A 57,102-nucleotide genomic window follows, 5' to 3' on the forward strand; every position below is an offset into this window, starting at 1 on the left:
TGAGAAAGTTGTGTCTGGAACTGGGGAAACCCTACCTCGCACGGCAACGCCGTAAAGAGCGACCCTATAAGCCCGAAAGGTGAAGTGGCGAGCTGCGAGAAGGGTGGCGGAGGGGGTTGTAGTACCCGTGAAGCAAGGACAACACAACCTTGTGGAGGAAAGAGCCCCTGCTTTGTTCACGTACTGGAGGAGGTAAGAGTCAGTGAATGCCCAAAAGGCTAACTACGCCAAAGTAAAAGCTCAACAACTCCAAAACGTACTATATCTAGCGGCCAAGGAAAATCCGAGGCGGCGATTTCATGCGCTGTACGACAAGGTACACCGCGGCGACATTCTTTGGGAAGCATGGAAACGGGTCAAGGCGAAGGGCGGAAGCGGTGGAGTAGATGGCATAACCATCGACCACATCGTCAAAGAGTTCGGGGAAGAGCGATTTGTCGATGAAATCCAAGGTAAGCTGAGGAACGGAAAATACCATCCACAGCCTGCAAGACGGAAAGAGATACCCAAACCGGACGGCAAGATGCGCCCGCTTGGTATCCCTGTCATCCGAGATAGGGTCGTTCAAATGGCGACCAAGATGGTTATAGAACCGATCTTCGAAGCGGATTTCAAGGATTGCTCCTACGGATTCCGGCCCAAGCGAAGCCAGCATGATGCAATCCGGCATATCCGCCGAGCAGTAAAGAAAGGCGTATACTGGGTCGTCGACATCGATATCACCGGATATTTTGACAATATCCCGCACGAGAAACTGATGCGACTGGTGGAACAGAGAATTAGTGATCGACGAGTGTTACAACTCATCCGCAAGTGGCTCAAGGCAGGATTCGTGAAAGATGATCAGTTTCATGAAACCGACCTCGGGAGCCCGCAAGGCGGAGTCATAAGTCCGCTCTTGGCAAATATCTACTTGAACTATCTGGATACCATCTGGGAGAAGAAGTTTGCGGAAGCAGGAACACTGGTGCGTTATGCCGATGATCTGGTCATCCTGTGCAAAACCAAAGAACAAGCTCTGAGGGCGATTGATGTCCTCAAAGCGGTATTTGGAAAGCTGGAACTTGAAATGAACAAGACGAAGTCCAAACTTGTTAACCTCTGGGGAGACAAAGAAGGCTTCGACTTTCTGGGGATGCATCACCGGAAAATACCGAGGATGATGAAAAGGAACAAGGAAGTTCATGTTCTTCGCAGTTACCCGTCAAGAAGGCGATGAAGAACATGAAGCAAAAGGTAAAGGAAGCAACAGAACCGCGCAATCGTCTATTCTGGACGATGAACCGGATGGTAGATGAACTCAACCCGAAGATACAGGGATGGAGGAACTACTATGGTATAGACTCCTTTGCTGACCAGTACCTGAACAAAATCGATTGGTACATCCGTAAGCGTCTCACCCTGTTCTGGAACAAGAAACGTAGCCGTCGTAACAAACACAGCAATTCCCGGCAAGCAGCCATTGCTGCACAACTTGCGGGATTAAAGAAACTCGCCAGCTAAGGGAAGTACCGTAATGCCGGAGGAAGAAGAGCATCGGAAAGCCGTATGAGGGAAAACCTCACGTACGGTTTGATGAAGGGGGAACTGAAAAAGTAAAGAAGAGGGTTTTCGCCCTCCAATGAAATTTCAGTTCTCTACTCTACAATGCAATGTGGTCGACTTACCCCTTGCCTTCCTTAGAGGAGAAGTCCTGTGCGGTTGGGAGAACGATCAAAAGCGCGCTGAAAGACGCATCCAGATGTCAGAACAGCAACAGCAGAGACCGTATAACGGAACTCGGATCGAAGAGGATTCTAGCTCTTTTCCCATCGCTTCTGGTTCGGAGCTTGACAGCAGCGGGATGACGCCTATATGATTATATCGTAATAATTACGATTAACGGAGGATATGAATTTCTATGGCAGATCAGACAATAACGCCGGGTACAAATCCGGACGGACAAATTCCCGTAACGGTATTGAGCGGCTTCCTCGGCGCCGGGAAGACGACCGTATTGAATCATGTGCTGAACAACCGCCAGGGGCTCAAGGTGGCGGTGATTGTCAACGATATGAGCGAGATTAATATTGACGCCGATCTGGTGAAAGCGGGCTCGAACCTGTCGCGGACCGAAGAGAAGCTGGTGGAGATGTCGAACGGATGCATTTGCTGCACGCTGCGCGAAGATCTGCTGCGGGAGGTCGAGCGGCTGGCGAAGGAAGGCCGGTATGATTATATTTTGATCGAGTCGACAGGAATCTCCGAGCCCTTGCCCGTTGCGCAGACGCTGACGTATGCGGATGAAGCGCTGGGCATTGATCTTCCTTCGCTCGTCCGGCTGGATTGCTTGGTCACGGTTGTCGACGCGAGCCGGTTCTGGCATGACTTCGCGTCAGGGGAATCGCTGCTCGATCGGAAGCAGCAGGCGGGGGAGGAGGACAACCGCAGCGTTGTCGATCTCCTTATCGATCAGATAGAATGCAGCAACGTGCTGCTGTTGAACAAGTGCGACTCGGTGGCGGAAGAGGAACTGAAGAAGCTCGAAGGCGTGCTGCGGGAGCTGCAGCCGGAGGCGCGCATCATTCGCACCGTGAACGGCCAAGTGGATCCGAAGCAGATTCTGAACACGGGTTTGTTCGACTTCGAGAGCGCCAGCCATACCGCTGCCTGGATCGCGGAGCGGGAACTCGAAGCTCATACTCCGGAGACCGAGGAGTACGGCATCACCTCTTTCGTATACCGGCGTCAGCAACCGTTCCATCCGGAAAGGCTGTACCGGTTCATGAATGACTGGCCGGACGAGATTATACGGGCCAAAGGCATGCTCTGGCTCGCTCCGGCATCGGATATCGCCGTTAGCCTGAGCCAGGCCGGACATTCCATCCAGATCGGACCGGCCGGCTATTGGCTCGCTGCCGCGACGCCGGAAGAGAGGGAGATGATTCTGGAAGAGGAGCCGGATATGCGCCAGCGCTGGCATGCGCAATGGGGAGATCGGGGGAACGAGCTGGTGCTGATCGGCATTGCTCCGGATCGCTCCCGGATTGAGCGCGGGCTGGATGAATGTCTGCTGACCGCAGCCGAGATGGATCAGGATTGGTCGGCGCTCGACAATCCTCTGGCCTGGGTTACCGCCGGGCTGGACGCGTAAAGCGGGCGCTGGCCTTCCGCAGCCGATCTCATGTGGCCCCGCTCCGCCGCAGCTTTTTGCAATCCGCTGGCGGAATTGATGTACACCGAGAACGATTGTCCCATGCCATACCTGTCTCTCTTACGTATTATGGTAGCGAGAGAAAGCGAGGTGTTGGGACATGAAAGCCGTTGTGACGGGCGGGGCGGGATTTATCGGCTCTCATTTGGCCGAGGCGCTGCTTGATCAGGGAGCCGACGTTCATGTTATTGACAATCTGTCTTCCGGCCGCGAGCGGCGCGTTCCCCGGGACGCCGAACTGCACGTCGCCGATATCCGCAGCAAGAACTGCGACGAGATTATCCGGGGCATCCGGCCGGATATGCTATTTCATCTGGCGGGGCAGGTCGACGTGGCCCGCTCTGTTCACAATCCAGGCTATGATGCCAGCATCAATATCGGAGGTACGGTGCGGCTGTTAAGTGTCTGCCGTGAGAGCGGGATACGCAAATTCGTATTTGCTTCGACCGCCGCCGTATACGGTGATATGCGGGAGGGGCGTGCGACGGAGCAATCTCCGATCCGTCCCGTGTCGTATTACGGGCTGTCCAAATGGGCCGCGGAAAGCTATATCCGCCTATTTCACCTGCTCTACGGCATTCCTTATACGATTCTTCGCTACAGCAATGTATTCGGGCCGAGACAGGTTGTCGGCAGCGAGGGCGGCGTTATCGCCGCCTTTATTCGCCAATTGGACGAGGATGGGCGTATCCGCGTTCATGGAGACGGAGAGCAGGCGCGCGATTTCATTCATGTTCATGATGTGGTGCAGGCCAATCTGGCCGCTGCCCGCTTGGGCGAGAAGGAGACGATTCATGTAAGCACGGGCGTATCGGTCACCTTGAACCGATTGATCGGGCTGCTTCAAAAGATTCACGGAAGTGACTTCGAGATTGAGTATGGCCCGGCGCGGGAAGGCGACATCAAGCATAGTTGTCTGGATAACCGGCTAGCATGGGAGCGGCTGCAGTGGCGGCCGAGCCGGAGTCTGGCCGAAGGCGTGCTGGAAATGTACCGCGATTACGCGGCGAGGAAGATGGACGCCTGACCCGTTCCCGGTACACGCTTCAAAAACAGGGTACCTGTACCTCTCAACAGATGCCGTTCCGTCATAGTATAAATGGACAATACACCAAAGGGATGGAGAACGATGAAGATCCTGATCGCCAGCTATTGGGGGATTCCGAGCGCAGGCGGAATAACTGCCTATGTGGAACAGTTGAAGAGAGGATTGGAGCGCCAAGGCCATCAAGCCGATGTTCTGTGCCCAACCCCGAACGAGAACGGATACGGCATTTATCCCCGCAACCGGGTAGTGGAAAAAGAGAAGCTTCTCCCTTTTATCGCCGCGCAGTCCAACCCATACTTCGATCATCATCTGCCCGGATTGGATCCGTGGATACGGCAATGTGAAGTGGAGCGGTACGGGTTTGAACTGGCTGCCCTGCACCTGGATATAAGCGAGTACGACATCATTCATGCTCAGGATATCGTAACCGCCTATGCTCTCTCGCGCATCAAGCCGCGGGGAATGCCACTTGTATCGACACTTCACGGCTGCCTCGCCCTCGAGTGGTTCCGCAATTTGAAGGTGATGGGGCTGGATGCGCCCGAGCGCCGCCCTGCGCTGCGGGCTTACTCGGCCCTGAGGGAACGGCTGGGCGCATCCTGCTCGCGATTGACGATCATGCCTACCCGCTGGCTGCAGGATCTGATGATCCGGGAGTTCGGGGTACATCCGGACCGGCTGATCGTCTCTCCAAGCGGAATGGACGTCGAAGCCTTCATCCGCGAGATGGAAACGCCTACCGACTGGGCTCCGCCTCAAGGGAAGAAGGTGATCATTTGTCCGGCGAGGTTCAATGCCGTCAAGGGACATGTCTTTTTGCTGCAAGCTCTGCATTCGCTGAAGGCGATTCGCCAGGATTGGGTCTGCTGGCTGGCGGGAGACGGAGAGGCCGAAACGGAGCTGCGGGACATGACGGCGTCGCTGGGCCTGGCGGAGCATGTTTTCTTCCTCGGCAGGCGCCAGGATGTTGCCGCCCTGATAAGGCAGGCGGATCTGTTCGTCCTTCCCAGCATTCAGGATAATCAACCCTTCGCGGTCATGGAGGCGCAGGTGGCCGGCAAGCTGGTCATCGTATCGAATGCGGGCGGAATTCCGGAGATGGTCGAGCATGGCGTAACCGGCCTCGTCTCCGAAGCGGGACGCAGCGAACAGCTTCTGCATCATCTGCAATTGGGACTCGAGAATGAGTCCTTCCGGCTGCAAGTGGGCGCGCAGGCTCAGGCTTGGGGACGGTCGCATTGGTCGCTCGAGGCGATGACCGGACGGGTCCTCGATATCTATTACAGCGCTGCCGGAATGGAAGAAGAGGTCCGGCCTCTCCGATAATACGCTGAGATTGATGGATGGAGGTGCCGCTTATGGCGAAGCTGACAAGTACTATCGGCCGGAAGATCGCGGGGGGCGTCCGTCGGAGGAAGGCGGCAGGGAAGAACAGAATGGCGATGCGGGCTGGGGCCAGGCGGAGGCTGCGCCGCCAGTACCGGCGCACGCCAGGCAAGCGCGGCTGGCGGCTGGCCTTCGGGAAGCGGCTGCAGCGACGAACGCGCCCGCTGCTGCAGCCATCGCGCAGCGGGCCGTTCGGGAAGGATTCCCCGCTCCGAGAGGAAGACTTGACGCCGCCGCTGCCTCCACCGGAGGAAGAAACGCCATCGCCGCCGCCGGCTCCCGACATGGCCCATGCCGCCCCTGCAGCGGCTGGAAGTCCGCATCCGACCCCGCCAGAACCTGTCCAGGCTACCGCGCCGCAATCGGCGGATGACTCGTTGTGGCGCCAGCTCCTGAGCAGGGTGCCGGCGAGCTACTCGCTGCCCGACGGGGTCGTCGTAGAAGCGCTGCAGCATGCATTGGGCCGCTGAATGGGCCCGGCAGGGAAGTCTGGCCAAGGTTGTGGCGCCGCGTCCAGCTCCGTTATAATGTTACGTAGCCGCATATGAATTGAACAGGAGCTGAACTGTGTTGACACATACCGTCGGATTTATTTATGCGCATCCGGACGACGAGACGTTCGGGTGCGCTTGCTTGATCCGCTCTCTGGCGGATCAGGGCGTCTCCGCCGCTCTGCTGACGGCCACGAGCGGAGAGGCGGGAAAGACCGGCCGTCTTGGCCCGATGAGCCGGGAAGAACTGGCAGCGCGGCGGGAGCGGGAGCTGGCTGCTGCCGGCGCGATTATGGGCTTGGCGGACATTGAGCTGCTGCGCTATCCGGACGGACAATTGTCCTCCGTCCCGCGCAGCGAGGTAGTGGCGAAGATTGCTGCGTTCCTCAACCGGCACCGCATTGAGGTCGTGGTCACCTTTCCCGAGGACGGAATCAGCGGGCATCCGGATCATATCGCTATCCATCATGCCGTCAACGAGGCGGTATGGAGCGGAAGCTGCCCGCATGTGCAGAAGCTGTACTATAATATGCCGCTGACAGTTCCCGAAGCGGAGGCGGATTCGGTGATCAGGCTGGAGGTCGCGCCATATTGGGAGATGAAGGCGGCAGCGCTGCGCGCCCATGAATCCCAAATCTTGTCCATTGAACGCGTATTCGGCGACCTGCAGACCGTGCCGGCCGATGAACGGATGCGCGAGGAAGCGTTCGCGCTCGTATGGAAGCGGGGTGTGCATCGCCCGGCCATTCGGGAGCATTCGGTGCTGGATGACTTACATAAAGATAGCTAGCTCTATTCGACGAACCGCGACATTGCACACTCCTTGGATTTTGCCGGGGGTGTCTTTCTTTTTTTCAGCGGAACGCTCAAATTGTGTCCGTTTTGTGATACCATCGTATTCAGGATAGAGTGGATATTCTATTTTATGGCAAAAAGGAGAGTTGATCGCATGCAAGCAAGACCGAAGCGTTCCGAAGTGCCGATCGAGGCGACCTGGAATTTAAGCGACCTGTATCCAAGTCAGGAAGCCTGGAAGGAAGAATTGAAGCAGATTCAGAAGGATGTGGCCGAGGTCGCCCGGTATAAAGGCAAGCTGGGCGATAGCGCATCTGTGCTGCTCGCCTGTCTTGAGGCGCGGGACGCACTGATTGTACGGATGTCGCGGGCCAATACATATGCGCATTTGCAGCAGGCCGGGGACGGCACGGATCCGGTCAACCAGGCGAACTCCAGCATCGCGGGCGATATGCTCTCACAAGTCAATTCCCAGCTATCCTTTATTTCATCGGATATTTTAGCGCTGCCGGAGGGCACGGTGGAGCGGTTCCTGGAGGAAGAGCCGAAGCTGGGCATCTACCGCAAAGGGCTGACCGATCTGCTCGAGACGAAGCCGCATCGCCTGTCCGCGGAGACGGAAGCCGCTTTCGCGTCGCTGGGCGAGCTGTTCGGCGCCCCGTACCGCATCTATCTGCGCAGCAAGCTGTCCGACATGTCATTCGCTGACGTGGAAGCAGGGGACGGAACGAAGTGGCCGGTCTCGTTCGCCCTGTACGAAGGCAAATATGAAATGTCTCCCGACCATACGCTGCGCCGCGCCGCGTACGCGTCCTTCTCGGATACGCTCAAGGCGTACCAGCATACGTTCGCGCAGACGTACGCGACGGAAGTGAAGAAGCAGGTCGTCCTGTCCCGCCTCCGCAAATATAACTCCGTAACGGAGATGCTGCTTCAGCCGCAGCAAGTGACGCTCGAGATGTACCATAATATTTTGGATATTATCCAGGAGCAATTGGCGCCCCACATGCGCCGCTACGCCAAGCTGAAGCAGCGCGAGCTCGGGCTCGACAAGATGATGTTCTGCGATCTGAAGGCGCCGCTCGATCCGGAATACAATCCGCATATCTCGATCGAAGAGGCAGGGAAGCTGATAGCCGAATCGCTGGTGGTGCTCGGCCCGGAATACTGCCAGATTATCAGGGATGCGCTGAACAATCGCTGGATTGATTACGCCGACAATGTTGGCAAATCGACCGGCGCGTTCTGTTCGTCGCCGTACGGAGCGCATCCGTACATTCTCATTTCCTGGGCGGACAATATGCGCGGGGCGTTCACGCTGGCGCATGAGCTGGGCCATGCCGGCCATTTCGCGCTAGCCGGCCGCTATCAGCCGTATGCAACCTACCGTCCGGCGATGTACTTCATCGAAGCGCCGTCGACGATGAACGAGATGCTCCTGGCCCAGCACATTATGAAGCAATCATCCGACAACCGGATGAAGAGATGGGTCATTCAGCAACTGCTCAGCACGTATTACCATAACTTTGTCACGCATCTGCTCGAAGGCGAGATGCAGCGCCGCGTATATGATCTCGCTTCCGCCAACGAGCCGCTTACCGCGAAGACGCTGTCCGAGCAAAAAGGCGCCGTCCTCGCCAAGTTCTGGGGCGACGCCGTCGAGTTGGATGAGGGCGCGCATCTGACGTGGATGCGCCAACCGCATTACTACATGGGCCTGTATCCATACACGTATTCCGCAGGCTTGACGGTGTCCACAGCCGCCGCGCGGATGATTCAGGAGGAAGGCCAGCCGGCCGTCGATCGCTGGCTCCAGGCGCTCAAGGCAGGCGGCACGTTGAAGCCGCTCGACCTGATCAAGATTACCGGCGTCGATATGTCCGGCCCGCACGCGATCGAGGAAGCCGTCGTTTATATCGGCTCGCTCGTCGATGAGCTGGAGAGGCTGTCTTAATCGAATCAGAGATGAACAGATGCGATGTCTCCCGGCAAGCGGGGGGCATCGCTGCTTATTGACCGGGATATACAGTTAGCGCCGGTTCATGATGCGTCATCGGCGCCGTAGCTTGCATCCTTGCATCATGGGCAGAACTTGCTTCCCGCTATTGATTTGCCGCGGGGGATAAGTGTACATTAGAACAATGGACAAGTATCAGGATGTGACAAGGAGGAAGACAACATGGCAGAACGTATGCTTGTTTTTGTCGGATCCTATGCAGACGGCTCCGGCAGCGGGGTCTATGCGTTCGAGTTCGACGAACAGAATGAATCGCTGACATTGACGGATGAAGTATCCGGCCTTCGCAATCCAACCTTCGTGAATCTGGACGCGGAAGGCCGCCGGTTATATTCGATCGCGGAAGGAACGAACCGGGACGGAGGCAAGACAGGGGAAGCGGCCGCTTTTGCCATCGATCCGGCGGCAGGCAAGCTGGAACTGTTGAACCGCTCCTTCACGGTCGATGCGCCGACCTGTCATATTCAGCGCGATTCCGGCAGCAGCCATATCGTAGTGGCAAGCTATCATGGCGGACGGATCGCGCTGGTTGCGCTGACGGCCGACGGCCGCATCGGCGAACAGCTGGACGTTCAGCAGCATGAAGGACACGGGCCGAATGCCGAGCGGCAGGAGAAGCCGCATCCGCATTCCGTCTTTTTCAGCCCGGACGAGCGTTATCTGTTCGTGCCGGACTTGGGCATCGATCGGGTTCGGGCCTACACGCTCGACAAGGAGCGCGGGAAGCTGCAGTTCCATGGCGAGACAGCCGCCCACCCGGGAGCGGGTCCGCGCCATATGACGTTCCACCCGAACGGGAAGCTCGCTTTTGTAATCAATGAGCTGGACTCTTCGATCACGTCTTATCATTATGATGCGGAGCAAGGGGCGCTGCAGCCGATTGCGACGGTGCCGACCCTTCCTTCCGGCTTCACCGGGGAAAATACATGCGCGGAGATTGCGGTCTCGGAAGACGGAGCCTATCTGTACGGCTCGAACCGCGGTCACGACAGCATCGCCGTCTATGCGATCGACGCGGCGGCCGGCATCTTGACGCTGGTGGAGCATGTCCCTGTGGAAGGGAAGCATCCGCGCCATTTCGCGCTTACGCCGGGCGGACGTTATCTTATCGCGGCGAACCGGGATACGAACAATCTCGTTCTGTTCCGCGTGGACAAGGCGACCGGCAAGCTGACATTTACCGGGAAGACCGTTGAGGTCTCGAAGCCGGTCTGCGTCAAGCCGGCCTATTTCACGGTATAACCGGATAATAACACACGATACAGAACCCCCGCCGGAATGATTTCCAGTGGGGGTTCTTTCGCATGCTTATTTACTTTCCGGTTCCTTGATCGTCTCCGGCTCCTTATACTCAACGCCGAACGTATCTACCGTGATTTTTTTGATCTTTTGCTCCTCCACCGGACGGTCATTCGCATCCCGGTTCGCGTTGGCAATCTCATGCACCGTCTCGATTCCGGAAGTCACTTTGCCGAATGCGGCATATTCTCCGTCCAGATGGGGCGCATCCGCATCCATAATGAAGAATTGAGAGCCCGCCGAATCGGGATCCATGGAACGGGCCATCGAGATAACCCCTTCCGTATGCTTCAGATCGTTGGTTACGCCGTTCGAAGAAAATTCGCCCTTGATGCTATAACCCGGGCCGCCTATTCCGGTTCCTTCCGGATCGCCGCCCTGGATCATGAAGCCGGGAATGACCCGATGGAAAATGAGTCCGTCATAAAAGCCTTTGTTGACTAACGAGATGAAGTTGTTGACGGTGTTCGGAGCGGTGTCCGGATACAATTCCACTTCAATCTTCTTGCCGCTCTCCATCTCAATCGTGACCAGCGGATGCTTGGCGTTGTCCGCGCCGCTCGCGTTGCCGGCTTGGCTGCCGCAGCCCGCGACGACCAACATGGCAGCCATGAGCAGGGCCACGAGGGTCAAGCCTGTACGCTGTCTGTTACTTCGTCTCATGCATTCATTCCTCCTACCTCTTGCTATGAAAATATCTCATACGTTTACAGTATGCCATCGAATGGGGGCAAGAGCAAACAGCCGGTCCGTCAGCCAGTGCCGTTCAGAGCGATAACGTTATTTCGCTACCCTGATTCTCGTTGCCAAAGCGGCTCCCGAACAGATCGACCCCGCTCGAATGACTGGCATCTTCTTGGGTTAGTTCAAGATGCGTACGGTCTTGCTGCGTTGGCGGGCAGGCTAGCAGGCGCTAGGCAGGGTGGTCCAGGCAGCGGAGTAAAGAATTATTGCGTAAAACGGCGTAAACGGGATATCACCCAGGATGAAATGAGAAGGATTGTCGTGGATGCGCGGTTATGTCGAGAACAGAGAGGTGGTTTTACATCCCTTTTGTCCATTCTCCCCGTGGCTCAGCCAGCGCCCTGACGGAAAGAGAGAACTCGGGGGGACAGAACGCCTATCGCTTAACGCGGAGTTAAGGGAATAACGAGCAAAAGGCCCGTCCCGGCTCATATGAGCTGATGCGAAGGGATAGTGAACGAAAGGCCTGCCCCCGGCTCATATGAGCTGAAGCAATGGTATAGTGGGCAAAAAGCAGGGGGAGCCCCAGGTCGGGGCGGAACGGCATGTTCCGGCCCCGGGCCGAGCCTTAGTCTATTTCGGCGACAGCGTCGTCTCCGCAGTTGGAACATCCGTCTGCCTGGGCTCGTCGTAATGAAGGAATATCCAGACGCCTGCAATAAGCAGGACGCAGGCGGATGCCTGCAGCGCCGTCATCTTCTCGCCGAGCAGTATCCAGGCCAGCAGGCTGGCTCCGACCGGTTCGCCCAGCACGCTCATGGAGATGGAGGTGGCGTTGACATATTTCAGCAGCCAGTTGAAGAGCATATGACCAAGCACCGTCGGAACGAGCGCCATCAGCAGGAACAAGAGCCACTCGCATGCAGGATAGCCGCTCATTGAATAGCCGGCTCCCAGGTTATAGAGGGCAAGAACGGCTCCGGCGGCGAAAAAGACGGTAAAGTTATATACATAGGATGAGATGCGTTGGCGCAAATCTTGGCCGAGCAGCATATGTACAACGACAGCAACGGTTCCGAACACGGACAGGAGATCGCCGTACAGCGCTTGTCCGGATAAGCGGAGATCGCCCCAGCCGATCAGCATGATGCCGAAGATGGCGATGACGATGCCGGCCAAGGCCGCCGGCGTCGTTCGCTGCTTGAACAGCCAGAATGAATCGAGCATGACAAGAATAGGCTCTAAGGACAGGATCATTGTCGAGCTGGCGACGGTCGTATGGCGAAGCGATTCCATCCAGAGCAGGAAGTGGATGTCCAGGAACAGCCCGGACATCCCCATGCGCAGCCAGTCCTTGCCGCGAACGGCGCGCCATTCCGCTCGATAGGCGAACGCCCAGGGCAGCAGCATGAGATTCGTGAGCAGCAGCCGGTACATGGCAATAATCGAAGCGGGCGCTTCCGACCATTTTACGAAAATGGCGGAAAAGGAGATCGCGATGATTCCAATAATGAGAAGCAAATAAAGATGGGATGATTTTTGGGCAGACATCGGTTGATGCACCTCGTAGGTTATTTATCTTGGTGGTCACGATCAGCTAGTATAGCGCATTTGGAAGGAACAATAAAGAGGGGGGACGGAAGGAGCTTCGAGTTGGGCGTTTTTGCTGTAAGAATGGAGAAACGGCAGTGAATGATGATAATGGAGGTGAGTCCGATGGATGTTCGGGTGGAACGGGACACATTCGGCGAATTGCAGGTTCCTGCGGATAAACGGTGGGGGGCTCAGACTCAGCGAAGCCTGGAGAACTTCAAAATCGGCACGGAGAAGATGCCGCGCGAGGTCATTTACGCGCTCGCCTTGATTAAGCAGTGTGCCGCCCGCGTCAATGGCGAGCTCGGACACCTTGAGAAGGAGAAGGGCGACGCGATTGTGGCGGCGGCGCAGGAACTGCTGGACGGCAAGTATGATGATCATTTTCCGCTGGTGGTCTGGCAGACGGGGAGCGGCACTCAGACGAATATGAACGTCAATGAAGTGATTGCTCACCGGGCCAATGAGCTGCTGGCCGAGCAAGGGAGCGGCATGCGCGTGCATCCGAATGATGATGTCAACCGGTCGCAGAGCTCGAATGACACGTTCCCGACGGCGATGCATATCGCCGCCTTCATCGCGGTGGAGGATCAAGTGCTGCCCGCGCTGCATCGGCTGAAGAGCACGCTGTTGAATCAATCGAAGCAGTTCCGCGATGTGATTAAGATTGGGCGGACGCATTTGCAGGACGCCACGCCGCTAACGCTGGGACAGGAGATCAGCGGATGGCACCGGATGCTGGAGAAGTGCGAGGAGTACATAATCGAGAGCTCCGGCGCCCTGTTGGAGCTGGCGATTGGCGGAACCGCGGTCGGCACCGGGCTGAACGCGCATCCGAAGTTCGGACAGCTGATGGCCAGGGAGCTGAGCAAGGCGACCGCGCGCGAGTTCGTCACGGCCCGGAACAAGTTCCAGTCGCTGACCAGCCATAACGAGATCGTTCATCTCCACGGCGCCTTGAAGGCGTTGGCGGCCGATCTGATGAAGATTGCCAACGATGTGCGCTGGCTGGCGAGCGGTCCGCGGTGCGGAATAGGGGAGATTCTCATTCCGGCGAATGAACCGGGGAGCTCGATTATGCCCGGCAAGGTGAATCCGACCCAAGCTGAGGCGCTTACGATGGTCGTCTGTCAGGTGATGGGCAACGATGCCACGATCGGCATGGCGGCCAGCCAGGGCAATTTTGAGCTGAATGTATACAAACCGGTGATCATCTACAACTTTCTGCAATCAGCGAAGCTTCTGGGGGATGCGATGCAATCGTTCCATGATCGCTGCGTCGCCGGCATTGAACCGAATCGCAAGGTGATCCGCCGCAATCTGGAGCAGTCGCTAATGCTGGTGACCGCGCTTAACCCGCATATCGGCTATGAGAAGGCGGCCGAGATCGCGAAGCTTGCGCATCAGGAGGGGCTGACGCTGAAGGAAGCGGCTCTTCGCACCGGCCTGCTTACGGAGGAGCAGTTCGATGATTTCGTGAAGCCGCAATCGATGGTCTGATGATGACAGGGAGGGAACTGCCTGATTGTTCCGGCCAGGGGAAAAAGAACATTCAGGCGGTTCTTTTCATAACATTTTGGACATTCATTGGCCTTTCGTCTGTGGTATGATGTTATCGATAAACGAACGCATCTGGAAGGAATGAGAGAAATGGCAGCTCATAACTACATATTGGCCGGCTACGCGGTCGATGGCGTCCTGCCGGAGATTACCCCGGGGGATGCAGCAAGATTGACGCATTTGAATGTGGCGTTCGGCCATGTGAAGGAAGACCGCATTACCGTGGCGCATTTGCAAAATCTGGGCTCGATCGCTCAATTGAAGGAATATAACCCGGAGCTCCAAGTGATTCTGTCGGTCGGCGGTTGGAGTGCCGGCGGGTTCTCCGAGGCAGCGTCCACTGCGGAAGGACGCCGCAAGTTCACGGAGTCTGCGGTGGAGATTTTGCGCAATCATCCGTTCGACGGGATCGATCTCGACTGGGAGTATCCATGCTATTCGGTAGCGGGAATCCAATCCAGTCCGGCGGACAAGCAGAATTTCACGCTGCTGCTCTAGGAGATGAGGGAAGCCATCGACCGCCAAGGGCAAGCCGACGGCCGCCGCTATCTGCTGACGATTGCCGCGGGGGCAGACCAGTATTACATTGACGGGACGGAAATGGATAAGGTGCAGGCCTGCCTCGATTTCATTCAGCTCATGACCTATGATATGCGCGGCGGATTCCAGACTCTGACCGGGCACCACACCAATCTGTATGCGTCGACGGGAGATCTGTTCCGCATCAGCGTGGACGCATCGGTCCGCCTCTTCACGAACGCGGGCGTGCCGCGCGAGAAAATCGTCATTGGCGCCGCCTTCTATTCGAGAATGTGGAAGGACGTTCCGGCGGTCAATAACGGCTATCTGCAAATGACCCCGGGATCCGGCGGCTACGGACCGGATTACTCCCGTCTCGCGGAAGAATACATCAACCGCAACGGCTTCACCCGCTACTGGGATGACGAAGCGAAGGCGCCTTACCTGTTCGACGGCAGCACCTTCATTACGTACGATGACGAGGAATCGCTGGCGTGCAAGTGCGGCTATATTCAAGAGCAGAAGCTGAGAGGCATCATGTTCTGGGAGTATAGCTGTGACAAGAGCGGCACGCTGCTGAGCGCGATGTACAACGGATTCAAGGCCTAATCGGAGCAATCGGGGCTCCGGATCGGGCAATTCCGTTCCGGTGCATGCCGAGGACAAACGAGAAGCTAGAGATGCAGCGGCGAATCAATTAGGTTCGCTGCTGTTTTTTGTTTGCATGCTAAAGGGAGGGCAGCCGCGAAGAAAAGAGCCTGGGCGGCATCAGTCGTGAGAGGAAAGGAACATTTTGTCACTATAAGTTCAAATATCGTTCACCTTCCGTTCATAATACAGCCATATTCGTGATCTAAATTATAGCTATACTGGTTGATAAGGGAGAGAAATGATGAAGCATGACAGCAAATGGTTCATCCGCATCGCTGCTATCGCTCGCTTATTGGCGCCTTGCCCGGCCTGTCCTGGCGGGAGCAAAGCTGATGCGACGGTCCCGACTCATGCGCACTTTCGAAGCCGTCGGGTGGCTGACGTGATTCGTCTGCGGCCTTTTCTACTACATATTCTAGATCGCATCAACATGAAAAAAGACGGACGCTGCGATGCTGATGTTTATTGTTTCCGCTTCCATTTAGCTGTTCGTTTTTTTCTCTTTCTTGCCATTGTCCTGTTCGACAAGCGGCTGTTCGCCAAGAGTGACCGCTCTTGGACGGTAGAAACGAGTCAATTGGATAAGGAGGTCTTTGTGGTGAACAAGAAATTTGCTCTCGCGGCAGTGACAACGCTGTTGGCTGTCTCGTTGGCTGCCTGCGGCGGCGGGAACAAGGATGCGGGTGCATCCGACAATGATGGAGCGGCTCCGGCAACTTCTTCCGGCGATGTGCAGGCGGTGACGCTGAAAGCCAAAAACTTCGAGTTCGATCAGACCGAGATTCGGGTGAAGAAGGGGCAGACGGTTAAGCTTACCTTCGAGAACGAACAAGGCATTCATGGCGTGGAGATCCCGGATCTGAATGTGAAGCTCGATCAGCCGGGCACGACTGAATTCGTGGCTGACAAGGAAGGAACATACGAGTTCAAATACTCGATTATGTGCGGATCCGGTCATAACGACATGGTCGGCAAAATTATCGTCGAGTAATCGGAACCGGGATGAAGGGTTCAACGCAACGCATGGCCTGTCTGCGGAGAGGCTGTGCGTTTCTTTGTTGGATGCCGCTGTCATCGCCCAAGGAGTGAATATGTTGTCTCGGAAAAAAGGCTGGATTGCCGTCATTGCGGCCGCGATCATGATTGGGGCGATGTTCGTCGTTCCGGTGACGCTGCATCCCCCGGATTCGACCCGAATCGTCCTGGATCATACCTATCAGACATATATTGCGCCTCCGTGCTACGACCGGGCGGAGGTCACCAATAATTTGGCGGAAGGCGCTCTCAAGCATCTGAAGGACTACTCGTCCTATGTGCCTGAGTCGGCGTGCACCCGCGATTCGCTGGCGCCGCGGGAGGTTACGGCCAGCGTATGGTTGAGCCAGATGCTGGGTATCGGCAAGGGGCCGTGGGATTGGTAGGCCAACATATGCGGGGAAGCATCCGCAAGAGAACAAAGCAGCTCCTGTGAGCTGCTTTGTTCGATCGACGGCTCCTGCCGCTGATGGGCCCGTGGTGCGGGAGTGCTTCGCCGTTTCCATCTGTGGCCGCCCGCCGTATGACGCGCAGGAAGCTAGTCGATCTTGGCGCCATGGGAACGGGCGAAGGCGACGGCTTGTCCGCTATCGAGACGCACGCCCTGAATATCGAGTCCTTTCCAATGAATGCCCTCCAGATTGGCTCCGCGCAGATCGGCGCCCTTCCAGGAGACCTTCGTCAACATCGCATGCGTCAGATCGGCATCCCGCAAATCCGCCTTATCCAGCCGGGATTCCGACAAGTCGGCCTCGATCAGCCGCACGCCGCGCAGCTTCTGCTTGCTTAGATTGGCATGCCGCATATGGGTGTATGACCAATCGCCTCCTAATATCGTTATTCCGTCCCAGTTCGCGTTGGCGAAATCGGTGCCGACCATCTTGCATTCCTCGAACTTGGAGGCGAACAGATTGACGCCCACGAAGCGGCAGTTGGTGAACGCGCTGCGCGTATGGATGGAACCGTTCAGAATGGCGCCTGTAAAATCGCAATCGATGAACTGGCAGCCCGTAGTCCATGCTTCCTCCATGCCGGTGCTGCGGAAGCGGCAGTTGGTGAAGACGCAGTTCCGCAGCTCGCCGTCCCGCAGATCGGCATGGCTGAAATCAACGCCTTCATAGTGCTGGTCAACATATTGATACATCGCAATGAAGCCTCCAATGACTGCTTGCCCGAAGCGAAATATTTTCCCCTGGGCAGTTCGCTGCTTATCTGAATATCTCTCATCGTATCAAGCTTGCCGCTGCCGGGCAATGCTCGTTCCGTCTTTTCCGAGTAAAATATTCGTGGTGGAGGCTCGGTGGCTTCCCTTATCATTGGCGTGATTACAAGCGAAGCTTGAACGACTTGCTCCAGAGCGGGTACAGCCATTTGACGCCGCGCGGCGTGAGCGTATCCGCAATGAGATGGGACATATACCCGGCCGTGGCGACAGCAGCGATTCCGTCCAGCTGCAGCTCATGCTCCAGTCCCAATCCTATGTACCCCCAAGCACAGGCGGCCCATACGGTATGCGTCAGCCCCCGGTGCCGGAGCCAGGGAGCGATCGCGGTGAACAGCCCGAGTCCGATGAGCCAATACCGGTCCGATGTCCAGCCGGAATAAATAAGTGCGCAGCCTACCAAGCTGACCAGGCCATTGCGAATGGCCCCTTCCTTGGCGATAAAGCCGGTAAGCAGAAGAACGACGGAGATGACGGTCCATTCCCGGTGCTCGATTCCATACACGGCATACAGCATCAGGACGGCCGAGACAAGGAGCCCTCCGGTCCATACAAGCAGCTCATGAAGCAGCTTCGACAGCTTGCCCAGCTTGCTGCTAATCAGCGAGGGGCCGTCCAGATCCGCGCTCAAGGCGGAGAAGGCCGAGACCGCGACATACAGGGCGGCATGCTTCCAGCTGAAGGGATAATAAATTGCCGCAGCCATGCCGATTGCGGTTCCGATAGCAAGATGTGTTGAGCCTTTCATGATAACCTCCTCTGATCCCCTTGCAAACATATGTTTGCGTACCCCTGATTATACTTGCTTTCATTCCTTGGGGCAACCAACAGGGGACCTAATTGTTGCTTCAGGACAAGGTATAAAAGGCGGGGAGGGTTTGCACATTATGAAAAGGCTGGAAACTTGGATTGGAGGGTCAACATGAGAGCGGTTACGTATCAAGGTCCGAAAAAGGTCGAAGTGAAGCAGGTGGAAGACCCGCGCATCGAGAAGCCGGACGATATCGTGATTCGCATTACTTCGACGGCGATTTGCGGGTCCGATCTGCATTTGTACCAAGGCAATTTTCCGCTGCCTGACGGATATATTATCGGTCATGAGCCGATGGGGATCGTGGAGGAAGCAGGCCCGGAGGTAACGAAGGTGAAGAAAGGAGATCGCGTGGTCATTCCGTTCACCGTCGCATGCGGCCAATGCGCTTATTGCAAGGATGGGTTGGAGAGCCAATGCGACCGGTCGAATCCTCATTATGATTCAGGAGGCTATTTGGGTTATAGCGAGAAGTTCGGCAATTATCCGGGGGGGCAAGCGGAGCTGCTGCGGGTGCCGTTCGGCAACTTCATGCCGCTTGTGATCCCGGAGTCCTGCGAGCTGGAGGATGATTCGCTGCTCTTCCTCTCGGATGTGCTGCCTACGGCATATTGGAGCGTGGAGAACGCCGGCGTCAAGGCGGGTGATACGGTCATCGTGCTTGGATGCGGTCCGGTCGGCCTGATGGCGCAGCGCTTCGCCTGGATGAAGGGGGCGAAGCGGGTCATCGCGGTCGACTATCTTCCTTACCGGATGCAGCACGCGGAACGCATCAACAAGGTGGAGGTATTCGACTTCACCGCTCATGACGATATGGGCGAGCATCTGAAGGAAATCACCTCCGGCGGGGCCGATGTCGTCATCGATTGCGTCGGCATGGATGGCAAAAAATCGGCCCTGGAGTTCATTGAGCAGAAGCTCAAGCTGCAGGGCGGCACGCTCGGTCCGATTCAGATCGCGACCAAAGCGGTGCGCAAATGCGGCACGGTTCAGATTACCGGCGTCTACGGAAGCACGTACAATATGTTCCCGCTGGGCGCATTCTTCGCCCGCAATATCACGTTGAAGATGGGGCAGGCGCCGGTCGTGCATTTCATGCCGGAGCTGTACCGCAAAATCGTGAATCGGGAGTTCGATCCGCGCGAGATCATTACCCATAAGCTGCCGCTGGCGGAAGCCGAGCGCGGGTATCAGTTGTTCAATGATCACGAGGACAATTGCATCAAGGTCGTCTTGAAGCCATAGCCGATCCCGCGTCGGAACCAGACAGGGCATGGATCGAAGCAGCGCCGCTTCGGCCATGCCCTGCCGCCGTTGCAGGAACCCGTGTTCTCCATCCGCCCCTCCAGTTGAAAAGGAAGCCGCGCCCAATTAAACTAAAGAGATTGGCATTCCGGTAAGTTTATTTGGGGGAGGCCGGAGTTCTTTTGTTGCATCTGGAAGGAATTGAGAAAGCTTATTATCGCATGCCGGTCGTGAACGGGGCTGCCTTCACCGTGCATGCCCGGGAGGCCGTCGCCTTGATTGGGGCGAACGGATCCGGCAAGAGCACGCTGCTTCGCATCGCCGCAGGGCTGCTGATGCCAACGGCCGGAGAGGTGAAGATTATACTGGACGAGCCGCTGCCCGGTCTGGACGCCGATTCGCAGCGCGATCTGGCCGGCTGGCTGCAGGGATGGAGAAGGCAAGGGATGGCCCTGCTGTTCACCTGCCATGAACCGCTGCTGCTGGAAACGGTCGCCGATCGCATCCTGCTCCTGCAGCAGGGACGGATCGCCCGCGATCTCGGCGTGGAGGAGTGGCTGAGCCGCGGATGCGGATCGACTTCACGCTTCCGGACGGAGCGGAAGACGCGTTGGCGGCCTTGGACCGCCTCGGAACCGTGCAGGAGCATGGCGGCGCGCTCCGCATCCATGTCCCGCGCGAGGAGAGCGATGCGGCGCTGCGCGAAATTCTCGCTTCCCGCGGCTCGATCGCCTCGGTAATATCCTGAGATACCGACCGGGATCTGCTGGCCGAAGCGATGAAGGGAAGCCGGGAAGGGGGCGATCCGAGATGAGGGCGCTCATCGGCTTTTTGCTGCGCAATTATACGCGGTCGCACCGTTATTTTCCGCCCTTCGCCGCCTGTCTGTTCGCCGTGATGATGATTTATTCGGTGAAGCCGAACCCGGTGATGGAGACGTACGGGAACACCGGAATTTTCATATATGTAATTGCCGCTTGGGTAGCTTATCAGTTATTCGTGGGAGAGAACCAGGTTCAGGAGCAGCTTTCGATCTTGCATCTGGGAAGCTTTGTCCGGTATCAATGGGGCAAAATCATCGCCTGCCTGCTGATGATGACAGGACTCAGCCTGTTCACCGTTCTGTATCCGATTGTGCTCGACAAGTTCAATGAACCGGTCGGACTGCCGCGGTTCTTGGCGAGACGCTGATATTGTTCCATTCCGCGTGCGGATCCTCGATATGAAGGATGAGCGCCTCGTCCGCGTCCTGCCACTGGAACGGATAGCGGGCAAGGAACGCCTCGGCGTCCACGATGCGCCCCATCACAAGCGGCGTCGCATCTCTCGTAATGCGCGGGTTGCGCAGGGCGAAATTCAACGGCTCGTCCGGAGCGGCCCACAGATCCACCTGCTCCACCATCGAATCATGCTGGCAGATGAAGTTCCACAGCCCGATGCGGGCTTGCCGTTCAGCGGAACGAATTCCTTCACCTTTATGCGCGATTCCTTCACTTCATCCAGCATATAGCCTTGCGGCTTCTTCCCTTCGTCATAATAGACGGCGGCGAACATATTCCCGTACACGGCCTGGAGCCACCGGTCGGCGGTCCGCTTCAGCATGCCCGCATGCCGCCGGGCAAATTGATCGTACACCTGCTCCAGCTCGGCGGAATGGTTCGCTTTCGTGTAGCGGCGGATGATGCCGTTGGGCGCGGGCTGCAGCGGAACGAGATCGGATTTGGCATAGGCGCTGCGGCAGTAATCGGTGATCAGTCCCCAGCCATATTTGCGGTAAAAGGACACGGAGAACGGATGCAGCATTGACACCGTCTGCCCATCCTCCTTCATGACGGCAAGCAGATGAGTCAGCATGGAAGGAATGCAAGCGCGAAGCAAGCGTGTTCGGCATTCTTCTTGCACGGCAAAAAAAGGAGCCTCTCCGAAACGGTTCGGGGGAGGCTCCACTGTTCATCTTGTTGGAATCAGGCTTGCTTCGACATCGAGTACGGAAGCGCCGCCTCCTCGTAGTTGTCTTCGCCAGGCGCATCGGTCATGTCGAAGGAGAGCGTGCCGCCGGCCTTGACCTGGTCGTGCGTCACATACAGCTTCTCGACCGCAGCCCCGTTCAGCCGGACGCTGGCCACGTATTTGTTCGCGTCCGAGTTGTTCCCGGCCTCGATGACGAGCCGCGTGCCGTCTTCGAGATGAACGGTCATCCGCGGGAACAGCGGCGTGCCGAGCACATATTCCGGCACCCCCGGGCTGAGCGGATAGAAGCCCATCGCGCCGAAGACATACCAGCCGGACAAGCTGCCGTTGTCCTCGTCGCCGGGAAGTCCGTCCGGGCGGGCGCTGAACAGCTCATCCATCGTCTTGCGCACCCAATGCTGCGTCAAGGACGGATAGCCGAGCGCGGCATAGATGTACGGGAAGTGGAAGCTAGGCTGATTGCTGATGGCGAACTGGCCGAAATCGATCGCCGCCATCTCCGACATCTCGTGAATCTCGAAGCCATAGGAGCCGACCTTGAACTCCGGCTTGGCCGCGAACAGCGCATCGAGCTGGCGCTTGCACGCTTCACGTCCGCCCATCAGATCGGCCAGACCGCGCAGATCGTGCTGGACGGCCCAACTGTTCTGGTAAGCGCCGCCCTCGGTATACGGTCCGCCCCACATGGTCGGATCGAACGGCTCCAGCCAACTGCCGTCCTGAAGCTTGCCGCGCATGAAGCCGACGGACGGATCGAACAGGTGCGCATAGTTCTTCGCGCGCTCCATGAGCTGCGCGTATTCCTCTTCGCGGCCAAGATGCTTCGCGATCTGGGCGATGCAGAAGTCGCCGTAGACGTAATCGAGCGTATTGCACACGCTCTCGTGCGTATGGATGTCGGCAGGCATATAGTTGTATTTCAAATATTCGCCCATGCCTTTGCGTCCGTAGCGGTTGTCGCTCGACACGGTCATCGCATGCTTCAGCAAGCCCTCGAACGCGGTCTCGACGTCGAAGCCGGTATTGCCCTTGACGACGGCATCGGCGAAGGAGACGTCGATGAGCGTGCCCGGCATCATGCTCCGCTCGCCGGGAGAAGCCCACTTCGGCATCCAGCCGGCTTCCTTGTAGGCATTGACCCAGCCCTGCATCATCTCGTTCACGAACGAAGGATAGAGCAGGTTGTAGAGCGGGAACGAGGTGCGGTACGTATCCCAGAAGCCGATGTCCGCGTAAAGCGGCCCTTCTTCGATCTTGCCGTTATACGGGCTGTAATGAATCTGCTTCCCCTTCACGTCATATTCATGGATCGCGTGCGGATACAAGCTGGTCCGGTACAGGCAGGTATAGAACGTATCGAGGCGTTCCGCGTCTTCGCTCTCGACTTCAATGACGCGAAGCTGCTTCTCCCATGTCTCGGTCGCCAGGCTTCTGACCTCGTCGAAGGAGCGGCTGCCGATCTCCCGCTCCAGGTTGATCCGCGCCTGTTCCTCGCTAATGAACGAGGTGCTGACGCGGACATGAACGGTTCCGTGCTCGGGAACGCCGAGTCCGACATACGCGCCGATGCGCTCGCCCGCCGCGGACAGGCTGCCGATCGGCTTGTATTCCTGATCCGACAAGCCGCTGGCATCGGCCAGGACCGGACAATCGAACGTCATGACGAAGTGCATGCGGTAGTTGTCCGGCGTGCCGCCGGCCTTGGCCGTCGTATAGCCGCTCAGCGTTCGCTTCTCCGGATCGATCTTCATCGACGCTTCGCCAGGGAACGTCGACAGGATGAAGCGCGCGCCGTCCCGGCGGTCGAACGTCAGGCGGATGCTGGCGCAGCGCGCGGTCGGGGCCAGTTCCATGGTCGTCTCGTAGCGGAGCAGGCGAACCTTGAAGTAGTCCGGCTTCACGACCATGTCCTGGCGGCGGAACGAGGAAGAGCGCTCCGGCGCCCATACTTTGAGCGGACCGGTCTGCGGCATCATTGTCATATGGCCGTAGTCGCCGATCCAAGGGCTTGGCTGGTGAGTAAGCCGGATCCCTTCCAGCCGGTTATGATGCGGGCTGAAGTACCAGCCGCCTGCGGCTTCATTGGTTTGCGGGCTCCAGGCGTTCATGCCCCAGGGCATCGAGACGAGCGGCAGCGTATTTCCGTTCGAATAAGGGTAGACCGAGTCCGTCCCTTGCAGCGGATGGACATGCTTGAGTAAGCTCATGTATGTTCGCTCCTTCGGAATGAATGTTATATTGAATATGGCTATCATAATTATTGTAGAGCGAAATGTTATAAATCACCTATCAATTTTTTATAACATCTCTCATTTTTAATGATAAAATGGGCGTAATGAGATCTTCGCAAACATTCGGGTGAAAAGAGGGATCGGGATGTTCCCGGATAATCTGCATGGCGACGAGGAGATTCATGGCGAATTTCCGTTCACGTTGAAGATACATCGGCTGAAGGGCACCGTGCCGGCCCATGTCCATCATTTTATTGAGTATACGTATGCCATCCGGGGGAGAGGAACGGAACGGATCAATGGCGTCGAGAAGGAGCTGGCTCCCGGGACCTTCACTTTACTGTTTCCCCATCAGGTGCATGAAATAGACATTCCGCCCGGGGAAGAGCTCGTTCTCTATGTCGGCGCGATCGGGCTGAAGGCGTTTTTCGGGGCGGGGGATTCATTCCTGACCTTGCACCGCCTGTTGAAGGATGCGGAGAACGATGACAATTCGACCTACAAGCTGGACGACTACACCGCAGGCGAGATGCTGCCGCTGCTGCATCAGATGTATGACGAGATCCGGGAGGAGAAGCCGTGGAGCCGCACCATGTTCCTGGCGAAGCTGACCCAGCTCTTCGTCCTGTTCGAGCGCTACCGCCTGGAGCGGTTGGAGCGCTGTCAGGAGGGCCATTCGGGCATGCAGCGCCGGGGAATGTGGGAAGTGATTCATTATGTATATCAAAATTTCAAGGAAGACATCACCTTGGAAATGCTGGCCGAGCGCTTCAGCTACAGCGTGCCGTATATTAGCGCAGCCTTCAAGCAGGCTGTCGGCGAAAATTATTATTCCTTTCTGGAGCGGAACCGGACCGCCCATGCCTGCAATCTGCTGATCGGCACTGACATGAAGATTACCGATGTCGCGTATGAGGCCGGCTTCAAATCATATCCGACCTTCGTGCGCGTCTTCCAGGCCCGGATGGGCATGTCACCGACCGCCTACCGCAAGCGCGAATATATCGCGCTGACATGACGGGACGCCGGATAAGACGGAATCTGGACCGCTCGAATGTAGGAGGATGCGGCATTTTATCGGCTTGCCTGCCATATCTCCGGCCATGAGAGTCACACCGCAAATCAATGCCTGCATCGCTGGCATCAAACCAGGCGTTGCAGGCTTTGCTGTCGGCAGGGTTAAGAAGCTTGACTGGCGCGGTTTTGGATTACCCTTTTGATCGCGTCAATGACCAATTCCAGCTCGTCATGCATGACCATATGGCCGCTTCTCTCCGCCACAATCAGTTCGCTATCGCTTGAGAGCTGCAGCATGTCCCGCTGCTGCGCTTGCCAAATGTCTTCCAGCTGCCTGATCGCTTCGGCCGACATCCCGAATGCGCCGACATCGACAAGCTTTCCGGGCGGGGCATAATTTTTTTGGGCTTGTTGGGCGGCTGCATATTCATATACAAATTCGCCAGCGATCAGAAGTACCGCGCAAGACATAAAAGCGAGCAGTATCTTCGCCCATGTTCTCTTTTTTTTATTGCTGACTCGTATAATGGGTTGATTCATGTCGCGACAATTCCTCCAATAATTGTTCCAATATTAACCAATGGACTAATGGCTTGTATGTCACTGGACTTAAGTCCAGTGAGCAAGGAGAGGCATGTCTGTACGGAAAAGAGTTTGTCATACTAAGCGTTAAGTCGCGATCCGCGATCATTGAGGTGATCAAATTGGATATCAAGCAAGACCCGCTCCATGAATTTCTTGCTGCCGTCATCAGCGGCAATGAGGAACAGGCCCGGGCGATCCTGGCGGCCCATCAAGAGCTTCCCAAATCAAGCCCCCATTATAATGAAAGATTCGCGCAGTCTGCCAAGCTGCTGCTTGATTTCGGCGCCAATGCCGACGCGTTCATCGCGGCGAAGGATGATCCCTGCGACGCAAGCTGAGCGCCTTGTGCGGCGCGGCGGGAGCAGCCGGGAATGCGGCGGTGGCGCAAGTGCTGCTCGAAGCCGGGGCTGACCCGAATGACGGCGAGTCGCTGTATCATGCGGCTGAATCGCCCGAATTTGAATGTCTGGATTTGCTATATCGGTATGGAGCGGACGTGAACGCGACGCCTGCCTTGTTCCGGAAGCTCGACGGTACGCCGCTTCATTGGGCTGTCGTGCGGGGGCGGTCGCCTTTCATTGTCGAGCTGCTGCTGAAGCATGGGGCACCGGTCAATGCGAGAAGGGGCGATGGGAAAACGGCATATATGCTGGCCGTTCGTTACGGGCAGCGGGAGCTTACAGACACGCTGGAGCGGCATGGGGCCTGATCATACCGACTGTCTTTTTGGACGGTACGCCGCCGCCGACAAGCAAGCCGTGCTGGAGATGCTCAACCATGAACCGTCTCTGCTTACGTCTCTGTCCGATGATGACAGGCGAATGCTCCTGGAATTTGCCGAGTTCGATAAGGCCGAAGCGGTGAAGCTGATGCTGGAGACCGGCTTCGATAGCTCGATACAGAGAGAAGAGGGAACGGCGCTGCATATCGCCGGGATGGCATGGACATATCGACAAATCTCCAAGCGTTCCAGACTGTCGACAAAGTCCTGTCGATAGTCTTTTTTCTTAGGAAGGGCGGGGGTTAGGGCAAATTGGTCCGCGCATGAAAATGCTGCACAGGCGCAGCATTTTTAACCTCAACCGGCTAAATTCAGAGAAAATCCTGCAAAATTACATTATTTCACCATTTTGAATGCTATTTATCCCTTGCCGTAGGGTAATTGCTGTATTTTTGCAGCAATCCTATTTTCGCATCCTCGTCTCACTGAAATTGCTGCATTCTTGCAGTATTGGCGGAGCAGGTGACTGGAGTGGCGGGAGTTACTGCAGCTTTAGTGGAATGGATAACCGGAGTTGTTCTTCTTAAGATAGCGCTTATGCAATGCCTTTTCGGGATTCGCTCCATGCGCCAGACCATGAAGGAAATTGAAACCAATGCCGCGTACCGTTGGTTTATTGGATATGACTTCAGTTAACCCATCTCTCATTTCTCCACGCTGGGTAAGAATAATGTGCGCCGTTTTCGGGAAACGGGAGTATTTGAAGCTATCTTTGATCGCATCTTCGAAGAAGCTGCTCGCCATGGTTTCCTTGAACCTGACGTACTGCTCTTTATTGACGCGATACATGTGAAAGCCAGCGCCAACAAAAACAAATATGTAAAAGAAATCGTTCACGAGCAAAGCCGAAAGTACCAGGAGCAGTTGGATAAAGAGATCAATAAAGATCGAATTGCGCACGGAAAGAAACCCTTCGAAAAAAAAGTCCGCAGCGACGCAGTCGACATGTTTGGGCTGAATATGTTGAAGAGGCGAACCACCTTCGCCATACGGAAGAAAATAAACGGATTTATGCGCAGAGGAGAGAAACAATACGAGTTTTTACTGATTTATAGGAGAAGCATGGGATGCGGTGGACACCTTACGAGGGTTAATATAGTTCCTTATAGTCATGCCATTGGTCTTCATATCTCCAGATTTATTATAATATGAAACTAAGTTCGGGAGTAATACCATCGAGTGAATTCTTGTATCCTTCAGCCCCGCTATTCAAAGGAAGCGATGATATCACGATATATTGGTAGGACGAACCGGTTGAAGCAGGTGCTGCATTGCACGCTCGCGCCTGTCGAAGAGCAATATATTCAATGCGCCGGCTCGGCATCGGCATTGACCGTGGAATACCGCATTCCCGATGAAGCGGGATTTCGGCATTTTGCGGCGGGAATGAAGGCGGAAAACTTGCTAAGACCCGATGCAGAGATTACATATAGCGGCGGCACCATTTATGTGAAAGACAATGAAGTTCTGAATGCCGGGCAAGCGAGCGAACTATTTCAATACTTTATTCAAAATAAGCAAATTCCGCTGCAATATACCGCACGGGAAATAACCAATATGTTCTGGAGTCAACCCTATGATGAGGCATATATAAATCTATAAGTGAGGAAGCGATGGAGAAGCATGTATGAGTTGATGGACGGCGACCGTTGGCTCGAAATGGACGATGAAGAACGGGCGTACGCGGAGGAAAAACGGCGTTGGCAAGAGCTTGCCCTGCGGTTGAAGGAAAGGCTGCGGGAATCGGGTGAAGGGGAGAGGCGTGCATGACCATCGCTTCCTAACGCAGGTGCGGAAGAGCTGGTTTCCTGGTCGGCCTCTGTCTAGCCCATCGATGGAATCAAGACGAGGCGGACGGATCGCCTCCCGGCGAAGTATGGAGCTCCTGGCTTCCATTGCTTCATTAATTCGGGGCGCGCTGACGGTTTCCAGCACACGGAGGAGCGGATGCCGATTGGATGGTATCCGGCTCTCCCGCTTGAACCTCGCCGGATCGTGTTACATAAACTTATATTTCCGCATCCATTGATCCAGAAGTTTGATGAACTCCGGTTCGATCGGATCGGCGATCGATTTTTTATACTCTTTTACCAACCCTAGCATCGTATGGGCCTTATCATACTTGCGCAATACATGATTCATCTGCGGCACGATATGCCATTCCGCCTCCCCCTTGACGGCTTCCGCCAACATTTTTGCGTGCTCCGGCGGAGCTTGAATGTCGTTCGAGCCCGTGATGGCCAAGAGGGGGCAGGACACTTCCTTCATATACTCCGCAAGGTTTAGAGCGGCATGTTCTTGAAACCATTTGGCGCTTAACTTTATACCTTTAAATTTGATTGTTGGCGTCGCGGAGGAAATCACCTTTTCCATAAAAGCGGCACTTTGCTTTCTGGTTTTCCCCGGCACATTAAACAGACGGAACCGCAAGCCCTTGATCCCTTTTGCGGTCTCCATTTCTTGCAGCGCCTGCGCCGACTGACGCGGCATGATGTCATGCACCAAATTTTCCAAGGCCCCGGCGATCAGGATCAGCCCCTGCACAGGTTGGCTCGCGTGTGTGACGGGAGCGATGAACGCTCCTTCGCTATGTCCCAGCAGGACGATTCGGTTCGGATCGACCTCCGGCCGGGACTGCAGGAAGCGAACGCAAGCTGTGCTGTCCTCCACCAGATCCCAGAACCCGGTTTCATAAAAATCGCCCCCGCTCGCATGGGTGCCGCGCTTATCGTAGCGCAGCGTTACCAGCCCCATTTTTCCCAATTCGTCCGCCAAGTCTTTATAAATATTCATGTCGAGGCCGCCGCCGTTGCCGTTTCGATCGCTTTCTCCCGTCCCGGAAATCAGTAAAGTCGCGGGGGCAGGTTGAACCGTGCCGCGCGGCACCGACAACGTTCCTGCCAAAGGATAAGCGCTGTCAATCGTTACTTCGATTTCATTACAATTTGCGTTCATGCGGTCTATTCTCCCTCACTTTTAGTTTCCGCTTCCGGAATGATGACGAACGAAATCGTTCGGCGCCGTCTCCCCGGCGCGGGGCCGTGCCGCATTGCTTTTTGCAATGCTTCCTGAAAAGGGGCCATCACTTCTTCGAATTCATCGTCATTCAAATAAAGGGAGCATTGGCGGTAACCGGCCCCGTCTTGGGCCATATTGCTATCAGGCTGTTCTATATATTTCGAAAAATCATGAATCAGACTGGATACGAACGTAGTGAAATACCGCAAATGGTCATCTTTTGTTACATTTTCAAGGTCGGCTTCTGTTATATTCACTCCTTCCTGGGACAAGGCGTATACTTTTTCCGTTACGCCGCGAACTTGGTATTGCTCGACGACAATCAGCACCTCTGCTTCGGCTAATTTATGGAGATGACGATAGAGCGTAGCCTGTGGAACTTCGGGCAGCAGCTCGTGCAATTGCGAGGCGGTGGCCCGTTGTTGACGCATGACATTCAGAATGAGCTTCATTCTTACCGGATGCAGGATCAAATCCGCTTTATTCTTTTTCATATGGATTACCGCCTATTATCAATTGTTATCATTATTGATTATATTCTCAATTATGATAATATAGTTCGTCTTTATGGATGTCAAGGTTCTAGTATCCTTGGGTTGATAAAGGAGGAGGCAAGCAATGGCGGCAGCTATTGATGAGATGAGCGGCATGCCGAACAGAGACTGGAAAAACAGTTGCAACTCCATTATGATCGAACGGTAAGCGAGTTCGGAGCCGTTACAAATGAGCAATTAGGACGAAAATGTAAGAAACAGGAGGGGCATATGCTTGGGCTTTGAGCTGGACAATCAGATGATTCGATTGCTGTGCGGCCGGTTCTCTTATGAGGACGGAGAAGTCTTGTTCCAATCGCACAAAGTGAGGCTAGCAAGGGAGCAAGAATCGGGTACGCCGCGTTACGAAGCATCGGTCGAAGAGGACGATCGCATCCTTCAGGTTTCCGTTGAGTTCCCGCATGATGAGGAGATGAAGGCCGTATGCACTTGTCCGGTCTTTCATCCCGAGGACCAATACTGCAAACATATTGCCGCGGCACTTATGGCTATTCTCCATGGCCCGCTTATGGACGAAGGGCCGGAGCAGGGACAGGACGGCAGGCAGGAAGGAGCGGAGGATGCGGGAGAGCGGATTTTGAAGCTGTTCGGGGAGAAGCCGCGCCGCCCCAGCGAAGCCCGCCCTCTCTTCGATGCCAGAGAGGCGCTTGATGTTGAATTTGGCTGCAAGCCCGTGCCTTGCAGGGATGAGAAGTACCGGTTCGGGCTAGAACTGAGAATCGGCCCGCAACGGTTGTACAAGGTCCAGCATGTGGAGGAATTGCTCCGGCGAATCGAGCACCGCCAAGCGTGCAAGGTGTCCCGATATTTTACGTACGACCCGGAGCTTCACAGCTTCCGTCAAGAAAATAACGCGATCCTCCAGCTTCTGATCCAGATGCTTGACAGTGACATGAGGTATACGGAGCCGGCGCATGCTTCCGAACGGCTGCTGCTGATTCATTCCTCCGTGTGGGAAGAGCTTCTCCCCCTGCTGGCCGCGGCTCCGGCGGTGAAGATGATCCAGGGCGGCAGCAGCTTCGACGGGATCGTGGTCGCGGACGGTCCGCTCCCGCTCGTTTTCGGGTTCGATCAGTCGCCGACGAAGGAGGAAGGGTATCAACTGGATATAGCAGGTCTGGAACGGGTAATTCCGATGACGGCATATGGGTGCGCGCTGTCCGAAGGGAAGCTGTGGAAGCTTCCGCAGGAGCAGCTCAAGCGTCTCGCCGATCTGCAGCGGATCGTCGAAGCAACCCGCAGCAGCCGGATTTCGATCAAGCCGGAGCAAGCGGAGCCATTTATGGAGAAGGCCGTCCCGGGCCTGATGAAGCTGGGCCAAGTCCGCATCAGCCAGTCCGTCTCCGAGCGGATGGTGCGGACGCCGCTTGTCGCCAAGCTGTACCTCGATCGGGTCAAGGATCGGCTCCTTGCCGGATTGGAGTTCCATTACGGCACGATCGTCATCAATCCGCTGGAGGGCAGAGATCAGACGGGCGGCGAGGGCCGGATTCTGCTCCGGGACGGAGAGAAGGAGCGGCGAATTCTGGAGCTGCTAGAGCGCAATTCCTTCGCGAAGACGGAGGGAGGTTTGTTTCTGGCCGATGAAGAGCAGGAGTTCGATTTCCTCCATCATGTGCTGCCTGAACTGGAGAAGCTTGTCCACGTATTCGCGACCACGGCGGTAAAGCTGAGGCTGCATCCCGGTCCTGTTCGCCCGGCCGTAAAGGTAGAGGTCGACGAGCGCACTGATTGGCTGGAGTTCAAATTCGAGATGGACGGGATTCCGGAATCGGAGATCCGCCGCATTATCCAGTCTCTCGAAGAAAAACGAAAATACCACCGGCTTCCCAACGGCGCGCTGCTGCCGCTCGATCGCGCCGAGCTCCAGGAAATCATCGCCTTCTTCAATGACATAGGGATACGGCAGGAGCATATCCAAGGGACAAGGCTCCGGCTGCCGGTTGCACGGGGGCTTCAATGGGTCGATACGGTGCACGCCGGAAAGGCGGTCCGTCTCGGCAAAGGGTTCCGCAAGCTGTTGGAGCATATGCGGAATCCCGACCATCTCGAATTCCCCATACCCGCTTCGCTCGCACCGATTTTGCGCGAATACCAGCAGTATGGGTTTCAATGGATGAAGACACTGGCCCATTATCGCTTCGGCGGCATATTGGCGGATGAGATGGGCTTGGGCAAGACGATCCAGAGCATTGCCTTCGTGCTCTCCGTGCTGCCGGAAATCCGGGAAGCCGGCATGCCGGCGCTGATCGTGTCTCCGGCTTCCCTCATGTACAACTGGCGCAATGAGATGAACCGATTCGCGCCCGAGCTTCGCGTCGCCATGGCGGACGGAAGCAAGGAGGAGAGAAGCCGGATTGTCCGCGATGCGTCCCGCACCGATGTCATCATCACCTCGTACCCGCTGTTGCGCCAGGATATCGGGCAGATGGCGGGAACGAGGTTCCATACGCTCATATTGGACGAGGCTCAGGCGTTCAAGAACTATGCCACCCTTACGGCCCAAGCCGTCAAGGCGATTCAGGCCCGGCATCGCTTCGCGCTGACGGGAACTCCTGTAGAGAACCGGTTGGAGGAGCTGTGGTCGATCTGCGACGTTATTTTTCCCGGCCTGTTCCCGGGGAGGCGCGAATTCAACGAACTGCCGCGGGAGACCGTGGCGCGGCGGGTGCGGCCCTTCCTGCTGCGCCGCATGAAGTCGGATGTGCTGAAGGAACTGCCGGAGAAGATCGAATCGCTGCAAGCGTCGCAGCTCCTGCCGGAGCAGAAGAAGCTCTATGTGGCTTATCTCGCCGAGCTGCGGCAGGAGACGGTGAAGCATCTGCGCACAGGCGGCTTCCGGAAGAACCGGATTAAAATATTGGCGGGCTTGACCCGGCTGCGCCAGATCTGCTGCCATCCCGCCTTGTTCGTCGAAGGCTATGCCGGCAGCTCGGCGAAGTTCGAACAATTGCTGGACATGATCGCGGAGTGCCGGAGCACGGGCAGGCGCATGCTCGTCTTTTCCCAATTCACGGAGATGCTCGGCCTGATCGCGCGCGAACTGGGCAAGCAAGGCGTACCGTACTTCTACCTGGACGGCCAGACGCCTGCCCGCGAACGAGTAGAGCTATGCGGCCGGTTCAATCGGGGGGAGCGGGACCTGTTCCTTCTCTCGCTGAAGGCGGGAGGAACGGGATTGAACTTGACCGGAGCGGACACGATTATTCTGTACGATCTGTGGTGGAATCCGGCGGTGGAGCAGCAAGCGGCCGATCGGGCCCACCGGATAGGGCAGAAGAACGTCGTTCAAGTCATCCGTCTCGTGACGCAAGGCACGATTGAAGAGAAGATGCATGAGCTCCAGCAGAAAAAAATGAACTTGATTCAAGAAGTGCTTGAACCGGCTCAGGAAGGATTATCCGCCATCACGGAAGAGGAAATCCGGGAGCTGCTGATGATCTAATGGAGCGATCGGACCAGAAAGGAGGCTGCGGTCCATGAGCCCCGGGAACCGCATCCAAAACCATTCTCCGCCATCGCGGATACACCCGCTCTATCCAGCGATGTGATCGGCTGGACGGCAATCAAGCTGTCGAAGCGGGAGGCGATCTCCCCGATAATCGCGTACGGCGCGTCGTTGTTTCGAACCATCTCATTGCGATCCATTATGCGACGGGGAACGTGAAGCTGCCGCGTTATCCGGGCCGCAGAGGGACGGCGAATTCACCCGTATAGAATAAATCGGCTATTGAATTCCAGATGAATCCTGCGATACAATAGAGGCAATATAATGAGAGGGTGAGCAGAAGCCAATGATCTACTAATCCTATCCGCCGCAGAAGGAAGAATGCGAAGTGCTATGGATAGGATCGGTCTGGGCTTTTGCCTCCATACGGGACGAGAACGGCTCTGCTTAGGAAGCGGAGCTTTGTCTTGGCGCATGCATGCCAGCCTCCTATCCTTGATTGGATAAGGAGGTTTTTTCATGCGGACCTCCTCATTCCGGCGCATGATCAAGTCGAATCGCTGAAAGGATGATATGAATATGACAGGACCGAATCCGCAAGCCAAGTATCCGATCCCCGGAAATAACAACGTGCAGTTCATCCGCAACGTCATCACGATGCCCAACATCGAGGCAGGGGAGTATTCATACTATGATGCCATGAACGGAGAATCGTTCGAGGAGCAAGTGCTGTATCATTATGAAGCGATCGGGACCAAGCTGATCATCGGAAAATTTTGCTCTCGAAGCGGCAGGCGCAGCGGGATATCGAGTATCTGGAAGTCTCGCCCCGCGCTCCGCTGCTGTATGTGGCCAAGCACCGGGGCTATATCTATGAGGATAAGGCGTATATGCTGCCGCTGCTGTACATCACGGAAGAAGAACAGGACGTGTTGAGATTCCTCGCTCATCGGTACCGTCAATATAACTATGAGAACGCGGCTGTCGTGCAGCGGATTGCCCATGTGCTGGAGCGGTTCGCCGGGCCGCCGGAGGAGGCGGGGGAGCATCGTCTGCCGATCTTCGCCGCTCACCCTCTGCGGATGCAGCATTGGCAGCTGCTGTCCCATGCGATTCGGGAGCGCCGCATTGTTCAGATCCGTTACCGTGAAGGCGGCCAAGAAGCGGAGCTGCCGATTCGGCCGCTTCATTTTACTGCATATTACATTTCGGAACTATATTACGGCTTATTGTGAACGGTCATGCAGAAAGCGCGCCTTCCGGCAGGACGGCATTCTCCATGTGCAGATAACGGGAGAGACATTCGATCTGGACGAGATAGACCGCACGGATTGGGATGACGCGCCGATTCCGCAGAGAAAGCCCTATTTGGCCCGAATGGAGATGAGACATCCGCTTCATGGGGAGTCGTGGCACCGGTTACCCGTTTCGCTCCATTCATGATCTGATTTACGATGTCGAGTTCTATGCTCCCGCTTTCTTCATGCAGCATCTGCTCATTGCGGAGTGGGAGCGGCTGCTGTCCCCGAACTGGCTGCAGGCGAAGCTGCGGGACCGATGCATGCGCATCGCCGCCCGGTTGGAGAAGCGACGATGGAGAAGGCACTGGAGGCGAAGATGCCTAGCCGGGCCGCGGCCAGGCCGGATCGGGCTTCCGCCGCAGCCTGCATCCGCGGGCTTCGATTCGGAGGCGCCGAGCTTCGTCAGTTGGCCCGGCGTGATTCATTATTTGCCGCGGGACGACGCCTTCGCGACGCTGCGCATGCTTGCCGATATCTGTCCCGCCGGAAGCGAGATCGTCTTCGACTATTGGGACACGGAGGCGTTCCATCCGGATCGGGCCGCCTTTCGGGTCAAATGGATGCAGGAGATGCTCCGTTATGCCGGGGAGCCGATGCTGACCGGGCTGGCTCCGTCTGCCATCGCCGGGCAACTGCGTGAATCCGGCTTGCACTTGCGGGAGCAGCTGTCTCCGGAGGCGATACAGGAGCGGTTTTTCATGAACCGGTCGGACGGCTATATGCATACGAACACGCTTATTTCGTCCGTGCTTCGGTCTTATAGTTCTACAATGGAAAGCCCCCATTTTTTCTCCGTTCCAGGGGAATAGATGGGGGCTGATTTGCGTACTATTTTCGGACAGGGATCAAAAAAACTTCCCGCCCGCGACGAGAAGCTGCAGTTGCAATTAGCACAAGACAGAAAATAGAGAATGCCAGAAATTGAAAAGCATTCACTTCTTCAATTATGTATTGAAACTGTCACGAAAGTATGATAAACTATCCGTTGCCAATTGTTTATGTGCACATTTATTTTTGATCTTAGCACATTCGGCATATTGTGTCAAGAATAATATAGACATTCCAGCTAGCGGGTTACAGGGGGGATTGGATGCTTACGAACGATCAACAGGAATACGACCTGATGCTGCCACCCGGGATCAAACTCGATGACCCTGTGCGCATGTACTTAAAAGAGATAGGGCGCGTACCGCTGCTGACCGCAGAGGAAGAGATCGAATTGGCCAAGCGGGTCGTCCAGGGAGATACCGAGGCGAAGCAGAGACTCGCGGAGGCGAATCTCCGTCTAGTCGTCAGTATTGCAAGACGGTATATCGGGCGCGGCATGATGCTGCTCGATCTGATTCAAGAGGGCAATATGGGCTTGATGCGGGCCGTAGACAAGTTCGACTACACGAAGGGCTACAAGTTCAGCACCTATGCGACATGGTGGATTCGGCAGGCGATAACGCGATCGATTGCGGATCAGGCGCGGACGATTCGGGTTCCGGTTCATATGGTAGAGACGATCAACAAGCTCAACCGGATCTCGAAGGAACTGCTGCAGGAGTTCGGGCGGGAGCCGACGCCGGAAGAGATCGCGGTTAAGATGGAGATTACGCCGGAAAAAGTGCGGGAGATTATGAAGATCGGCCAGGAGCCGGTCTCGATAGAAACTCCTGTCGGCGACGAGAACGACTCCAGCCTGGGAGATTTCATCGAGGATCAGGAGGCGCTGGCGCCTGCGGATGCCGCGGCTTACGAGCTGTTGAAGGTCCAACTGGAGGATGTGCTCGACACGCTGACCGAGCGGGAGCAGAACGTGCTGCGTCTCCGCTTCGGCCTGGATGACGGCCGCACCCGGACGCTTGAAGAGGTAGGCCACGAATTCGGGGTGACCCGCGAGCGAATCCGGCAGATCGAGGCAAAGGCGCTGCGCAAATTAAGACATCCGAGCCGCAGCAAGCGGTTGAAGGATTTTCTCGAATAAGCGGGCCGCATTGCCGCCATCATGCACTTATAAGATATGATATGATATGCTGCCGAGGGGCACGCGTTCGCTGCGCGTGCCCCTTTTGCGTCGGTGGAGCGGCACGAAATTTTCAGTTGAAGTGCGGCTAATTCAAGTTATAATGAAGAACGGGGCATGACTCCCGCAAGGGGACATGCCTACGATTGATTTGAATGAGGATCTTCAGGGCCAGGTGCAATTCCTGACCGGCGGTAAGGCGCTGTTGACCAGCCCGAGCCCGCGACTCGCCGCTGTCCGCAGCGGCGACTGATTTGGTGCAAAGCCAAAGCCGACGGTATAGTCCGGATGGAAGAAGATCGCTTATCCCGATTTACGTGGTGTACGTTGCATGTCATCTTAACCACATATGATCATTGGCGAAGTAAGTCTTCTTAGGCCTAGATCCTGTTCAACGACCGTGGAGGTTATTGAATATGGACGAAGCATTGGAGCCGGGACATGGTGTGGCCCGCGCATCGAAAGGGATCTGGTACGTCGTGCTGGGTGCCGCTCTGTGGGGGATCGGACCGCTCTTCCGCACTTTTGTGCTGGATTATCTGACATCCACACAGATCGTTTTAATTGAACATCTTATTCTGCTGCTGTTCGCGGCGCCGGTATTGTGGGTGAACCGCCATGAGCTGAAGAGCATCACCTGGCGGCATCTTGTGGCGCTGCTCTTCCTCTCCTGGGGCGGATCCGTCATCGCGACCATTATGTTCACGGACGCATTCGTGCTCGGCAATCCGAACGCGGTGCTTCTGCTGCAGAAGCTGCAGCCGCTGTTCGCCATCCTGTTGGCGCGCATTCTCCTGCGGGAGAGCCTGCCGCGCGGCTTCGGGCTGCTGCTGATGTTGGCCGTAGCCGGCACCTATCTGCTCACCTTCGGCTGGACCTTGCCGATCGGGCATGTGCGCGAGGTCATCGGCGCAAGCAGCCTGCTGGCGCTCGGCGCCGCCTTCCTGTGGGGCGGATCGACCGTCATGGGCCGATTGCTCCTCAACCAGATGAAGTATGAGACCGTTACGGCGCTCCGCTTCGCGCTTGGCCTGCCGTTATTGTTCGTCATCACCTGGAACGAGCAGCCGAGCTGGGATATCCCCTCGGGCGAGTGGGGGGTGCTGACCTTCTATATTTTGCTGCAAGCGCTGCTGCCGGGGCTGCTGAGCCTGCTGCTGTATTACCGCGGCCTGGCCGTCACGAAGGCTTCATATGCGACGCTCGCGGAGCTGTCCTTCCCGTTGGTCGGAATGCTGATGAACTGGCTGGTCTTCCAGGAGATTGTGACCGTGGCGCAGGTGGCCGGATTCGTGTTGATCTGGATTGCGCTGTTCTGCGTATCCCGCCAGCAGCAATAATATCATCATATACTGCATCGAATAGGGGCTGTCTCATTATGTAGTTTTTAGTGCAGTGAGACAGTCCCGCCCTGCTTCAGACAGCTCGCCTTCCCGAAAATGCTGCGAAATTAAGTTTTCCCTGGCGACGTTGATTCCTTTACCAAAATTGCTGCAAAATGACATGAATTTAAGCCATTCCCATGGATGGAAAGCAAAACTCGGCTCAAATGATGCGTTTTTGCAGGAATGGCATCCGATAGCGGCTGAAATAGCGTAAATTCCTGCACAATTCAGGCTGTTGGAAAACCCCTGTTTTTTACGAAGTAATATCAATGTAATATCATTTTGCTGGGAAAAAGTGGTGTTTGGTGAGAGAGAATGGAGGGGGGATGGGGTCTTTGCTTTACCCCACCCTTCTGGCGAGATGTGTGGCTATCTTTTTTATGTTCTGTGCAGTGGCTGTCATCAGCACTTGCTCCTGCACCTTGTCTCTTCCCCGAAACCGGCAATAGCGAAGTCCATGGAGCACTTTGGCATCCGCGAAACTTCGCTCAATGGTTTGGGCGCGTAGGGCATAAACGGCTTTTCCGCTCTCACTCTGGAAGTTTTGAACTACTTTCTCTTTGTGTTCTTCCCAGATATGCCGTTGTATGGTGCGTTGTTTATTTTTGTTCTCGTTACACTTGCTCAATAATGGACAGGCAGCGCATTGTTTGGGATCGGATTTATAATCTCTGAATCCTTTTCGTGTTGTGGTGCGGTACGTGAGTTCTTGCTGGTTTGGACAGATAAAAACATTCTTTTCTGCATCATAATGAAATTTCTCTTTGGGAAATACACCGTGTTCACGGGTCGAACGCTCTGGAATAACTGCCGTGATGTTTAATTTGTTCGTACGGTAACAAACATAGGCCGTCATGTAACCAGAGTCGAGTGCAACGGCCTCCAGCGACTTTTCCCAGCCAAACTTCTCTATTTGATGTAGTAGACGATCCACATAAACAACCGAATCATTCACATTTCCAGGCGTAACGTAGCAGTCCGTAATCACGTTGTATTTATGATCTACGGTGCGGTGATCTAAATAATGAAACCCTTCCGGTTTTCCATCCCGATTCAGGTTTCCGCTATCCGGATCTGTTAAGCTAACTTTTTGTTCCTTGGTTTCGGCCTCCTCTTTGGGAGGCAGTGGCTTTTTTCCAAAAGCGACCCGATCCTCATTCACGGCTTGCTCCAGCTCTTGGAGATATTCATAAGGCGTACAAGTGACTTCTCGTTTCTCGTACCGTCCGTTATTGGCATTTGCCTTGATATGCGTGGAGTCGGTAAAGAGCAGCCGCCCTCCCACCATGTTGTGCTGAATCGCCTGCTGAACGATATTATCGAAGATATCTTGGAAGACGGTAGTATCCTTAAACCGATTTTTCCGGTTCCAGCTAAAGATCGAATGGTCAGGCGCTTTGCCGGAAAGCCCGAGCCGTAAGAACCACCGAAAAGCCAGGGAATCGTTGACGACTCGCTCCAGTTCTCGCTCTGAGCGAATGTTATACAAGTAGCCGATCAGCAGCATTTTAAAGAACACAATGGGATCCACAGATGGTCGGCCGTTCGACTCGCTGTAGTAAGGACGCACAAGGTCCAAAATAAAGGTAAAATCAATATGTTTATCGATATGACGAAGCAAGTGATCAGGGGCAACCATATGCTCAAGACAAACCAGTTCATAGTCCAGTTGTGGGTTGGGATCATTCGTGTAAAGCATACAAACACCGCGCTTTCCATGGATTATGATAAGAACATTATACCAAATTAACGCGGTGAATGGGTAATTAACATAGACTTTCTCAACACTCTGACAATTGCAGGATTCGCCGCTTCAACCCTCTTCCGCCGCTCGTCCCGCCGCCGTCACTCCCGCCGCTAGCTTCTCTTTTGCTTAAAAAAATGCAATTTCGGTCGCATGCATCAAGCGGTTGTTCTTCCGGGCGGTTGCCCGTGGGCAGCCGCTTTTTTGCGTTTGACCGCATGCCGGCAATTGTCAGCATTTGTCGGTTGTCCAACATGCGAAATCCATTTAATATCAGTACAGGATAGCCGCTTGTTGGCATAATCTGCTGAATTATCTCGTTGTAAGGAGCAATGGGCATCATGTCTTTTTGTGCAAAAACATCCATGAGACAGCTAAGGCAAGAGAGAAGACGAAAGGGACTATGCGCACAGTGCGGAAATGCATCTTCCCAATACTTGTGTCAGCGCTGCAAAGCGATGCGCCGCAAGCCCGAACCGAAAGGGTTCCGGGAGTATCCGATCCAGCGCAAGCTCAAAAGCAGCTTGAACGACAAGCGCCTCTACGAGGATATGATCCGCCTGAAGTTGCGAACGGCCGACATCGCCCAATATTGCGGCGTGACTCAGCGGACGGCCGAAAAATGGGTATTCGAGGGCAGTGTGCCGAGCCCGGAGCGCGTAGGCAAATTATGTGAGCTGATGGGACGGGAAGTCGGCTATTATTACCCGCTGTACAAATGGAAGAACAAATAGCATGACATCTGCACGCGAGAAGGGCGGAGCCGCATTATGCAGCTCCGCCCCTTGTGGCATTACCGGCGTTACCGGCTCTGGCGAGCCCGCCCGTGGGCGTCTTGGATCCAGCAACGGCTCGCTCCTTGGTCCTTGACCCTGTACGGCCGCGAACCGCGGGAGGGGCGTACGTTGACGCTCCCCTGCAAGCTATTCGCTGAGAAGCTGAAGCGAATCGAGCGTCTGCATGACGAGGGCGCCCAGCTCACCCAGATGACGCTCGTCGATAGGCTGGCTGAACGTCAGCACGATGCGGTGCGTCCCTTCGTCCGCGGCGGGAGAAACTGCCCCGATCCGAGGAGGGACGGGAAGCGTCCGTTCCTGCCGCATGGTGACGGCGTCGCCCCAGATGGAGGCCAACCGTTCTCCCATCCCGTCCGCCCGCGCCGTATAATCGCCTGCCAGCTCGAAGGAGAGCTCCAGCCGGGCGCCTGGCTCTTCCCCGACAAGCCGCAGGCCCCGCAGCTCGGCGGCGAAATCGGCCAAGCCGCTCGCAAGCGTCAATGCGGCAGTGCAGGCCTCCCCGGGCCGCTGGACGCGCATGCGGAAGGTCCGCCCGAACCCGGCGAGATCGATCAGATCCTCCCGCCCGATGACGAGCCATTTTCCTTCCTGATCCAAATCATAGATTTTGCCTTCCAGCACGACCTTCAGATTGTCGAAAATCGTAGGATCAAACATGAACCAAGCCTCCTGCGCAACATGCGAATGATGTGTACGATCATAATACAAATCCGCGCCTACTGCAAAAAAGCGGAGGGATGCCGCGGCCATTCGGCGATTCGCCGCAGCCGCGGCAGGGATGAAGACGCGTGTCCGACAGAAGCGAAGGTGGTGCGGAGCGGGCTTGGTTAGCCGGGGCATGGCGGGAGCTCCGCGCCGGAAGGAAGGCTCTCTGAACAACAAGAGCAGCCCTTCGTTCGGACTGCTCTTGTCTGGCCGGATGAATATCCGGGGAGGCATATCATGATGTTATTTGCGCAGAAGTATGTCGCGGATCCGATGATCGGCGGCTTTGCTTAATATGAGCTTGGCGCGGTAGCGGGTAGGCAGTATATTTTCGAGCAGATTGACTTGATTGATGTCCCGCCAGATGTTCTTCGCCCGCCGAACCGCTTCTTCCTCGGTCAAGCTGGCATAGCGGTGGAAGTAGGAGGTCGGATCGCGGAAGGCGGTGTCCCGCAGCAGCAGAAAGCGCTCGATATACCATGTTTCCAGGTCATGCTCCTCCGCGTCGACATAGATGGAGAAATCGAAAAAGTCGCTGACGAACACGCTCGCTTCCTTGCTGACCTGCAGCACGTTGATTCCTTCGACGATAAGAATATCCGGCTGGCATACGGCAATGCGCTCATCGGGCACGATGTCATAGGACAGATGCGAATAGACCGGCGCATGCACTTCGGTCTTGCCTGACTTGATATCCATCAGGAAGCGAAGAAGCCGCTTCGTATCGTAGCTCTCGGGAAATCCTTTCTTATTCATCATGCCCCGTTCCTCGAGCGTCCGGTTCGGGTACAGGAAGCCGTCCGTCGTCACGATGTCGACGCGGGGGTGTTCTTCATATTGGGACAGCAGCGCCTGGAGAAGCCGCGCGGTCGTGCTCTTCCCCGCAGCGACGCTGCCGGCAATCCCGATTATATAAGGCACGTTCTCGGTAGCGGTGCCCAGGAAGGAAGACGACGAGGCCTTCAAATGCTGCGCCGCGGTCACATAGATATGAAGGAGCTTCGCCAGCGGAAGATAAACCTCCTCCAATTCGTCCAGGGCGATACGCTCGTTCAATCCCTTCAACTGATTGAATTGTTCAGGGGTCACCGACAGATGGGATTGGCCGTTCAAGCGGGCCCATTCTGACCGCTTCATAGTGATATAGGGACTCAGGTTATGCATCGTTCTACCTCTCGCTCCGATTAATAACTTCAACTGGAATATAGATAAGTTAATAGACTCACATATCATGTTCCAAAATGGGCGATGTTGTCAAGTAAGTTCGCCTCTTCGGCCGCCGGGAAGAATCTGAAGGAGGGGGGAACCGATTGATTTCTCGCTTCGTATATGCTACATTCGGTTCATTCTTATTCGGAACGAATCGCCAGCAAATGCCCTGGCACAAGGCCGCGCGGCAGGAAAGGAAGGAGCATGGAACTTGTACAAAATCATGATCGTGGAGGACGATCCGAAAATCGCGCAATTATTGCAATCTCATATTGAAAAATACGGTGACCAAGGCATTATCCTCGACGAGTTCGATCGGGTGCTCGAGAAATTCAAGGACATTCAGCCGCATGTCGTCCTGTTGGACGTCAATCTGCCCAGCTTCGACGGGTACTACTGGTGCCGCCAGATCCGCACGGTCTCGACCTGTCCGATCCTGTTCATTTCGGCGCGAAGCGGAGAGATGGATCAAGTGATGGCGTTAGAGAACGGGGGGGATGATTATATTACGAAGCCATTCCATTCGGAGATCGTGCTGGCGAAGATTCGCAGCACGCTGCGGCGGGTATACGGCGATTATGCGGTCAAGGCGGACGAGCGCACGGTGGAACGATACGGGCTGGCGCTCTATCCCGAGCGGCTGGAGCTGCGTCTGGGCGGGAAGACGATTATGCTGACGAAGAAGGAAGCGATTCTTGTCGAGACGCTGCTGGAGCGCTGTCCCCGCCCCGTTACCCGGGAGCTGATTTTGGACAAGCTGTGGGATGACTCGTTCGTCGACGACAATACGCTAAGCGTCAATATTACGCGGGTCCGCAAGAAGCTGGCGGAGCTCGGCATCGGCGACGCGCTGGAGACCGTGCGCGGCGTCGGCTACCGGCTGAACGTGACGTGGGAGGATGAGCAAGCCCTATGAAGCTGTTCTGGCGTGAGCATCTTCCGGTGGCCGGATTCACCTGCGTCCAATTGCTGCTCGTCCTGCTGGTCTTCTGGTATGACGGGTATGATCGTCCGCTGACGGCGGCGTATGCGCTGTTCCTCGGCCTCTTCGTCTTCGCTCTGTATCTCGGGTACCGCTACGCGACTCATCGGCTCATGTACAAGCGGCTGACCGATCCGCCGGCTTCGCTCACTTCCACGATTCAGCTCGCGGACGCGGCTCGGTTGTCCCGGGCGGTGGACGAGACCATCGATCACCAATACCGCTATTATCAACAGCAGTTGAAGGTGTGGGAGCGGAAGCAGCAGGAGCATCTGGCCTTCATGAACCAATGGGTGCATCAGATGAAGACCCCGCTCTCGGTCATTGAGCTGATAACGCAGGATGCGGAGGATCCGAAGCTTGCCAGCATCTCGGAGGAAGCCGATCAGATGAAGCGCGGGCTCGAAATGGTGCTTTATATGGCGCGGCTGGATACGTTCGAGCATGACTTTCATGTGGAGAAACAATCATTGCGCGACATCGTTCATGATGTGGTGCATGAGAACAAGCGCTATTTCATCCGCAGCTACGTCTATCCGGATATTCAGATCGATCCGGAGCTGACGGTCGAGACGGATGTGAAGTGGCTTCGCTTCGTCCTGCAGCAGATTGTGACGAACGCGATCAAGTATTCGGCCGGCAGCCGCACGAAAGTAACCGCAACCGCCTATACGGAAGGGCGGGCCGTCGTCCTGGAAGTGAAGGATCGCGGAGCAGGCATTCCGAAGCAGGATGTGAAGCGGGTGTTTCAGCCCTTTTTTACGGGGGAGAACGGACGGAAATATAAAGAATCGACCGGGATGGGACTCTATTTGGCGAAGGAGATTATCGGCAAGCTGCATCATGAGATCGAACTGGAATCCGAGGAGAGCCAAGGCACGGCGGTCCGGATTGTTTTCCCGTTCGCTAGTACCTGAACAACCGATGAGGGAGCGCTCCCTTGTCGGTTTTTTGTTCTGAAGACCATTATTTGGATCGATTCTTACAAAGCTGTAGACATTTTGAAAGACTCGGCGATAGGACGAAAGCGAAAAGAAGTTTACACTAGGATCATAAGCCTGATTCCTGGGCGCTCCAATGGATATTATCGAATCAAGGGAGATGTCGAACGCGATGGAAATTTTGCGAGTCAAGAACTTGAGCAAAATATACAAGGGAATGGTCTCTTATGAAGCATTGTCCAATATCGATCTGACGATTCAAAAAGGGGAGTTCGTCGGTATCATGGGCCCGTCCGGGAGCGGCAAGACGACGCTGCTCAATCTCGTGTCCACCATCGATGCTCCGACCTCGGGGGAGGTGCGGATCGACGGGAAGGATCCGCACAACTTGTCGATGGATGAGCTGGCCGTGTTCCGGCGCCGGGAACTGGGCTTCGTGTTCCAGTCCTTCAACCTCCTTCAGACCTTGACCGTCAAGGAAAATATAATGCTGCCATTGACGCTGGACGGCACGGACATTGCCGCGATGCGGGAGCGGGCCGATCGGATCGCCGGCAAGCTGGGCATCGCCGACATCATGGACAAGCGCACCTACGAGATCTCAGGCGGCCAGGCGCAGCGCGCCGCCATCGCCCGCGCGCTCATTCATGAGCCGAAGCTGGTGCTGGCCGATGAACCGACCGGGAACCTGGACTCGAAGGCGGCGCGCGACGTGATGGAGCTGTTGAGCCAGCTCAACAAGGAGGAGCAGGCGACGATGTTGCTGGTTACCCATGATCCGGTGGCGGCGAGCTATTGCGACCGCGTCGTGTTCATCAAGGACGGCCGGCTCCACAACGAGGTGTACTGCGGCGACAGCCGATCCGCCTTCTATCAGAAGATTATTAATGTGCTGTCGCTGCTGGGAGGGAACGGCCATGAATTTTCGCCAATTCGCGTATAACAACATTGTCCGGAACAAGCGGACGTACATCGCCCATTTTCTGAGCAGCGCGTTCTCGGTCATGGTCTTCTTTACCTATGCCCTGCTGCTGTTCCATCCGGATCTGCAGGGCCAGCTCCGCTCGACAAGCGAGACGATGAGTATGCTTGGCACGATGGGAATGAGAGTCTCGCAGATTATGATTTTTGTGTTCTCGTTTATTTATTTGTTCTATTCGGTGAGCGCTTTTCTGAAAAACCGCAAAAAGGAATTCGGGCTTCTACTCGTGCTCGGCATCTCGCGCCGGCAGCTAAGGCAGCTTATCTTCGTCGAGAATATGATTATCGGCACCGCCGCCATCGTGACCGGCATCGCGGTCGGCTTGATCTTCGCGAAGCTGACGCTGTTGATTTGCGCGAAGATGCTTGTCATCTACGAGGGACTGCGCTTCTATATTCCGCTGCAGGCCATCTTGATAACCGCCGGCGCCTTCCTGGTGCTGTTCCTGCTTATCGCGCTGATCACGTCCCGCATCCGCAAGACGGAGCAGCTGGTCGAGCTGTTGAAGTCGGAGGACAAGCCGAAGCCCGAGCCGAAGGCTTCGCTGTGGCTCTCTCTGCTGGCAGCCGTTCTCATCGGACTTGGCTACTTCTGCGTCATGATGTTCGCCGTAGAGCGGATTTTCTCGTTCGCGCTGCTGTTCGGCGGGGTGGCGCTCGTCGTGGCCGGGACCTACTGGCTGTTCACGCAGCTGAGCGTGTACGCCATCCGCGCGTTGAAGAAGCGCGAGAGGCTCTATTTTCATAAGACGAATCTGCTGACGCTGTCGGAGCTGGCATACCGGATGAAGGATAACGCGGTCATGTTCTTCATGGTCGCCGTCATCTCGGCCGTCGCCTTCACCGGTATCGGCACCTCGATGTCGATTGGCGACCCCGGCTTGCAGGAGATGAAGAATCCGTATGCCTTTACCTATATTTCCAATCAAGGCAACGATCGTGAGCAGGAACATCTCGCCGCCATCGGGAAGGCGTTGTCCGAAGAGAATTTCACGTACCGGATGGGCAGGGTTGCACCGTGGTATTCGGATAACGGGCTGCTCATTATGAGGCTTAGCGAGTATAACGGCTTGGCTTCCGCGCTCGGATATGAATCGGAGACGTTGAGCGACGACGAGGCAATGCTCGTCCCGACGAACGTCAAGCTGCAGACCCAGTACAAGAATGCGTCTGCGGAAGACTACGGGCCGGTAGACATTGTGGAAGGGGACTGGAGCGCTGATTTCCGCATCGCGAAGCTGGGAACGCATATCGTCTACCCGGAATACAGCATGCTCCTGGTCGTGAGCGACGCGAGCTTCGAGCTCATCCCCGGCGTGAACGAGACTCCCGTAACCTACTTCCTGTTCGTCGTCGACCATTGGGAGAAATCGAAAACCGTCTCGCAGGAGCTGCTGGATCAGATTGAGAAGGAGGCGGAGCAGCAACAGGACGGGAATTTCATGCTGCATGCCCATATCTTCGACTGGCTTCAGATGAAGCAGGGGAACGGGCTGCTGCTGATCGTCAGCGTGCTGGTCGGGGTCGTGTTTTTCACCTTCGCGGCAAGCCTGCTCTACTTCCGGCTGTATGCCGATCTGGATCGGGATGAGCGGCAGTATCAGATGATCGCGAAGGTTGGCTTGAGCCGTAAGGAACTGAAGAAGATGGTGACGCGACAGTTGCTGCTCATGTTTTTCCTTCCGATTGTCGTCGCCGTCATTCACAGCAGCGTCGCCTTCATCGCGCTGCAGCAGATCGTCAGCTTTCCCGTGGCCTCGTCGGCTGTCATTATCTTTATTAGCTTCCTTACGATGCAGACGGCTTATTTCTTCGTGGTCCGCTGGCGGTATCTGAATCATTTGTATGGGAAAATCAAGTGAGGCGCAGACAGCGGCGCGGGATGAGGGCTAGAGAGGGCGCGCAATTGTAAAGCGGGAATGCGAGGATAGGAGAGAGAGAGGAAGAGAAGTTCATGACAAAAATTTGGGGTTGGAAAAGAGGGCTGGCCGCCATCCTGGCCATCGGCGTGCTTAGCGCTTGCAGTCTGTTCGGAGGCGGAACGAAGGACGAGCCGCGGAACGGCATTCTGCTCCTCGGGGAGAAAGCCGCATTGGAGCAAGCCGCGGAGCAGCATCGCGATGCTATCGCGGCTAGCGAGATGTATCCGGTGAAGAGATCGGAGACGGAAGAGAAGCAGATCTTGATGATGAGCCGGACGACCGCCGACAGCGTCGTCAAGACCGGTATTATTCGCAAGGCCGATAATAATGATGACGTCTGGAGCTCCGATCCGATCAAGTCGCTCCCGGACGCGGAAGCGGGTCAGGCGCTTCTGTTCGGGCACCCGACGATGAAGGATGTGAAGCGGCTGAACGTCGGCGGACAGGAAATCAGTCTGAAATACGGGAGCAACAGCTGGATCGGGCATGTGCGCAATACCCAATTTGCCGAGCTCATCCTGGTGCTCGATGACGCGGAATATGCCCGGTTGGCTGTTCCGGAGACGCAGATGGCCCTGCTTCATCTGAAGCAGGCATACGGCTTGACGAAGGACGGCTGGATGCAGCCGGAGCCGGAACGGACGTTGGCGAATGCCGAATGGCTGAAGCTGACGAAGGACATGAAAGCGCGCGCCGATCATCTGGAAGGCGTAACGATCATCAAGCAGAATCAACAATGAATGAAGACCGCCCGGCAAAGGGCGGTTTTTCGTTATGATGGGCCCCGGAATCGGTGCCGCCGCGTCAGACGGAGTGCGGGAGTGTTGTCCTCTGTGTATGGAAAAATAGTGAACTTGTCTATATAAAGGTGGACAAAAGGGGGACTTGCTTGGATGTAAGAAAAAATCAATATATAGTTATGAACAATTTGTTTTATATCATATATAGAGCATCTGCTGTTGGGGAATGAATATCTCTTTTGCAAAACAGTGTCTACTATTTGAAAGACATTTCTTCCGATTTTCCTTCGTAAAAGGACAGAGAGCCGAATCGCGCCAACAATGCAGCAGGGCGGATAAAATGTATGATGGGGCTGCTGCAGGAGTCGGCAGGGCGCATCGAGGATAAGGGCCGGCCCCGCAATCTGCGCTCGCATGCGAAGCGGCGGGGGAAAGCTTCGGCCCCGGCGGCCGGGCGCGGCGGCGGGCCCACGGAGGTGCCCGCCGCATGCGAGGCGCCGGGGATCGGCGCCTGCTGCCCGGGCGTGGTTCTGGGAATCCCGGGCCGGCCATCAGCGGATCTCGAAGTCGCCGGTGCAGCTCCACGTCCTATCCGACAGAATCGCGGAGAACCGCTTCACGACGATAGCGCCCCGGCTTGATGCCGCGCGGGATTGCAGGAATATTGGCGGCGGGAGAAGCTCCTGTCATGTCCAGGAGGCTATAGCGGCTTGACAAAGCCATAGGCCGCATCCTTCAAGAAGCCCAGCTTCTCATAGAAGCGGTGCGCGTCGCTGCGCCAGGCGCTGGAGAAAAGCATGACGCTGTGACAGCCGCGCTCCTGCGCCGCTTGCTCCACCGCTTGGACGAGCATTTGTCCGATGCCGGAACGATGGAACGCCTCGGTCACAATCATGTTTTCCAGCACCATGAACGGGCGGCAGTTCCCGGTCAGATCCTGGCATGTAATGCCCATTACCGAACCGACGAGCCGCCCCGATTCATGCACGGCGCCGAGCAGCAAGTAATCCGGGTGGTCCCGGAGCAGGCCGAATGTCTCCCGCAGCCGTTCCCGGTTCGTCACGCTGCCCTCCAGCTCGGTATATAAGGCGGCCAGTTCCTCAAGCTGATCGGCCACAATGGGGGCAATTCGAATCATAGTCACGCCTCCTCGCTTCATTATCGCTGTTTGGCACACGTTGTCTCCATTGTAGTCACGCGGCTGCGTATCGGGCAACACCCATTCAAAACTCAAGGTGGCGCATAGTCGCACATAATGCCGGTCGCCGCGGCTAAACAAAATGCGCTCCCCGTCGGACCATCCGGCAGGAAGCGCATTTGCGTCGCGGAATTATTGATGCTGCCTTGAACCGCCGCTGCTTGCGGCCGCTGTCATCCTGCACCGGGCGGCAAGGGAGGGAATGGGGTCTATTCGTCAAGCTGCGGGCTTGGGATCGCCGTGAAGAACACGTCGAGAAGATCTTTATGGAACGTCTGCCGGACATACTCCGTTATCTGATCAAGCTCCTGTTCCGAGGTGTATTCGAGCACGGGACGCCCCTCGCATTTTAACACCCGGCAGTTATATTTTTCCCTTACCTGATCGATGATGACATCCTGACTTACAGCAGCGGAGCCCATTACTTCGAACACAGGGACTGACTATTGTTGACTTTTGCGCCTCGCCTTCTTATATTATTACTAACTCTAAAATGGCGGGTTCACGATGGCCGCCGAAGAGGAGTTTATTGGCAAAGGAGTGTGTGCGGCGTGCAGTCATTCAAAGACAACGATTCCGTCGATGTCGGAAAGACAATGACCTTTGCGGATGATGAATTGGGGCAATTCTGCGAGACGACCCGGCGGATCGTGATCGTCAGCCCTTTCCCGGCTTCGATCCGCTCGCTGTTCGTCGCGTTAACGATACGCTGTTATGATGTGCTGCTCTTCCATCAGGAGCATGATCCGATGCTGCAGACGATGAACAGCGATCTGCTCATCGTCGATCGGACGAAGGCGGTACCGGCCGACCCGTCCGCCACCATCCCCGGGAGCCATGGCGCCATCCTTCTGCTCCAGGGCGAGGGCTCGGAGAAGGGGCCGGATGAGCAGGGCAGGGAAGTGATGATCTGGCCTTGTCCGATCGAATCGGCCTTGGCGCGAATCGAAGAGCTGGCCAGCCGGAACGATGCCCAGCCGGCGGCGGCGGGCAGCGAGCTCCTGCGCTTCAAGGATGTCGTCGTCGATCTGAAGCGCATCACGGTGCATCAGGGAGGCGCCAAGATCGAGCTGACGCGAACCGAGTTCGACGTGCTGAAGGGGCTGCTGCTGAATGGCGGCGGCGTCATGACCCGGCAGCAGATTATGGAGTTCGTCTGGGGCGAATCGTATATGGGCGGCAGCAATTCGATCGATGTCCATATCAAAAGTCTGCGCCAGAAGCTAGGCGACGCGCCGAAGCATCCGAAGTACATTGTCACGGTCCGGGGAATCGGCTACCGGATAGCCGATTAAAACATCGATAGCGGGCATCTTCATGAACCCTTCATGATTCCTTCATGAAGGGTTCATTGTGTCTTCATCAAGCCTTCATGATGAACGGCGGCACTGATGATAAGATAAGTTCTGCAAGCAAGGACGCTTAAGTTATATTCAACATGATTCGATAGATGATGGAGATGATTTTATGTACAAGACGGTCATTGTCGGAACGGGGCCTGCCGGATTGACGGCGGCGATTTATTTAGCCCGTGCGAACCTGAGCCCGTTGATTATCGAAGGCCCGGAGCCTGGAGGCCAGTTGACGACGACGACGGAAGTGGAGAATTTCCCCGGCTTCCCGGACGGCATTATGGGCCCGGAGCTGATGGACAATATGCGCAAGCAGGCCGAGCGCTTCGGCGCGGAATTCCGCACCGGCTGGGTTACGGAAGCGGATCTGTCCAAGCGGCCGTTCACCTTGTCCGTCGAGGGGATGGGCGAGATTCAGGCCGAGTCGCTGATTATATCGACAGGCGCCTCCGCGAAGTATCTCGGCATTCCGGGCGAGCGCGATAACGTCGGCCGCGGCGTCAGCACGTGCGCGACCTGCGACGGGTTCTTCTTCCGCAACAAGAAGATTGTCGTCATCGGCGGCGGCGACTCCGCGATGGAGGAAGCCAACTTCCTGACGCGCTTCGCTTCCGAAGTGGTGCTGGTCCACCGCCGCACGGAGCTGCGCGCCTCCAAGATTATGCAGGATCGGGCGCGCCAGAACGGCAAGATTCGCTGGTCCCTGAACCGGACCCCGCTGGAAGTGATGGCGGGCGAGCATGGCGTGACCGGTCTGAAGGTGCGCAACAATAAGACCGGCGAAGAGGAGATCATCGCGACGGACGGCATCTTCGTGGCGATCGGGCATACGCCGAACACGAAGTTCCTGGACAGCCAGCTTGATGCCGATGAGCAGGGCTACCTGCTTGTCAAGCCGGGCACGACCGAGACGAACATTCCGGGCGTATTCGCCTGCGGGGATGTGCAGGACAACCGGTACCGCCAGGCGATTAGCGCCGCCGGCACGGGCTGCATGGCCGCGCTAGACTGCGAGCGTTACTTGGAGAGCGTGGAGACCGTGGTGGGCGCAAGCGCTCCGGCGGCGGTCCAAGCGTAAACCGCCCGGAGCCAGGCGCTGTGAGCGAATCCGGTTCGGGGCACATATGGAGCGGGCCGGCGGGCCCGCGGCAAACATGCAAGCGGATAGCGGCCGCCCTGGCTTAGTCGGGGCGGCGGAAGGCCTATGCAGCCTTGCATAGATACGGCAACGGCGGAATCCGCTCTATGGGCGGATTCCTCCTTATATATAAAGAAGCTCGAATATACGAATCCGATGCTCCAGGCGGTCTGGAAAAACCAATACATCGCCAATGTGCAGATTACGGCGAGCGAGACGGTCGGCGTAGAGGAGCGCGCGTCCGCGCTCGTTCGCCGGTATTCCCGCGGATAGAGCGAGATAGAGGAAGAGAGCCGCGGCGTACGGCGGTGTACGGCGGAGCAAGCAGCGCCGGATACGCCGTGAATGGCTCTCGCCGCAGCGCCGCAAGCTATCGGCCTCCATGTGAAGGCAATGGCTTGCGGCGCTGCTTCATTCTACCGGATCGATAAGGCCGCGGCGATCGGGTAATGATCCGATGCCACCGAACGGACGACTTCGCGCCGTGCGCCGACAGCGATGCCTTCGTTGACGAGAATATAGTCGATCGTCTCCTTGGCCCCGCCAGCCGGATAGGTATAGGCCGCGGGAAGATCGGCGAATACGTCGCGGAAGGAGCGGGACATCGCGGCGAGCTCCGGGCTGTCCGGATGGGCGTTGAAGTCGCCCGTAATGATCGCCGCTTCGGTCTGCCGGGCGGCGATATCGAGAATTTCCGATATCTGCGCAAGCCGCTCCTGCCGCTCCAGCCCAAGATGGGTGACGTAGAAGCTCACTCTCGCATCCTCGACGACGAGCTCGGTCTCCAGCAATCCTCGCTGCTCCCGGCCGGCGCTGTCCAGCAAGTAATGCTGCTGATGGACGATCGGATACTTGCTCAGGACGGCGATGCCGTATTGCCTCCGCTCGGTGCGCCCCGGCTCGGGCTCCCCGTCCAGGTTGGCGCCGTACGCATACTGCATCCCCAGGCGGGCGGCCAATACCGTTATCGTATCCTCGTAATTGCTCCGCCTGTCGAAATGGCGGTCCACCTCCTGCAGGCCGACCACGTCTGCGCCCGCTCTGCGGATAACGTCCGCAATCCGCGCGGGATCATACCGGTCATCCATTCCGCGCCCATGCTGAATGTTGTACGACATGACGGTAAGCGATGCTGCGCACTCTGTCATGAACTCACCCCTGAATCGTAGCGTAGTCTCCTCTCCTGCTAACGTTCGCACAGATGAGGGACGCAGTCAATGGGGCGGCGCGAGCCGTTTTTTCGGAGCTGCGGCCCTGTACAATATTTTGGAAAAATTTTATTTTCGGGCGCGAGGAAATTTGTGGACGGCAGCGAATATTTCGTACACAACAGAAAAATTGGCGATTCCCGTTCCTGGATAAAGACATAACTCATTCCGCTTGAAGGTCATTTGGGGATGTGGCGATTGAAAGGGGATACTCTTATGCATTTGAAGCAAATTGACTTGTTCGATTTCGCTTTTAACAATGCGTCTATCGGGATGTCGATCGTGTCTCTGGAAGGCCGGTTCATCCAAGTCAACTGCGCCTTGTGCAGCATGCTTGGCTATGATGAGCGAGAATTGCTGGCCATGAATTTTCAGTCGATCACCCATCGGGATGATCTCGAAGAGAACCTGGAGTATGTCTATCAGCTCCTGAACATGAAGATTGAAGCATACCATATGGAAAAGCGGTACATACATAAGCAAGGGCATCCGTTATGGTGTCTGGTGAATGTCTCCGTCGTGCACAACGAGAAAGGGGAGCCCATTTTTTTGTTCTCGCAGTTCCACGATATTACGGCCAAGAAAATGACGGAAATCGCGCAGCAAAAAACGGAAAGCGTGCTGCGGGAGAAGGAGGAGTCGTTCCGCATTCTGCTGGAGGAATTGCCGCTCGCCGTCATCATTACCCGGCACGGGGTCTGCCAGTACGTCAACCGGGCCGGAATTCAATTGCTCGGCGCGCGCGGCCCCGAGGAAGTATTGGGCGTATCGACGAAGGATTTCGTCGATCCGAGCAACCATGACAAGATCGACGACAGAAGGCGAAGATACCATCAGGGAGGGAAGCTGGGGACCGTCAAATATAAGCTCCGCTGCTATGACACACAGATTAAATATGCGGAGGGCGTCTCGATACCGACCACATTTCTCGGCGAAGAGGCGGTGATTGGCGTATTTCAGGATGTGACGGAGCGGAAAAAGGAAGAGGAGCGCATCATCCAGTCGGAGAAGCTCTCGATCGTCGGGCAGCTTGCCGCGGGAATCGCCCATGAAATACGCAACCCGATCACCTCGATCAACGGCTTTCTCAAATTGCTGCGATCCTTGAAGAGCGAGAAGGAACAATATTACGACATCATCGAATCCGAGCTGAAGAGCATTGAGATCATCTGCAACGAGCTGCTTATTTTGGCGAAGCCGAATATGGTATCGGCCCGGCGCGCGAACCTGGTGCAGCTTCTTGAGCAGAGCATTGCGCTGATGAGCACCCAGGCGGCGATGAAGAACAGCGCGATTGCCGCCGATCTTCCGCCGGGAGAAATATGGCTTCACTGCGAGCCGAATCAGATCAAGCAGGTGTTCGTCAATTTAATTAAAAATGCGATCGAAGCGATGCAGGACGGCGGACATATTTATATCGGAGCAAGCGTGAGAGACGGCTTTGCGCGGATTACGATTGAAGACGAGGGCTGCGGCATTCCTCCGGAGAAGCTGGAAATGCTGGGCCAGCCGTTCTATACGACGAAGGATTCCGGGACGGGACTCGGCCTGATGGTCAGCTATAACATTATGGACAATCACGGCGGGAGCATATCGGTGGACAGCAGGCCGCAGCAGGGGACGACCTTTACGGTGGCGCTGCCGATTCTCTATGAGTAGAGACGGCGGCGGCTTGAGCGAAGCAGGGAGCGGATTCGACAGGGCGGAACGAAAGACCAAAGCACTTCCGAAGCGCAGGGATGGGCATGCGCCGCTGGAGGTGCTTTTTGCCGCTGCTGCGGATCGGGACTAGTTCAAATTTCAACTTTCCGTTATATTGATATAGTGTACTTTCCATTTTTGTAAAAATAGGCAAGAAGATGCGAGGTGGCCAAAATTACGCAAGGTCTCAAACTATTCCTTTTCCCCGGTCGGCCTTACAAATTAAAGACGCTTATCCTGCTGCTTGTCACTGTCGTGGTGGCTATGTCTCTCATCTTGACCGGCATCCTTATCGCGGACGACTATGCGGCCGCGACCCAGAGAAGTCTGGAAGAGAGGGCGCAAGCCATCGCCAGCGCGGTCGGTCAGGCTCCGACCATTCTGGACAGCCTTCGCAACGGAACCTATGGCGGCTCTGTCCAGACTTATACGATGAATGTGAAAGCGGATACAAACGTGGGGTATATCGTGGTCATGGATATGAACAGCGTTCGTCTCTCTCATCCCAATGAAGAGATGATTGGCAAAACGTTTGTCGGAGGAGACGAAGGCCCGGCTCTGGAAGGGAAAAGTTACACGTCGGTTGCTGTCGGGACGTTAGGGGAGTCGATGCGCGCCTTTATGCCGATCTGGGACGGGGGAGAGCAGCTTGGTGCCGTGGCGGTCGGGATCGCCAAGGATAAAATCAATGACGCGGTGCTGCGCAGTCAAAAAATCATCCTTCTCGGCATGGGGGCAGGCTTGGCGGCAGGCTTGATCGGGGCGCTGCTGCTGGCGCAGAAGGTCAAGCGCTCGATGCACGGCCTGGAGCCGGCGGAAATCGCGAAGCTGCTGGAGGAAAGAGAGGCGATGCTCGCTTCCGTGCGCGAAGGAGTCGTCGCGATTGATGAACAGGGGATCATGGTGGTAGCGAATCGGGCGGCACGGGACATATTCAAGCGGGCGGGGCTTCGCGCCGACCCGGTCGGAAAGCATGTGCGGGAGTATATGCCGCAGTCAAAGCTGCAGGACGTATTGATTCACCAAAGAGTAGAACTGGATCAGCAGCAAACATTGAACAATCTGGAAATCGTCGTGAACTGCGTTCCTGTCAAGGCTGCCGGCAAACTGGTGGGCGCGCTGGCTACGTTCCGGGATAAAACGGAGCTGACGAGCATGCTGGATCAATTGTCGGGCGCCAAAAATTATGCGGAAAGCCTGAGGGTGCACACGCATGAGTTCATGAACAAGCTTCATGTCATCTCCGCCATGGTGCATACGGAATCATACAAGGAGCTTCAGGCATATATCAAGCGGATTTCCCATCATTATCAAAAGGATGTGGGCTGGGTCTCCAACCATGTGAAAGACCCGGTGATAGCGGGATTTTTGCTCAATAAGCTCAGCTTCCTGCAGGATCATGACGTCGAAGTGACGCTGACCGGACGGGAAGCGTGGCCGTCCATTACGCGGCCGGAGGTTCTTGACGCGCTGATGACGATCATCGGCAATACGTTGGACAACGCCTATGAAGCGGTTGCGGAGCAGGAGGAGAAAGAAGTCGCGGTAGAACTGTCTTCCGCCAGGGATGGCTGTCTGGAATGGACAGTGCGGGATAATGGCCCCGGTCTGGCGGAGGAGCTTGCCGGAGAGCTCGGAAAAGGGAAATCCACCAAAGGAGAAGGAAGGGGCTACGGCCTCCATCTGATCCACAAAGCGGCGGCGGACATAGGCGGGACAGTACATATATCCTCAAGGAAAGGAGACGGGGTGACATTGACGGTGCGCATCCCATACCAGGCATGATTCAGGTCTTGATTATTGAAGATGATCCGATGGTGGCGAAGTTCAACGGAATGTATGTGGACAAGGTGCCGGGCTTCGCCTTGGCGGGAACGGCTGCGGGAATCGAAGCCGGCTGGGAAATTCTCCAGAGCGGAAAAATCGATTTAATATTGCTGGACGTGTATATGGCGAACAAGAACGGACTTGAGGTGCTCGTCAATGCAAGGAAAGCCAACCTTGCCGTAGATGTTATCGTGGTCTCTTCCGCGAATGACCGCGCGTCCGTACAAACGGCTCTTCGTTACGGGGCCGTTGACTATTTAATCAAGCCTTTTGATTTTGAGCGGTTCCGGGAGGCGCTGATGCGGTACAAGTATAGATGCGTCCATATGCGGAAAGAAGTCATTCAGCAAGAAGAGGTTGATGCGCTGTTCCATCAAGGAGGCGGAAACAAAGGATGGACCGGGGAGAGCCTGCCCAAAGGGATTACGAAAGAAACGTTTCTTCGCGTCCTGCGCGGGATTAACAAGCTGGAGGGCTGGTTCTCCACGGCCGAATTGGCAGAATTGACGGGGATATCCAGAGTGTCGCTGCGCAAATATTTGCGCTTCCTGGAGGAAAACAACACCTTGCTCAGTGATGTCAGCTATCAAGGCTGCGGCCGCCCGCTCCAGCAGTATAGACTCAGCGCAGAGGGGCTGGATTACGTGCTGTCCATTTTGCAAAAAGAAGAAAAAGTACGGGTTGAATAAGCTCGCGCGCGGTGGCGGCGAGCTTTTTTTCTCGTTCCGGGCACTTTTTTTAGTTACAAAACCGATGACATTAGTTAAAAAATGTATACAGCTAAATAAATTTGTAACAAAATTAACGAA

54 protein-coding genes, 4 pseudogenes and 1 riboswitch are annotated in these 57,102 nt (G+C 56.1%); of the genes and pseudogenes, 41 read left to right on the top strand and 17 right to left on the bottom strand.

The window, feature by feature from the left end; translation table 11 throughout:
* Window positions 1-202: 202 nt before the first annotated feature.
* The 9 genes from ltrA (at window position 203) to OCY70_RS06175 (ending at window position 10,172) form a co-directional block, all read left to right on the top strand.
* Window positions 203-1,219 (top strand): group II intron reverse transcriptase/maturase, encoded by a 1,017-nt coding sequence (ltrA, locus tag OCY70_RS06135; RefSeq protein ID WP_261944702.1) that lies wholly within the window; start codon window positions 203-205, stop codon window positions 1,217-1,219.
* Window positions 1,220-1,224: 5 nt separating this feature from the next.
* On the top strand, window positions 1,225-1,503 hold the full coding sequence (locus tag OCY70_RS06140) for a group II intron maturase-specific domain-containing protein (protein WP_261948752.1): 279 nt from the start codon (window positions 1,225-1,227) through the stop codon (window positions 1,501-1,503).
* A 397-nt stretch (window positions 1,504-1,900) separates the two neighbouring features.
* Complete coding sequence (locus OCY70_RS06145) at window positions 1,901-3,133, top strand: GTP-binding protein (protein ID WP_213429101.1); 1,233 nt, start codon at window positions 1,901-1,903, stop codon at window positions 3,131-3,133.
* 160 nt (window positions 3,134-3,293) lie between these two features.
* Window positions 3,294-4,220, top strand: a complete 927-nt coding sequence (locus OCY70_RS06150) for an NAD-dependent epimerase/dehydratase family protein (RefSeq protein WP_213429102.1) — start codon at window positions 3,294-3,296, stop codon at window positions 4,218-4,220.
* A gap of 102 nt (window positions 4,221-4,322) precedes the next feature.
* Entirely contained in the window at window positions 4,323-5,567 is a 1,245-nt protein-coding gene (locus tag OCY70_RS06155) for a glycosyltransferase family 4 protein (protein WP_213429103.1), read from the top strand.
* A gap of 32 nt (window positions 5,568-5,599) precedes the next feature.
* A complete protein-coding gene (locus tag OCY70_RS06160; RefSeq protein WP_213429104.1) occupies window positions 5,600-6,097 on the top strand; it encodes a hypothetical protein in 498 nt (165 codons plus the stop codon).
* Window positions 6,098-6,194: 97 nt separating this feature from the next.
* Entirely contained in the window at window positions 6,195-6,908 is a 714-nt protein-coding gene (locus OCY70_RS06165; protein ID WP_306433951.1) for a PIG-L deacetylase family protein, read from the top strand.
* 159 nt (window positions 6,909-7,067) lie between these two features.
* On the top strand, window positions 7,068-8,867 hold the full coding sequence (gene pepF, locus OCY70_RS06170; RefSeq protein WP_213429105.1) for an oligoendopeptidase F: 1,800 nt from the start codon (window positions 7,068-7,070) through the stop codon (window positions 8,865-8,867).
* A gap of 225 nt (window positions 8,868-9,092) precedes the next feature.
* A complete protein-coding gene (locus OCY70_RS06175; protein WP_213429106.1) occupies window positions 9,093-10,172 on the top strand; it encodes a lactonase family protein in 1,080 nt (359 codons plus the stop codon).
* Window positions 10,173-10,238: 66 nt separating this feature from the next.
* Here the strand turns inward: OCY70_RS06175 and OCY70_RS06180 are convergent, their stop codons facing one another.
* Window positions 10,239-10,892 carry a peptidylprolyl isomerase gene (locus OCY70_RS06180; protein ID WP_213429107.1) on the bottom strand — a complete coding sequence of 218 codons (654 nt, stop codon included), beginning with the start codon at window positions 10,890-10,892 and terminating at the stop codon, window positions 10,239-10,241.
* A gap of 654 nt (window positions 10,893-11,546) precedes the next feature.
* On the bottom strand, window positions 11,547-12,464 hold the full coding sequence (locus OCY70_RS06185; protein ID WP_213429108.1) for a DMT family transporter: 918 nt from the start codon (window positions 12,462-12,464) through the stop codon (window positions 11,547-11,549).
* A gap of 165 nt (window positions 12,465-12,629) precedes the next feature.
* On the opposite strand from OCY70_RS06185, the gene fumC reads away from it, so the two are divergent.
* The 4 genes and pseudogenes from fumC to OCY70_RS06205 all read left to right on the top strand — a co-directional run bounded on the left by fumC (window position 12,630) and on the right by OCY70_RS06205 (window position 16,657).
* Window positions 12,630-14,006: a class II fumarate hydratase gene (gene fumC, locus OCY70_RS06190; protein WP_213429109.1), complete on the top strand. Its 1,377-nt coding sequence runs from the start codon at window positions 12,630-12,632 to the stop codon at window positions 14,004-14,006.
* Window positions 14,007-14,156: 150 nt separating this feature from the next.
* Window positions 14,157-15,194 (top strand): annotated as a pseudogene (locus tag OCY70_RS06195) (glycoside hydrolase family 18 protein).
* Window positions 15,195-15,474: 280 nt separating this feature from the next.
* Window positions 15,475-16,227, top strand: a complete 753-nt coding sequence (locus tag OCY70_RS06200) for a cupredoxin domain-containing protein (protein ID WP_261948753.1) — start codon at window positions 15,475-15,477, stop codon at window positions 16,225-16,227.
* Between the two features lie 100 nt (window positions 16,228-16,327).
* Window positions 16,328-16,657 carry a hypothetical protein gene (locus tag OCY70_RS06205; RefSeq protein WP_249725296.1) on the top strand — a complete coding sequence of 110 codons (330 nt, stop codon included), beginning with the start codon at window positions 16,328-16,330 and terminating at the stop codon, window positions 16,655-16,657.
* Between the two features lie 152 nt (window positions 16,658-16,809).
* Here OCY70_RS06205 and OCY70_RS06210 read toward each other — a convergent pair whose 3' ends face one another.
* Together OCY70_RS06210 and OCY70_RS06215 are read right to left on the bottom strand one after the other, a co-directional pair.
* A complete protein-coding gene (locus OCY70_RS06210; RefSeq protein ID WP_213429112.1) occupies window positions 16,810-17,415 on the bottom strand; it encodes a pentapeptide repeat-containing protein in 606 nt (201 codons plus the stop codon).
* Window positions 17,416-17,596: 181 nt separating this feature from the next.
* A complete protein-coding gene (locus tag OCY70_RS06215) occupies window positions 17,597-18,241 on the bottom strand; it encodes a metal-dependent hydrolase (protein ID WP_213429113.1) in 645 nt (214 codons plus the stop codon).
* A gap of 174 nt (window positions 18,242-18,415) precedes the next feature.
* Between OCY70_RS06215 and OCY70_RS06220 the strand changes: the two genes are divergently transcribed.
* The 3 genes from OCY70_RS06220 (at window position 18,416) to OCY70_RS06230 (ending at window position 20,740) form a co-directional block, all read left to right on the top strand.
* Window positions 18,416-19,549, top strand: a complete 1,134-nt coding sequence (locus OCY70_RS06220) for a zinc-dependent alcohol dehydrogenase (protein ID WP_213429114.1) — start codon at window positions 18,416-18,418, stop codon at window positions 19,547-19,549.
* A gap of 182 nt (window positions 19,550-19,731) precedes the next feature.
* Entirely contained in the window at window positions 19,732-20,289 is a 558-nt protein-coding gene (locus OCY70_RS06225; RefSeq protein ID WP_213429115.1) for an ATP-binding cassette domain-containing protein, read from the top strand.
* Between the two features lie 70 nt (window positions 20,290-20,359).
* On the top strand, window positions 20,360-20,740 hold the full coding sequence (locus OCY70_RS06230) for a hypothetical protein (protein WP_213429116.1): 381 nt from the start codon (window positions 20,360-20,362) through the stop codon (window positions 20,738-20,740).
* Here the strand turns inward: OCY70_RS06230 and OCY70_RS06235 are convergent.
* The 3 genes from OCY70_RS06235 to OCY70_RS06245 form a co-directional block, all read right to left on the bottom strand.
* On the bottom strand, window positions 20,697-20,951 hold the full coding sequence (locus OCY70_RS06235; protein ID WP_213429117.1) for a sterol carrier protein domain-containing protein: 255 nt from the start codon (window positions 20,949-20,951) through the stop codon (window positions 20,697-20,699). The genes OCY70_RS06230 and OCY70_RS06235 overlap by 44 nt on opposite strands.
* A complete protein-coding gene (locus tag OCY70_RS06240; protein ID WP_390955133.1) occupies window positions 20,906-21,403 on the bottom strand; it encodes a GNAT family N-acetyltransferase in 498 nt (165 codons plus the stop codon). The genes OCY70_RS06235 and OCY70_RS06240 overlap by 46 nt, the downstream gene beginning before the upstream one ends.
* A 110-nt stretch (window positions 21,404-21,513) precedes the next feature.
* The gene (locus OCY70_RS06245; RefSeq protein ID WP_249725297.1) at window positions 21,514-23,727 is read right to left on the bottom strand and encodes a GH92 family glycosyl hydrolase; all 2,214 of its coding nucleotides are present in this window, start codon (window positions 23,725-23,727) and stop codon (window positions 21,514-21,516) included.
* Window positions 23,728-23,896: 169 nt separating this feature from the next.
* On the opposite strand from OCY70_RS06245, the gene OCY70_RS06250 reads away from it, so the two are divergent.
* A complete protein-coding gene (locus OCY70_RS06250) occupies window positions 23,897-24,769 on the top strand; it encodes an AraC family transcriptional regulator (RefSeq protein WP_261944698.1) in 873 nt (290 codons plus the stop codon).
* A gap of 161 nt (window positions 24,770-24,930) precedes the next feature.
* Here the strand turns inward: OCY70_RS06250 and OCY70_RS06255 are convergent, their stop codons facing one another.
* The gene (locus tag OCY70_RS06255) at window positions 24,931-25,308 is read right to left on the bottom strand and encodes a hypothetical protein (RefSeq protein WP_213429121.1); all 378 of its coding nucleotides are present in this window, start codon (window positions 25,306-25,308) and stop codon (window positions 24,931-24,933) included.
* A 164-nt stretch (window positions 25,309-25,472) separates the two neighbouring features.
* On the opposite strand from OCY70_RS06255, the gene OCY70_RS06260 reads away from it, so the two are divergent.
* The 6 genes and pseudogenes from OCY70_RS06260 (at window position 25,473) to OCY70_RS06285 (ending at window position 27,904) form a co-directional block, all read left to right on the top strand.
* On the top strand, window positions 25,473-25,691 hold the full coding sequence (locus OCY70_RS06260) for a hypothetical protein (protein ID WP_213429122.1): 219 nt from the start codon (window positions 25,473-25,475) through the stop codon (window positions 25,689-25,691).
* A 41-nt stretch (window positions 25,692-25,732) separates the two neighbouring features.
* Window positions 25,733-26,062: an ankyrin repeat domain-containing protein gene (locus OCY70_RS06265; RefSeq protein WP_213429123.1), complete on the top strand. Its 330-nt coding sequence runs from the start codon at window positions 25,733-25,735 to the stop codon at window positions 26,060-26,062.
* On the top strand, window positions 26,052-26,351 hold the full coding sequence (locus OCY70_RS06270; RefSeq protein ID WP_213429124.1) for a hypothetical protein: 300 nt from the start codon (window positions 26,052-26,054) through the stop codon (window positions 26,349-26,351). Before OCY70_RS06265 ends, OCY70_RS06270 begins: the two co-directional genes overlap by 11 nt.
* 296 nt (window positions 26,352-26,647) lie before the next feature.
* Window positions 26,648-27,046: pseudogene (locus tag OCY70_RS06275) on the top strand (transposase); the annotation flags it as partial.
* Between the two features lie 267 nt (window positions 27,047-27,313).
* The gene (locus tag OCY70_RS06280; protein WP_213429127.1) at window positions 27,314-27,736 is read left to right on the top strand and encodes a hypothetical protein; all 423 of its coding nucleotides are present in this window, start codon (window positions 27,314-27,316) and stop codon (window positions 27,734-27,736) included.
* A gap of 21 nt (window positions 27,737-27,757) precedes the next feature.
* Entirely contained in the window at window positions 27,758-27,904 is a 147-nt protein-coding gene (locus OCY70_RS06285; protein WP_213429128.1) for a hypothetical protein, read from the top strand.
* A gap of 228 nt (window positions 27,905-28,132) precedes the next feature.
* On the opposite strand, the gene OCY70_RS06290 is transcribed toward OCY70_RS06285, so the two are convergent.
* Complete coding sequence (locus OCY70_RS06290; RefSeq protein ID WP_261944696.1) at window positions 28,133-29,020, bottom strand: alpha/beta hydrolase; 888 nt, start codon at window positions 29,018-29,020, stop codon at window positions 28,133-28,135.
* 74 nt (window positions 29,021-29,094) lie between these two features.
* Window positions 29,095-29,646 (bottom strand): helix-turn-helix domain-containing protein, encoded by a 552-nt coding sequence (locus tag OCY70_RS06295; protein ID WP_213429130.1) that lies wholly within the window; start codon window positions 29,644-29,646, stop codon window positions 29,095-29,097.
* 274 nt (window positions 29,647-29,920) lie between these two features.
* Between OCY70_RS06295 and OCY70_RS06300 the strand changes: the two genes are divergently transcribed.
* Entirely contained in the window at window positions 29,921-33,151 is a 3,231-nt protein-coding gene (locus tag OCY70_RS06300) for a DEAD/DEAH box helicase (RefSeq protein ID WP_261944695.1), read from the top strand.
* On the opposite strand, the gene OCY70_RS06305 is transcribed toward OCY70_RS06300, so the two are convergent.
* A complete protein-coding gene (locus OCY70_RS06305) occupies window positions 33,148-33,339 on the bottom strand; it encodes a hypothetical protein (RefSeq protein WP_213429132.1) in 192 nt (63 codons plus the stop codon). The genes OCY70_RS06300 and OCY70_RS06305 overlap by 4 nt on opposite strands.
* Window positions 33,340-33,727: 388 nt before the next feature.
* On the opposite strand from OCY70_RS06305, the pseudogene OCY70_RS06310 reads away from it, so the two are divergent.
* The 5 genes and pseudogenes from OCY70_RS06310 to OCY70_RS06330 all read left to right on the top strand — a co-directional run.
* Window positions 33,728-33,937: pseudogene (locus OCY70_RS06310) on the top strand (acetyltransferase); the annotation flags it as partial.
* Complete coding sequence (locus OCY70_RS06315; protein WP_213429138.1) at window positions 33,931-34,389, top strand: hypothetical protein; 459 nt, start codon at window positions 33,931-33,933, stop codon at window positions 34,387-34,389. The pseudogene OCY70_RS06310 and the gene OCY70_RS06315, both read left to right, overlap by 7 nt.
* A gap of 164 nt (window positions 34,390-34,553) precedes the next feature.
* Window positions 34,554-35,264: a class I SAM-dependent methyltransferase gene (locus tag OCY70_RS06320; protein ID WP_213429133.1), complete on the top strand. Its 711-nt coding sequence runs from the start codon at window positions 34,554-34,556 to the stop codon at window positions 35,262-35,264.
* A gap of 281 nt (window positions 35,265-35,545) precedes the next feature.
* Window positions 35,546-36,424, top strand: coding sequence for an RNA polymerase sigma factor RpoD (gene rpoD / locus OCY70_RS06325; RefSeq protein ID WP_213429134.1), 879 nt, complete (start codon window positions 35,546-35,548; stop codon window positions 36,422-36,424).
* Between the two features lie 196 nt (window positions 36,425-36,620).
* Window positions 36,621-36,767, top strand: a riboswitch (FMN riboswitch).
* A 112-nt stretch (window positions 36,768-36,879) separates the two neighbouring features.
* Window positions 36,880-37,803 (top strand): DMT family transporter, encoded by a 924-nt coding sequence (locus OCY70_RS06330; RefSeq protein WP_213429135.1) that lies wholly within the window; start codon window positions 36,880-36,882, stop codon window positions 37,801-37,803.
* 385 nt (window positions 37,804-38,188) lie between these two features.
* Here the strand turns inward: OCY70_RS06330 and OCY70_RS06335 are convergent, their stop codons facing one another.
* Entirely contained in the window at window positions 38,189-39,547 is a 1,359-nt protein-coding gene (locus tag OCY70_RS06335) for an IS1182 family transposase (RefSeq protein WP_261944512.1), read from the bottom strand.
* A gap of 503 nt (window positions 39,548-40,050) precedes the next feature.
* Between OCY70_RS06335 and OCY70_RS06340 the strand changes: the two genes are divergently transcribed.
* A complete protein-coding gene (locus OCY70_RS06340) occupies window positions 40,051-40,326 on the top strand; it encodes a helix-turn-helix domain-containing protein (RefSeq protein WP_213429672.1) in 276 nt (91 codons plus the stop codon).
* 189 nt (window positions 40,327-40,515) lie between these two features.
* On the opposite strand, the gene OCY70_RS06345 is transcribed toward OCY70_RS06340, so the two are convergent.
* Window positions 40,516-41,046 (bottom strand): hypothetical protein, encoded by a 531-nt coding sequence (locus tag OCY70_RS06345; RefSeq protein ID WP_213429673.1) that lies wholly within the window; start codon window positions 41,044-41,046, stop codon window positions 40,516-40,518.
* 291 nt (window positions 41,047-41,337) lie between these two features.
* Window positions 41,338-42,258, bottom strand: a complete 921-nt coding sequence (gene coaA / locus OCY70_RS06350; RefSeq protein WP_213429674.1) for a type I pantothenate kinase — start codon at window positions 42,256-42,258, stop codon at window positions 41,338-41,340.
* Window positions 42,259-42,514: 256 nt separating this feature from the next.
* Between coaA and OCY70_RS06355 the strand changes: the two genes are divergently transcribed.
* The 5 genes from OCY70_RS06355 to OCY70_RS06375 all read left to right on the top strand — a co-directional run bounded on the left by OCY70_RS06355 (window position 42,515) and on the right by OCY70_RS06375 (window position 47,869).
* Window positions 42,515-43,219, top strand: a complete 705-nt coding sequence (locus tag OCY70_RS06355) for a response regulator transcription factor (RefSeq protein ID WP_213429675.1) — start codon at window positions 42,515-42,517, stop codon at window positions 43,217-43,219.
* On the top strand, window positions 43,216-44,202 hold the full coding sequence (locus OCY70_RS06360) for a sensor histidine kinase (protein ID WP_213429676.1): 987 nt from the start codon (window positions 43,216-43,218) through the stop codon (window positions 44,200-44,202). Before OCY70_RS06355 ends, OCY70_RS06360 begins: the two co-directional genes overlap by 4 nt.
* A gap of 196 nt (window positions 44,203-44,398) precedes the next feature.
* Window positions 44,399-45,169, top strand: coding sequence for an ABC transporter ATP-binding protein (locus OCY70_RS06365; RefSeq protein WP_213429677.1), 771 nt, complete (start codon window positions 44,399-44,401; stop codon window positions 45,167-45,169).
* Complete coding sequence (locus OCY70_RS06370; protein ID WP_213429678.1) at window positions 45,144-47,069, top strand: ABC transporter permease; 1,926 nt, start codon at window positions 45,144-45,146, stop codon at window positions 47,067-47,069. The genes OCY70_RS06365 and OCY70_RS06370 overlap by 26 nt, the downstream gene beginning before the upstream one ends.
* Before the next feature lie 92 nt (window positions 47,070-47,161).
* A complete protein-coding gene (locus OCY70_RS06375) occupies window positions 47,162-47,869 on the top strand; it encodes a lipoprotein BA_5634 family protein (RefSeq protein ID WP_213429679.1) in 708 nt (235 codons plus the stop codon).
* A 700-nt stretch (window positions 47,870-48,569) separates the two neighbouring features.
* On the opposite strand, the gene OCY70_RS06380 is transcribed toward OCY70_RS06375, so the two are convergent.
* Together OCY70_RS06380 and OCY70_RS35715 are read right to left on the bottom strand one after the other, a co-directional pair.
* The gene (locus tag OCY70_RS06380; protein ID WP_261944693.1) at window positions 48,570-49,007 is read right to left on the bottom strand and encodes a GNAT family N-acetyltransferase; all 438 of its coding nucleotides are present in this window, start codon (window positions 49,005-49,007) and stop codon (window positions 48,570-48,572) included.
* Between the two features lie 269 nt (window positions 49,008-49,276).
* Window positions 49,277-49,399 carry a hypothetical protein gene (locus OCY70_RS35715; protein WP_315973910.1) on the bottom strand — a complete coding sequence of 41 codons (123 nt, stop codon included), beginning with the start codon at window positions 49,397-49,399 and terminating at the stop codon, window positions 49,277-49,279.
* A 219-nt stretch (window positions 49,400-49,618) separates the two neighbouring features.
* On the opposite strand from OCY70_RS35715, the gene OCY70_RS06390 reads away from it, so the two are divergent.
* The 3 genes and pseudogenes from OCY70_RS06390 to OCY70_RS06400 all read left to right on the top strand — a co-directional run.
* A complete protein-coding gene (locus tag OCY70_RS06390) occupies window positions 49,619-50,362 on the top strand; it encodes a winged helix-turn-helix domain-containing protein (RefSeq protein WP_213430363.1) in 744 nt (247 codons plus the stop codon).
* 172 nt (window positions 50,363-50,534) lie between these two features.
* Window positions 50,535-51,497 (top strand): thioredoxin-disulfide reductase, encoded by a 963-nt coding sequence (trxB, locus tag OCY70_RS06395; protein WP_213430364.1) that lies wholly within the window; start codon window positions 50,535-50,537, stop codon window positions 51,495-51,497.
* A gap of 198 nt (window positions 51,498-51,695) precedes the next feature.
* A pseudogene (locus OCY70_RS06400) lies at window positions 51,696-51,797 on the top strand (hypothetical protein); the annotation flags it as partial.
* Window positions 51,798-51,973: 176 nt separating this feature from the next.
* On the opposite strand, the gene OCY70_RS06405 reads toward OCY70_RS06400, so the two are convergent.
* Window positions 51,974-52,705 (bottom strand): endonuclease/exonuclease/phosphatase family protein, encoded by a 732-nt coding sequence (locus tag OCY70_RS06405; RefSeq protein ID WP_213430365.1) that lies wholly within the window; start codon window positions 52,703-52,705, stop codon window positions 51,974-51,976.
* 276 nt (window positions 52,706-52,981) lie between these two features.
* On the opposite strand from OCY70_RS06405, the gene OCY70_RS06410 reads away from it, so the two are divergent.
* From OCY70_RS06410 to OCY70_RS06420, 3 genes are all read left to right on the top strand, one after another.
* On the top strand, window positions 52,982-54,424 hold the full coding sequence (locus OCY70_RS06410; RefSeq protein ID WP_213430366.1) for a PAS domain S-box protein: 1,443 nt from the start codon (window positions 52,982-52,984) through the stop codon (window positions 54,422-54,424).
* 207 nt (window positions 54,425-54,631) lie between these two features.
* Window positions 54,632-56,251 carry a DcuS/MalK family sensor histidine kinase gene (dcuS, locus tag OCY70_RS06415; protein WP_249725518.1) on the top strand — a complete coding sequence of 540 codons (1,620 nt, stop codon included), beginning with the start codon at window positions 54,632-54,634 and terminating at the stop codon, window positions 56,249-56,251.
* Window positions 56,252-56,259: 8 nt separating this feature from the next.
* Window positions 56,260-56,982 carry a response regulator gene (locus OCY70_RS06420; RefSeq protein WP_306433973.1) on the top strand — a complete coding sequence of 241 codons (723 nt, stop codon included), beginning with the start codon at window positions 56,260-56,262 and terminating at the stop codon, window positions 56,980-56,982.
* The last annotated feature ends 120 nt before the right edge of the window (window positions 56,983-57,102 follow it).

The sequence above is a fragment of the Paenibacillus melissococcoides genome, assembly GCA_944800085.1.
Classification (GTDB): Bacteria; Bacillota; Bacilli; order Paenibacillales; family Paenibacillaceae; genus Paenibacillus_B; species Paenibacillus_B melissococcoides.

Excerpts from the sequence above, each read along its gene's own strand:
- OCY70_RS06140 (WP_261948752.1), top strand. The coding sequence starts at position 1,225 with ATGAAGCAAAAGGTAAAGGAAGCAACAGAACCGCGCAATCGTCTATTC.
- OCY70_RS06145 (WP_213429101.1), top strand. The coding sequence starts at position 1,901 with ATGGCAGATCAGACAATAACGCCGGGTACAAATCCGGACGGACAAATT.
- OCY70_RS06150 (WP_213429102.1), top strand. The coding sequence starts at position 3,294 with ATGAAAGCCGTTGTGACGGGCGGGGCGGGATTTATCGGCTCTCATTTG.
- OCY70_RS06155 (WP_213429103.1), top strand. The coding sequence starts at position 4,323 with ATGAAGATCCTGATCGCCAGCTATTGGGGGATTCCGAGCGCAGGCGGA.
- OCY70_RS06160 (WP_213429104.1), top strand. The coding sequence starts at position 5,600 with ATGGCGAAGCTGACAAGTACTATCGGCCGGAAGATCGCGGGGGGCGTC.
- pepF (WP_213429105.1), top strand. The coding sequence starts at position 7,068 with ATGCAAGCAAGACCGAAGCGTTCCGAAGTGCCGATCGAGGCGACCTGG.
- OCY70_RS06175 (WP_213429106.1), top strand. The coding sequence starts at position 9,093 with ATGGCAGAACGTATGCTTGTTTTTGTCGGATCCTATGCAGACGGCTCC.
- OCY70_RS06180 (WP_213429107.1), bottom strand. The coding sequence starts at position 10,892 with ATGAGACGAAGTAACAGACAGCGTACAGGCTTGACCCTCGTGGCCCTG.
- OCY70_RS06185 (WP_213429108.1), bottom strand. The coding sequence starts at position 12,464 with ATGTCTGCCCAAAAATCATCCCATCTTTATTTGCTTCTCATTATTGGA.
- fumC (WP_213429109.1), top strand. The coding sequence starts at position 12,630 with ATGGATGTTCGGGTGGAACGGGACACATTCGGCGAATTGCAGGTTCCT.
- OCY70_RS06200 (WP_261948753.1), top strand. The coding sequence starts at position 15,475 with ATGATGAAGCATGACAGCAAATGGTTCATCCGCATCGCTGCTATCGCT.
- OCY70_RS06205 (WP_249725296.1), top strand. The coding sequence starts at position 16,328 with ATGTTGTCTCGGAAAAAAGGCTGGATTGCCGTCATTGCGGCCGCGATC.
- OCY70_RS06210 (WP_213429112.1), bottom strand. The coding sequence starts at position 17,415 with ATGTATCAATATGTTGACCAGCACTATGAAGGCGTTGATTTCAGCCAT.
- OCY70_RS06215 (WP_213429113.1), bottom strand. The coding sequence starts at position 18,241 with ATGAAAGGCTCAACACATCTTGCTATCGGAACCGCAATCGGCATGGCT.
- OCY70_RS06220 (WP_213429114.1), top strand. The coding sequence starts at position 18,416 with ATGAGAGCGGTTACGTATCAAGGTCCGAAAAAGGTCGAAGTGAAGCAG.
- OCY70_RS06230 (WP_213429116.1), top strand. The coding sequence starts at position 20,360 with ATGAGGGCGCTCATCGGCTTTTTGCTGCGCAATTATACGCGGTCGCAC.
- OCY70_RS06235 (WP_213429117.1), bottom strand. The coding sequence starts at position 20,951 with ATGGTGGAGCAGGTGGATCTGTGGGCCGCTCCGGACGAGCCGTTGAAT.
- OCY70_RS06240 (WP_390955133.1), bottom strand. The coding sequence starts at position 21,403 with ATGCTGACTCATCTGCTTGCCGTCATGAAGGAGGATGGGCAGACGGTG.
- OCY70_RS06245 (WP_249725297.1), bottom strand. The coding sequence starts at position 23,727 with ATGAGCTTACTCAAGCATGTCCATCCGCTGCAAGGGACGGACTCGGTC.
- OCY70_RS06250 (WP_261944698.1), top strand. The coding sequence starts at position 23,897 with ATGTTCCCGGATAATCTGCATGGCGACGAGGAGATTCATGGCGAATTT.
- OCY70_RS06255 (WP_213429121.1), bottom strand. The coding sequence starts at position 25,308 with ATGAATCAACCCATTATACGAGTCAGCAATAAAAAAAAGAGAACATGG.
- OCY70_RS06270 (WP_213429124.1), top strand. The coding sequence starts at position 26,052 with ATGGGGCCTGATCATACCGACTGTCTTTTTGGACGGTACGCCGCCGCC.
- OCY70_RS06285 (WP_213429128.1), top strand. The coding sequence starts at position 27,758 with ATGTATGAGTTGATGGACGGCGACCGTTGGCTCGAAATGGACGATGAA.
- OCY70_RS06295 (WP_213429130.1), bottom strand. The coding sequence starts at position 29,646 with ATGAAAAAGAATAAAGCGGATTTGATCCTGCATCCGGTAAGAATGAAG.
- OCY70_RS06305 (WP_213429132.1), bottom strand. The coding sequence starts at position 33,339 with ATGGTTCGAAACAACGACGCGCCGTACGCGATTATCGGGGAGATCGCC.
- OCY70_RS06320 (WP_213429133.1), top strand. The coding sequence starts at position 34,554 with ATGGGGAGTCGTGGCACCGGTTACCCGTTTCGCTCCATTCATGATCTG.
- rpoD (WP_213429134.1), top strand. The coding sequence starts at position 35,546 with ATGCTTACGAACGATCAACAGGAATACGACCTGATGCTGCCACCCGGG.
- OCY70_RS06330 (WP_213429135.1), top strand. The coding sequence starts at position 36,880 with ATGGACGAAGCATTGGAGCCGGGACATGGTGTGGCCCGCGCATCGAAA.
- OCY70_RS06335 (WP_261944512.1), bottom strand. The coding sequence starts at position 39,547 with ATGCTTTACACGAATGATCCCAACCCACAACTGGACTATGAACTGGTT.
- OCY70_RS06340 (WP_213429672.1), top strand. The coding sequence starts at position 40,051 with ATGCGCCGCAAGCCCGAACCGAAAGGGTTCCGGGAGTATCCGATCCAG.
- OCY70_RS06345 (WP_213429673.1), bottom strand. The coding sequence starts at position 41,046 with ATGTTTGATCCTACGATTTTCGACAATCTGAAGGTCGTGCTGGAAGGC.
- coaA (WP_213429674.1), bottom strand. The coding sequence starts at position 42,258 with ATGCATAACCTGAGTCCCTATATCACTATGAAGCGGTCAGAATGGGCC.
- OCY70_RS06360 (WP_213429676.1), top strand. The coding sequence starts at position 43,216 with ATGAAGCTGTTCTGGCGTGAGCATCTTCCGGTGGCCGGATTCACCTGC.
- OCY70_RS06365 (WP_213429677.1), top strand. The coding sequence starts at position 44,399 with ATGGAAATTTTGCGAGTCAAGAACTTGAGCAAAATATACAAGGGAATG.
- OCY70_RS06370 (WP_213429678.1), top strand. The coding sequence starts at position 45,144 with ATGAATTTTCGCCAATTCGCGTATAACAACATTGTCCGGAACAAGCGG.
- OCY70_RS06375 (WP_213429679.1), top strand. The coding sequence starts at position 47,162 with ATGACAAAAATTTGGGGTTGGAAAAGAGGGCTGGCCGCCATCCTGGCC.
- OCY70_RS06380 (WP_261944693.1), bottom strand. The coding sequence starts at position 49,007 with ATGATTCGAATTGCCCCCATTGTGGCCGATCAGCTTGAGGAACTGGCC.
- trxB (WP_213430364.1), top strand. The coding sequence starts at position 50,535 with ATGTACAAGACGGTCATTGTCGGAACGGGGCCTGCCGGATTGACGGCG.
- OCY70_RS06405 (WP_213430365.1), bottom strand. The coding sequence starts at position 52,705 with ATGACAGAGTGCGCAGCATCGCTTACCGTCATGTCGTACAACATTCAG.
- OCY70_RS06410 (WP_213430366.1), top strand. The coding sequence starts at position 52,982 with ATGCATTTGAAGCAAATTGACTTGTTCGATTTCGCTTTTAACAATGCG.